Raw genomic sequence first — 40,743 nt, forward strand, 5'->3', positions numbered from 1 at the left:
GCCGCGATGTCGCCGCGATCGAGAAGGTGTCCGCCCGCAGCGGCCGGCGTCCGTTACCGAGCCCTGCTCAAGCAGCCGAGCCGCCGGACCGAGGACGGACACCCCCCACCCCGGCCCCGACCCACGACACACCCGCACGCGCTACACCCGTCCCCACCGGGGCCGCAGCTGCGCCGCAGGCATCCAGGGGCGCGGGGAACTGCGCAAAACGCCCGCCCCCACCGAACCCCAACCCGCCCAACCGCCGGAGGAACATGCCGAAGGGCCCGTACCCATGACTCCCCATGGGGTACGAGCCCTTCGAAGAAGAACGAAGAACGACGCTGTTGTTACCCGGCGCGTGCTTCAGCCAGTCGCGAGACGGACCATGTCCGCCTGCGGCCCCTTCTGACCCTGCGAGATCTCGAACTCGACCCGCTGGCCCTCTTCAAGGGTGCGGTAGCCGTCCATCTGAATCGCGCTGTAGTGGACGAAAACATCCGCACCACCGTCGACCGCGATGAAGCCGTACCCCTTCTCCGCGTTGAACCACTTGACGGTGCCCTGAGCCATGCCTAACTCCCCTATTACTGGCCCTTGCACGGATCCACACTTCATGGATCCGGGTCAGACCTCACCCCCCACATGGTTGGGGGCGTGCGCCGGAACGCGTCGACCGCGGCTGAATGTATCTGTCCAACTGCCGTCTGCAACAGGTCAATCGGACGAGAATTCTGGACGGAAGGGGTCCGGAATGTAGTGAGAATTCGCCCGAATTCGGGGCAAGTCGGGCCCCATAAAAGGAGCATAAGGCGCAAAGAACCCACACACTTTGGCTACTTCTCGTCGCATCCGAAGTCGGAACTCATATGCGTCCGGCATGCGGGAAGCAGCAGGTTCCCCAACTGTACCGTGCTCAACCATAGAGAATTGCCCCCTCCGCTTCTCTCGCGGAGAGGGCAATCAGATGAACACTCGGTAATTACTGTTACCGAAGGTAATGACCAGTCATACGGTCACCCGCCGGCGACCGCCGGGATGATGGAGACGCCGGCCCCGTCGGGCGTCGCCGTCTCCAGCCCCTGCTCGAACCGCACATCGTCGTCGTTCACGTACACATTCACGAACCGCCGCAGCTTGCCCTGGTCGTCGAGAACACGCGCGGCGATACCCGTGTGGTTCTTCTCCAGATCCGCGATGACCTCGGCGAGGGTCCCACCCTCGGCCTGCACCTCGGCCTGGCCACCGGTGTAGGTGCGCAGAATGGTGGGGATGCGGACGTTGACGCTCATGCGAGGCCAGCCTCTCGGAAAGAGTCCAGGTTCGGACGGATCGTGGCGGTGAGCCCGGTACCGGCCACCGCGTCCAGGGTCTTGAGACCGTCGCCGGTGTTCAGCACCACCGTGGTCTTCGTCGGGTCGAGGACGCCGTTCTCGATCAGCTTGCGGGTCACGCCCACGGTCACGCCACCCGCGGTCTCCGCGAAGATGCCCTCGGTCCGGGCCAGCAGCTTGATCGCGTCGACGATCTGCTCGTCGTCGACGTCCTCCACCGCCCCGCCGGTACGACGGGCGATGTCCAGCACGTACGGCCCGTCCGCCGGGTTGCCGATCGCCAGCGACTTGGCGATGGTGTTCGGCTTCTGCGGCCGGACCACGTCGTGGCCCGCCTTGTACGCCACCGACACCGGCGAGCACCCCTCCGCCTGCGCACCGAAGATCTTGTACGGCTTGTCCTCGACGAGCCCGAGCTTGATCAGCTCCTGCAGCCCCTTGTCGATCTTCGTGAGCTGCGAGCCGGAGGCGATCGGCACGACCAGCTGGTCGGGGAGCTGCCAGCCCAGCTGCTCGCAGATCTCGTACGCCAGGGTCTTGGACCCCTCCGCGTAGTACGGCCGCAGGTTGACGTTGACGAAGCCCCAGCCCTCGCCGGCCGGGTCGCCGATCAGCTCGGAGCAGAAGCGGTTCACGTCGTCGTAGTTGCCCTCGATGCCGACGAGCTCGCCGCCGTAGACCGCGGCCATGACGACCTTGCCCTGCTCCAGGTCGTGCGGGATGAACACGCACGAGCGGAAGCCGGCCCGGGCGGCGGCGGCGCCCACCGCACCGGCCAGGTTGCCGGTGGAGGAGCAGGAGAGGGTGGTGAAACCGAAGACGCGGGCGGCCTCGATGGCCTGGGCGACGACCCGGTCCTTGAAGGAGTGCGTCGGGTTGCCGGAGTCGTCCTTGACGAACAGCTTTCCGGCGTCGACGCCCAGCTCACGGGCGAGGTTGTCGGCCTTGACGAGCTTGGTCCAGCCGGGGTTGATGTTGGGCTTGTCCGCCACGTCCGCGGGGACGGGCAGCAGCGGGGCGTAGCGCCAGATGTTCGCGGGTCCCGCCTCGATGCGCTTGCGGAGCTCCTCGGTGTCATAGGCCGAGAAGTCGTACGCGATCTCGAGCGGGCCGAAACACTCCTCGCAGGCGAAGACCGGGCCGAGCGGGACGCGGTGGCCGCATTCGCGGCAGCTCAGCGCCGCGGCGGGACCCAGATCGACGGAGTTCGTGGTGCTTGCAACAGTCTGCGCAGCCATGGAGGCGAGGCCCTTTCCTCATCTTCCTCACGACGCACTTCGCCGTGAGACGGATTTGGCACCTTCCCTAATCGGGAGCCTCGCGGAGACGATCGTCAGCGATCGCTACGAGAACCGACTGGAGGGTTGCCGGGGCTTCATCGGGCCGTATCCCTCTGCCCCTCTGGATGAGCGGTATGAAGTTGTGAACGGCGGGCCCACCCAGGACATGCGATGGTCATCCGCGTTGTTCAAGACTGTAACCGACGACCAGGACAGTTGAGAGAGTCGTCCGAACCGCGAGATGGATCACCCGCAGATCACACGCAGAGGAGCCGCGCACTGTGCTGAACGAAGTCGAGCGCTGGCTGGCCACCCGTTCCTGGTCGGTGACCGATCGCCCGCTCCACCGGATCATGGCCGCGAAGCGGGGCTCGGGTCAGACCGTCAGTGTCGTCCTGCCCGCGCTCAACGAGGAGGAGACGGTCGGTGACATCGTCGCCGTGATCCGTCATGACCTCATGCAGCAGGTCCCGCTGGTCGACGAGATCGTCGTCGTCGACTCGGGATCGACCGACCGCACGTCCGAGGTCGCCGAGGCGGCCGGTGCGCGGGTCGTCCACCGTGACGACATCCTGCCGCGCCTACCCGCCGTGCCCGGCAAGGGCGAGGTCCTGTGGCGCTCCCTGCTCGCCACCACCGGGGACATCGTCTGCTTCATCGACGCCGACCTGAAGGAGTTCTCCTCGGACTTCGTCTCCGGCATCGTCGGCCCGCTGCTCACCGAACCCGGGGTCGACCTGGTCAAGGGCATGTACGACCGTCCCCTGGGCGGCGCCGCCGGGCAGGGCGGCCGGGTCACCGAGCTCATGGCGCGGCCGCTGCTGAACATGCACTGGCCGCAGCTGGCCGGTTTCGTGCAGCCGCTGGGCGGCGAGTACGCGGCCCGGCGCTCGCTGCTGGAGCAGCTGCCGTTCCCCGTCGGCTACGGCGTCGAGCTGGGCATGTTGGTCGACGCCCTGCACCTGGTGGGCCTGGACGCGCTCGCCCAGGTCGACGTCGGGGTGCGCAAGCACCGCCACCAGGACGGGCAGGCCCTGGGCCGGATGTCCGCCGCGATCTACCGCACCGCACAGCTGCGGCTGGCCCGCGGCCATATGATCCGCCCCTCCCTCACCCAGTTCGAGCGGGGCCGGGACGGCTTCGAGCCGCGTACGTACTCCGTGGACACGGAGGAGCGGCCGCCGATGACGGAGATTCCGGAGTACATGAAAAGAAGGGCTGCGTAGACCCACCAAGGGGCGCGGGACTGTATCGATCTGCGGCTCCGCCCCGTGGGCGCGACCAGCCCCCACGGGCCGCGGGCCGAAGACGCTACGGGAACGTTTGAGCGGTTGTACACCGGGCTAGGTTTCGAGGCATGGCTTCATCGCACAACGCCCAGGTGCTGGTCGCGTCCAACCGCGGCCCGGTCTCGTACGAGGTCCAGGAGGACGGTTCGCTGCACCCCAGACGGGGTGGCGGCGGACTGGTCTCGGGCCTTTCGGCGATCGGTCCGGAGGCGGGCGCGCTGTGGGTGTGCTCCGCGCTGTCCGACGGCGACCGCGAGGCGGTACGGCAGGGGGTCGGCGAGGACGGCGTCCGTATGCTCCCGATCCCGGCCGACGTGCACACGGACGCGTACAACGGCATCGCGAACTCGGTCCTCTGGTTCGTCCACCACCTCCTCTACCAGACCCCGCTGGAGCCGTCCTTCGACGCGGAGTTCCGGCGGCAGTGGGCGTCGTACGAGACGTACAACCGCGCCTTCGCCGAGGCGCTCGCCGAGGAGGCGGCCGAGGGGGCGGCGGTCCTGGTGCAGGACTACCACCTGTGCCTGGTGCCGGGGATGCTCCGCGAGCTCCGCCCCGACCTGCGCATCGCCCACTTCTCGCACACGCCGTGGGCGCCGGTGGACTACTTCCGGATGCTGCCCGACGACATCGCGTCCCAGCTGCTGCGCGGCATGCTGGGCGCCGACCGGCTCGGCTTCCTCACCCGCCGCTGGGCGGACGCCTTCACCGCCTGCTGCACGGAGTTCGCGGACGGGCTCGGGGAGACCCGGATCGGGGTGCACGGCCTTGGCGCGGACGCGGACTTCCTGCGCGCCCGCTCCCACCAGGCCGACGTGGAGGAGCGGATCGTCGCCCTGCGCGAGGAGATCGGTGCGGGCCGCAAGACGATCGTGCGGGTCGACCGCACCGAGCTGTCCAAGAACATCGTGCGCGGGCTGCTCTCCTACCGGCGGCTGCTGGAGTCGCGGCCGGAGTGGCGGGAGCGGGTCGTGCACGTGGCGTTCGCGTATCCGTCGCGGCAGGACCTGGCGGTGTACCGGGACTACACGGCCGAGGTGCAGCGGCTGGCGGACGAGATCAACGACACGTTCGGCACACCGGGCTGGACCCCGGTCCTGCTGAATCTGAAGGACGACTTCGCGCGCTCCCTCGCCGCGTACCGGCTGGCCGACGTGGCGCTGGTCAACCCCATCCGGGACGGCATGAACCTGGTCGCGAAGGAGGTGCCGGTGGTCTCCGACGAGGGGTGCGCGCTGGTGCTGTCGCGGGAGGCCGGGGCGTACGAGGAGCTGGGCGAGGACGCGATCGTGGTGAACCCGTACGACGTGGAGCAGACGGCGGCCGCCCTGCACGAGGCCCTGACGATGCCGCCCCACGAACGGGCCGAACGCGCGAAGCGGCTCGCCGCGGCGGCGACGGCACTCCCACCGGCCCAGTGGTTCCTGGACCAGCTGAACGCACTGAACGGGTGAGCATGAACCTTCCCACGCCCACCACCCCCGCCGGCCAGGAGGGCCTGCGCGCGCTCCTCGCCGAACCGCGCCGCGCGGTGATCGGCCTCGACTTCGACGGGACGCTGGCGCCGATCGTGGCGGACCCGGAGAAAGCGTTCGCCCACCCCGAGGCGGTGCCGGCGCTCGCGGCGCTCGCGCCGAAGGTGGCGTCCGTGGCGGTGATCACCGGCCGCCCGGCCGCGGTCGCGGTCCGCAACGGTGGTTTCGCGCAGGTCCCGGGCCTGGAGCACCTGACCGTGCTCGGCCACTACGGGGCGGAGCGCTGGGACGCGGCGACGGGTGAGGTCACGGCCCCCGCCCCGCACCCGGGTGTCGCGGCGGTCCGGGCCGAGCTGCCGGAGCTTCTGGCCGGGACGGGCGCGTGGCTGGAGGAGAAGGGCGGCCGGGCGGTGGCCGTCCACACCCGCAGGGCCGACGACCCCCAGTCCGCCTTCGAGGCCCTGCAGGGCCCCCTCGCCGACCTGGCCGCCCGCAACGGCCTGATCGTGGAACCGGGCCGTCTGGTCCTGGAGCTCCGCCCACCCGGCATGGACAAGGGCGTGGCCCTCCAGAAGCACGCCCGCGAGGTCTCCGCCCGGTCCGTGCTGTTCGCCGGCGACGACCTGGGTGACCTGCCCGCCTTCGCCGCGGTCGACGACCTCCGCGCCGCCGGCACCCCCGGCCTCCTGGTGTGCAGCGGCAGCGACGAGGTGACGGAACTCCGCAAGCGGGCCGACCTGGTGGTGGACGGCCCGGCCGGTGTGGTGGGCCTCCTGCGGGACCTGGCGGAGCGGCTCGGCTGACCCCTCAGCGCTCCGCCCGCCGGGCCTCCCGCACTCTGCGCAGCCGGTTCACCGTCACCGGGTCGAAGGCCAGCGCGCGCTGATCGTCCAGCAGGGCGTTGAGCAGCTGGTAGTAACGGACCGGTGCCAGGCCCAGTTCCTCGCGTATCGCCCGCTCCTTCGCGCCGGGCCCCGCGAAGGAGCGGCGCTCCAGCGCGAGGATGTCCCGCTCACGGCGGTCGAGTTCCGCATGCTCCATGCCCGGAACCGTAACGCCCGCCACCGACAGCGACTACTCCGCGTTCCGCGCGGTCAGCTGCAACGCGCGCAGCACCTCGGTGGGGTTTCCCTCGGAGCTCACCGCGGAGCCGATCCGCTTCTTCACGGCCGCGCTGACCGAGGCCCAGGACGTCTTGCCCACGGGGGGCAGCTCCGCGCTGGGCAGGGCGTCGAGGAAGGGCTTGAGGTCGGCGTCCCGGGAGTCACCGCTCATGACCTCGGACGCGGAGTTCGTCACCGGCAGCAGGTCGTACTCGCGGGAGAACGCGAGGACGTTCTTCTCGCTGTAGACGGAGTCGAGGAAGTCGCCCACCTGCTCGGCGTGCCCGTTCTGCCGGAAGGCCATCATCCAGTCGGCGACGCCCATGGAGTTCCTGGTCGGTCCGTCGGCGCCGGGCATCGGCACCATCCCGAACTTCACGCCCTTCTCTGCGGCGGTCTTCATCAGCGAGGGGTGCCCGTTGAGCATTCCGACGTCCCCGGCGGCGAACGCCGAGAACGCGGCGGCCCGGTTCAGGTTCTCGGGCGCGACGGGACCGGTCAGTCCCTTGCCGACGAGGTCGTCCTTGAGCCAGGTCAGTGTGGCGACGTTCTCCTCGGAGTCGATGCCGTACGTGCCGACGTCGTCGATGTATCCGCCGCCCCCGCTCAGCAGCCACTGCATGGTCTCGGCCTGCGCCTCCTCGGGTCCGAGCGGCAGCGCGTACGGGTACTTCACCCCGTCCGCCTTGAGGGTCTCGGCGTCGGCGGCCAGCTGCTTCCACGTCTTCGGCGGGGTGAGCCCGGCATCGGCGAAGAGGGTCTTGTTGTAGAAGAGCAGCCGGGTCGAGGCGGCGAACGGCATGCCGTACTGCATCCCGTCGATACGCCCCGCCGAGCCGAGCTGGGCGACGAAGTCGGCCTGCTCCCGGATCCCGATCAGCTCGTCGGCCTTGTACAGCAGCCCCTTGTCCGCGTAGTCGGCGTAGGCGCCGATCTGCGCCATGTCGGGCGCCTTGCCCGCGTCGACCATCTCCTTGACCTTGCGGTCGACGTCGGTCCACGAGTACACGCTGACGTCGACCTTCACGCCGGCGTGCTCGGCCTCGTACTCCTTGACGAGCTTGTCCCAGTACTTCTGGGAGCTGTTGGCCGAACTGTCGCCGTAGTCGGCGGCGACCAGCTTCAGCGTCACCTCGTCCGAGCCGCCGCCCAGCCCGCAGCCGCCCAGGACTGCCGTCATACCCAGTGCGGACACCGCCGCGATCGTTCCCGTCCTACGCCGCCGCACCGACAACCGCCCCAAACTCACGTTCGAAATCTTTCGAAAAGTCATACATATCTCAGAACTAAGGTCTACACCACGCGAGTGGACTAGACCTCTTGTGGGTCAACGGGTCACACTGTCCCCCGTGAGACATGTCATCGCCCTCGACGTGGGCGGCACCGGGATGAAGGCGGCCTTGGTCGGCGCGGACGGCGCACTCCTGCACCGGGCCCGCCGGGCGACCGGCCGCGAGCACGGACCGGACGCGGTCGTCGACGGCATCCTCGACTTCGCCGCCGAGCTGCGCGCGTACGGCACCGAGCACTTCGATGCCCCCGCGGCCGCGGCCGGCGTCGCCGTACCCGGCATCGTCGACGAGGGCCGGGGCATCGCGGCCTACGCCGCCAACCTGGGCTGGCGGGACGTCCCCCTGCGCCACCTGCTCGCCGAGCGCCTCGGCGGCGTCCCGGTCGCCCTCGGCCACGACGTCCGCACCGGCGGCCTCGCCGAGGGCCGCATCGGAGCCGGCCAGGGCACCGACCGCTTCCTCTTCGTCGCCCTGGGCACCGGCATCGCCGGCGCGATCGGCATCACGGGGCGGGTGGAGGCCGGCGCGCACGGCTTCGCGGGCGAGATCGGCCACATCGTCGTACGCCCGGACGGCACGCCCTGCCCGTGCGGCCAGCGGGGCTGCCTGGAGCGGTACGCCTCCGCCGCCGCGGTCAGCGAGGCCTGGGCCTCGGTCACCGGGAACCCGGACGCGGACGCGGCGGACTGTGCGAAGGCGGTCGAGGCCCAGGACCCGAAGGCCCGGGAGATCTGGCAGCACGCCGTGGACACCCTCGCCGACGGCCTGGTCACCGCCCTCACCCTCCTGGACCCCCGCACCCTGATCATCGGTGGCGGCCTGGCGGAGGCGGGGGAAACGTTGTTCACACCGCTGCGGGACGCGGTCCAAAGGCGCGTCACCTTCCAGAAGCTCCCGACGATCGTCCCCGCGGCACTGGGCGACACGGCGGGTTGCCTGGGCGCGGGCCTACTGGCCTGGGATCTCCTCAAAAAGACGGACAGTTCGGAGGTAACGCCCTGATGACAGCCCACCCACGGGCGCGGGACAGCGCTGAATCTGCGGCTACCGCCGCGCGGGCGCGACCAGCCACGACGAACCCGCACCCCGCAACGGGCCATACGCCCCTCGTCCTGTCCGGCGCAACGGTCGTCCTCCCCACGGGAACCGTCAATAACGGCCGAGTGATCGTCGACGGCACCCGAATCATCGGCGCCGCCCCGGAGAACGCCCAGGTCATCGACGTAACCGGACACTGGCTGGTCCCAGGTTTCGTCGACCTCCACAACCACGGCGGCGGCGGAGCCTCCTTCACCTCGGGCACGATCGAAGACGTGCTCAAGGGCATCGCCACACACCACAGCCACGGGACCACCACCCTCGTCGCCTCCACCGTCACCGGCGACATGGACTTCCTCGCCCAGCGAGCCGGTCTCCTGTCCGAACTCGCCGAACAGGGCGACATCGCCGGCGTCCACTTCGAGGGCCCGTTCATCTCCCCCTGCCGCAAGGGCGCGCACTCGGAGGGACTCCTGCGCGACCCGGACCCGGCGGAGGTCCGCAAGCTCATCGACGCGGCGCGCGGCCAGGCGAAGATGCTCACCCTCGCCACCGAGCTGCCCGGCGGCATCGAGTCGGTACGCCTCCTCGCCGAACACGGGGTCATCGCGGCGGTCGGGCACACGGACGCGACCTACGAGCAGACCGTCGAGGCCATCGAAGCGGGCGCCACCGTGGCGACCCACCTCTTCAACGCGATGCCGCCCCTCGGCCACCGCACCCCCGGTCCCATCACCGCCCTCCTGGAGGACGAGCGGATCACGGTCGAGCTGATCGACGACGGCACTCACCTCCACCCGGCCGCGCTGCAACTCGCGTTCCACCACGCGGGGTCGAAGCGGGTCGCCCTCATCACGGACGCCATGGACGCGGCGGGCTTCGGCGACGGCCGATACATGCTCGGCCCCCTGGAAGTGGAGGTCAGCGAGGGAGTCGCCCGCCTGGTCGAGGGCGGTTCGATCGCCGGCTCGACGCTCACCCTGGACCGCGCCTTCAAGCGGGCGGTGACCGTGGACCGGCTCCCGGTCGAGGACGTGGTCGCGGCGATCTCCGCCAACCCGGCCCGGCTGCTGGGCATGTCCGACCGGATCGGGTCGCTGGAGCCGGGCAAGGACGCCGACCTGGTCCTCCTCGACCATCAATTCGACCTCAAGGGCGTCATGCGCCGGGGAGAATGGGTGGTCGATCCCCAACTGGGCTGATCTGTCACGCTGTTGGGCCCGGTGGCATCCTGGGAGACTGGACGGGCACATTCTGTCTCTCGGGGGAGGTCGGCCCAGGTGATCCTCACGGTCACGCTGAACACCGCTCTCGACATCACCTATCGCGTACGGTCGCTGCGGCCGCACACCAGCCACCGGGTCTCCGACGTCACCGAACGCCCCGGCGGCAAGGGGCTGAACGTGGCCCGGGTGCTGGCCGCGCTCGGCCACGAGGTGACGGTCACCGGGTTCACGGGCGGTGCCACGGGCCGCACGGTCCAGGAGCGGCTCACCGCCGTACCGGGCCTGGTGGACGCGCTCGTCCCGGTCGGCGGGCCGACCCGGCGCACGATCGCCGTGGTGGACGCGGAGTCCGGCGACACCACACAGCTCAACGAACCGGGCCCGACGGTGACATCCGCGGAGTGGGCCGCCTTCCAGGAGGCGTACGAGGATCTCGTCCCGTCCGTCGCGGCGGTGGCCCTGTGCGGGAGTCTGCCACCGGGGGTGCCGGTGGGGGCGTACGCGGGCCTGATCCGCACGGCGAAGGCCGCCGGGGTCCCGGTCCTCCTCGACACCAGCGGAGAGGCGCTGCGCCGCGGGGTCGCCGCCCGCCCCGACATCGTCAAGCCGAACGCCGACGAACTGTTTGAACTGACCGGCTCCCACGAGCCGTTGCGCGCAACCCGGGACGCGCGACGCCGGGGCGCCCTCGCCGTCGTCGCCTCCCTGGGCAAGGAGGGCCTCCTCGCCGCGACGCCGGAGGGCCGCTGGCGCGCCACCCCGCCCACCACGGTCCACGGCAACCCGACGGGCGCCGGCGACTCGGCGGTGGCGGGGCTGCTGTCGGCCCTGGCGGAACAACTCCCGTGGCCGGACCGCCTGTCCCGCGCGGTCGCCCTGTCGGCGGCGACCGTACTGTCCCCGGTGGCCGGGGAGTTCGACCGAGCGGCCTACGAGGAGCTGTTGACGCGGGTCGCGGTGACGGGCGAGGTCAGCGCGGCCTGACTCCTAACGGTCGACGTTCTCCGTGACGGAGAACTGGTCGAGCAGGGCGTTGCACTGGTTGCCCTGCTGGCAGGACAGCTGAATCGTGTTGGTGCCCTTGGTCAGGGAGACCTGCGCCCAGGTCTCCTGCCACTCGTTCGCGGGGAGCCCACCGAAGTTCTTCATGTTCAGCGGCCGGGAGGAGGGCTTCCCGTTGACCGTCACCGTCGCGTTGGCGTCCTCGGCGGGGAGGCTGTAGCGGACGTACACCCGGTAGACGCCGGCCTTCTTGATGCCGTTGACCGTCCAGGTGACCGAGGCGCCGACCTGGTTGAAGCCCTGGACGTACACGCCCCCGTCGGCCTGGGCACCCTTCACGTCGGACGCGACGCCGGTGCCGCCCTCCAGCCGCATCGTCTTGACGTCGGCCTCCGGAAGGTCGGCCGCCTCCGACGCCGAGGTCGACGGACTCGGCTCCGAGCTCTGGGACGTGGTCGGGGTCGTCGCCGCCTGGTTGCCCTTGTCGCCCTTGTCGTCGTCGCCGCCCGCCATCGCGATGGCGATGCCGATGACCACCGCGGCGACCACCGCGATCGCGCCGATCAGCAGACCCTTGGTGTTGGGGCCACCGGAGCGGCCGCCACCGCTGTAGCCCGGCATGGGCTGCTGGCTGGTGGGGGCCCCGCCCGGGAGGGTCTCGGGGGCCTGGTAGTGGGCGCTGGGCTGGCCGTAGCCGGTCTGGCCCTGCTGCTGCGGGACCTGGCCGTACGGGCCGTTCGGCGCGGCCGGTGCCTGCTGCTGGCCGTACTGCCGCTGGCCGACCGAGCGTGTCCGGTTGACGGAGTTCGGATAGCCGTAGCCGTAGCCGCCGCCTGAGGGCGGCTGGGCGCCGTTGGCCTGGCCGTCGGCGTAGAGGTAGCCGAACGGGTCTTCGTCCTCTGGCGTGCTCGCGCCGTTGTTGCCGGACGTCATCCCTTGGTACTCCTCAACAGGTGCGGATCGGATGCGATACGTGGAGTCAGAATGGCGAGCCTACCCGCTCCTGATGGCCCAAACGGGTGACTCGGATCGCATCGGCTCGCTGACCTGGGGCTCAGCCCGCGCGTCTGTGTTGTTTGGGACGAGATCGTTTCTCGACGTACATCCGCTCGTCGGCCGACTTCAACACTTCGTCCGCGGTCATGCCGCAGTGCGCCCAGCCGATTCCGAAGCTGGCACCCACCCGCACGGCCCGTCCCTCGGCGCGGATCGGCTGGATGATCTCGTTGCGCAGGCGTACCGCGAGGTCGGCCGCGTCGGCCTTGCCGAGCCCGTCGGCGAGGATCACGAACTCGTCGCCGCCGAGCCGCGCCACGGTGTCGCCGTCGCGGACGCACTGGGACAGCCGCCGGGCGACCTCGATGAGCACCGCGTCACCCGCGTTGTGCCCGAACCGGTCGTTGATCGACTTGAAGCCGTCGAGGTCGCAGAAGAGCACCGCGAGCCCCTTGGAGCCGTCGTCGCGCTCCCCCTCGGGGGCGACGGTGTGCACATGGTGGTCGAAGGCGTCGTACGCCGCGGCACCGCCCTGCCGGAAGTCGAAACCGTGACCGCCCGCGTCGAAGGCCGGGTGGCCGAAGGCCGCGTCGACGGGCTCCAGGGCGCCGGTGTGGGTGGGGCGCTGGCAGAGCCGGGAGGACAGCCGCGAGCGCAGCTCGGCGGAGTTCGGCAGGCCGGTCAGCGAGTCGTGGGAGGCGCGGTGGGCGAGCTGGAGCTCGCGGCGCTTGCGCTCCTCGATGTCCTCGACGTGGGTGAGCAGGAAGCGCGGGCCGTCGGCCGCGTCGGCGACGACGGAGTTGCGCAGGGAGACCCAGACGTAGGTGCCGTCCCGGCGTCCGAGGCGGAGCTCGGCGCGTCCGCCCTCCGCCGAGGTGCGCAGCAGGGTGCCTATGTCCTCGGGGTGGACCAGGTCGGAGAAGGAATAGCGGCGCATCGCGGACGCGGGGCGGCCGAGGAGGCGGCACAGGGCGTCGTTGGTGCGCAGGATGCGGCCGTGCTGGTCGCCGCCCATCTCGGCGATGGCCATGCCGGAGGGGGCGTACTCGAAGGCCTGCCGAAAGCTCTCTTCGCTGGCCCTGAGGGCCTGCTGTTCCCTTTCGAGTCTGACCAGCGCGCGCTGCATGTTCGACCGCAGACGCGCGTTGCTGATCGCGATCGCGGCCTGGAAGGCGTACATCTGGAGCGCTTCGCGACCCCAGGCGCCCGGCCTGCGGCCGTTGCGCGGCCGGTCCACGGAGAGCACGCCGATCAGCTCGCCGCACTGACCGCCCTGTACGCCCGGCGTGTACATCGGCGCGAACAGCCGGTCGGAGGGGTGCCACTCGTCCTCGAAGCGGGGCGCGGGCCCGTCGGTGTACCACTGCGGGACGTCGTCGTCGTCGAGGACCCAGCCCTCGGTGTGCGGTATGAAGACCAGGTCGCCCCAGGTCTCTCCCATGCTCAGCCGGCGCTCCCAGGACTCGCGGGAGCCCACCCGGCCGGTGATCAGCGCCTCGGCGGCCTGGTTCCCGGAGAAGGCGGCGACCACGAGGTCGCCGTCGGGGCGCACGAGATTGACGCACGCCAGTTCGTAGCCGAGTGCGGTGACCACGCCGTTCGCGACGGTCTGCAGTGTGTCGGCCAGGCTGCGGGCCGTGTTCATGTCGGCCATGACCTGGTGCAGCTGTCGCAGGGACGCAAGGCGGACGTACGGCTCCGACTCGCTCTCCATTGCTCGCCCTCCCCCCGAGACCTCGCAGCGAATCAAGGGTTCTCTTCGGCGTATCGTCAGTGCGGTTCGTTGGTGCGGCTCGGTCGGTACTTCCCGCCACTGAATCACAGCGCGCTGCCCACTCGGTACACAGGGTCAACAATTAGCGCCCCTTGTGACTCAAGTCACAGCGAAAGATGAACAATTGAGTGGAGCTTCTGCGTTTTCCCTGTGCGTTTACTGAACGCAAACTTTGGGTGTTTGTGGCCACTGTGCGCATCTCCGCCGGTGGACCTAGGTCCGGCCTCGGGCGAAGGCCCGATGCGGAGCGCCCGGAGCGGACATTAGCGTTTCCGGCGTGCCGAACACTCCCCCCGCCACCGTGCCGATGATCCCTCCGCCCGCTTCCGGGCATGCTGTGGGGGTGAGCAACGACGAGTTCCGGGCCGCCATGTCCCGGCTGGCCGCGGGCGTGGTCCTGGTGACCGCGTTCGAGCCCCCGCTCGACGCCGAGGGCCCCGGGGGCGAGGACGTCGGCATGACCGCCACGGCCTTCCTCTCGGTCTCCCTGGACCCGCCTCTGGTGCTGGTCAGCCTGCGTACGGGCTCCCGCATGGACGACCTGCTCGACGAGCAACCGCTGTGGGCGGTGTCCGTCCTGTCCGAGAGCCAGCGGCACATCGCCGGCCGCTTCGCCATGAAGGGCCGCATCAGCGACCGCCTCCTGTTCGAGGACATCCCGTACGTCCGCGGCTCCGCGACCGGCGCCGCTCTGGTGGGCGGCGCCCTCGCCACCCTGGAGTGCCGCACCGAACAGCGCGTGGAGGCCGGCGACCACACCCTGGTGATCGGTCGCGTACTGACCGCCGACGTGCCGAGCGCGGACGGCGGCCCGCTCACGTATTTCCGCGGCAGGTACCGGCAGTTGGGATGAATTCGGTGGCCGCGCGCCGCTGACCCGTCCTAAGGTCCCCCGGATGACCTTCGCACCACGCCTCGAAGAGATCACACCCGGGAATTTCGAAACCGCGACGGGCATACGCCTCCGTCCCGAGCAGGAATTCGCGGTCTCCCCCGTCATGCAGTCCCTCGCCGAGGCCTACGTACATCCCGAGGGCGTCGCCTGGCCCCGTCTGATCCTTGACGGCGGCCGCGCCGTCGGCTTCCTCATGGCCTTCCTCGACATCGACTGGCGCGCCGACGGCGGCACCGTGCGCCGCTCCGGCCTGTGGCGGCTGAACATCGCGGCCGACGCCCAGGGCAGCGGCTACGGCCGTTTCGCCGTCGAGTCCGTCGCCGCGGAGCTGCGCCGCCGGGGCACGAAGGAGCTGTACGTCACCTGGCACGAGGGCCCGGACGGCCCGGCGGAGTTCTACCTGAGACTCGGCTTCCGCCGCACCGGGGAGCTGAGCGGATGCGAGACGGTGGGAGTCCTGGACCTCGCCTAGAGCAGGGTGACGTCCGTCTGTGCCGCCCGCGCCGGGTCCGTGGTGATGTCGATCACGGCGATCCGGTCGTGTACGAACGTGAACGCGAGCACCCGCTCCACCCGGCCCTCCCGCACCAGCGCGATGCCGGTGCGGCCCTCGACGAGAGCCGGTACGGCGACACCGACGATGTGCCGCGAGTAACTGGCCGCCCCCTTGGCCACGGCGAGGGCCCCCGTCGTCACCCCGGCCTCCGTGCGCACCACGACATCCGGGTCGAGGACGTCCAGCAGCCCGTCGAAGTCACCCTCGCGCGCGGCGGCGAGGAAGGCGTCGACCAGTTCACGCCGGCGGGCGCTGGTGACGACATCGGTGTCCTCGTTGCGCGTGCCCCGTACCCGGCGCCGGGCCCTGCTGGCGAGCTGGCGGGTGGCCGCCGGGGACTTGCCGATGACGTCGGCGATCTCGTCGTACGGGACGGCGAAGAGGTCGTGCAGGACGAAGGCGAGCCGCTCAGCGGGGGTGAGGGTGTCGAGTACGACGAGGAGGGCGCTGCCGACCGAGTCTGCGAGGAGCGCGTCCTGCTCGGGGTCGGGGTCGGTGGCCGGGACCGGTGCCTCGGGCTCCAGGGGCTGTTCGGCACGGGACCTGCGGGAGCGGAGCATGTCGAGGCAGACCCGTCCGACGACCGTCGTCAGCCAGCCCCCGAGGTTGTCGACGTGTGCGGTGTCCGCCCGGCTCGTCCGCACCCACGCCTCCTGCACCGCGTCCTCGGCCTCGGCGACCGACCCGAGCATCCGCTGCGCCACCGCCCGCAGCCGCCCCCGGTGCGCCTCGAACCGCTCGGCCAGGAACTCCTCGTCGCGCATGGGGTCACCTCTCGCTGTCATCCACCGTCTAGGAGTTGACGGTCGACGCGCGGGAGATGTGACAAGCGCTGACGGCGGGCGCCCCTTCAGGGGCGCGGGGAACTGCGCGAGAAGCCCCACCGGCCGGCACCCGACAGCAGGGCCGGTTATCCCCAGTCCCGCCCCGACCGCCCCCGCTTCGTGTCCGACCGCTGCTTCTTCTCCCGCAGCCGCCGCTCATTGATCCCACGAGGAATCCGGGTCGCCCGCCGCGGCTTCGGCGGCGGCGCCGTGGCCTCGGCCAGCAGCGCCGCGAGACGTACGGCCGCGGTCTCGCGGTTGCGCCACTGCGAGCGGTGCTCGGACGACCGGACGGTGACGACGCCGTCCACGAGCCGTCCGGCCAGCTTGGCGAGCGCTCGCTGCTTCCACACCTCGGGCAGGGACTCGGTGCGGGCCAGGTCGAAGCGCAGCTCCACCTGGGAGTCACTGGTGTTGACGTGCTGGCCACCGGGGCCGGAGGAGCGCGAGAAACGCCACATGAGCTCGGCCTCCGGGAGGGAGACGGAGCCGCGGATGACGTGGGGACCGGACATGTGCTCCATGTTCCCGGCTCTGTCCGGTCCACGTCACCCGAATATCGCCGGGCGGCAGCCCTCGGTTCGGTAAAGAAAGTAAAGACACGGGGAACCGTCGACGCCCCTCGCGGCGTTCATACCGGTAGCTGTAACTTCAAGCCCGTACTTGCCGTACATAAACGAGGGAAGGACTCCCAAACCATGGCTGTAAGCCTGTCCAAGGGTGGCAACGTCTCGCTCACCAAGGAGGCTCCGGGCCTGACCGCCGTCACCGTGGGCCTCGGCTGGGACGTCCGCACCACCACCGGCACGGACTTCGACCTCGACGCCTCCGCGATCGCGGTCAACACGGAGGGCAAGGTCTACTCCGACGCCCACTTCGTGTTCTTCAACAACAAGCAGACCCCGGACCAGACCATCGTCCACACCGGTGACAACCGCACCGGCGAGGGCGCCGGCGACGACGAGGCGATCAACGTCAACCTGGCCGGCCTCCCGGCCGACATCGACAAGATCGTCTTCCCGGTCTCGATCTACGACGCGGAGAACCGCTCGCAGAACTTCGGCCAGGTCCGCAACGCCTACATCCGCATCGTCAACCAGGCCGGCGGCGCCGAGATCGCCCGCTACGACCTCTCCGAGGACGCGGCCACGGAGACGGCGATGGTCTTCGGCGAGCTGTACCGCAACGGCGCGGAGTGGAAGTTCCGCGCGGTGGGCCAGGGCTACGCGTCCGGCCTGGTGGGCATCGCCCAGGACTTCGGCGTGAACGTCTGACGTCTCGCTGCGATTCGCTGCGCTGAGCGGGAGCCCCTGGCCGTATCGGTCGGGGGCTCCGGCGTTGAGCGGCGCCGGTCAAGACCCGCCGCTCACCAGCCCCGTTCCCGCCACTGCGGAAGGGCGGCCCGCTCCGCGCCGAGCGTGGTGTCCTTGCCGTGGCCCGGGTAGACCCAGGTGTCGTCCGCGAGCCGGTCGAAGATCTTCGTCTCGACGTCGTGGAGGAGCGAGGCGAACCGCGCCGGGTCCTTCTCCGTGTTGCCGACCCCGCCGGGGAACAGGCTGTCACCGGTGAACAGGTGCGGGTGCCCCTTCGGGTCGCGGTAGAGCAGCGCGGTGGAGCCCGGCGAGTGGCCCACCAGATGGACCGCGGTGAGGGAGACGGCGCCGACCCGCACGGTGTCTCCATCGTCCACCAGGACGTCGGAGACCGGAACGCCGGGTGCGTCCTCGCGTCCGACGAGGGAGCGGGCTCCGGTGGCGGCGACCACCTCGGCCAGGGCCCGGTGGTGGTCCCAGTGCCGGTGCGTGGTGAACACCGTGGCCAGGCCGCCGTCGCCGACGAGGTCCAGCAGGGTCCGCGGCTCGGCCGCCGCGTCGATCAGGAGCTGCTCGCCGGTCGTCCGGCAGCGCAGGAGGTAGACGTTGTTGTCGATCTCGCCGACCGAGATCTTCGTGATCACCAGGTCGGTCGTCTCCCGGGTGTCCCCGGGGCCGCCTGGGTGAACCTCACCGGTGTAGCTCATCTTCGCGTGCCTTTCCGTTGCTTCACGCCTGCGAGACGAAGGCGGTCCAGGCGGTGGGGGTGAGGGTCAGGCGGGGGCCGGTGGGGGAGTTCTTGGAGTCGCGGACATGGATCGTGCGGGGCGCTAGCGCGATCTCGACGCAGGAGTTGCCGTCGTTGCCGCTGCTGTAACTGCTCTTGAACCACGCCAGGTCGGAGACGTCCCCGGTGGGGGCCTTGCGGACCATGTTTCTTCCTAGGCCTGTGAGACGAACGCGGTCCAGCTGGCCGGGGTGAAGGCCAGGCGGGGGCCGGTGGTGGTCTTGGAGTCGCGGACGTGGACAGTGGTGTGGGTGGTGGCTATCTGCACGCACGAATCGCCGTCCGGCCCACTGCTGTAGCTGCTCTTGAACCACTTCAGCTCGGGGTGGGTCCCGGCAGAGGCCTTGCGGATCATGTTTCTCCAAGCATGCGCTCGATGAGGGCCAGAGACTCCTGAGGCGACAGAGCCTGCGCCCGGATGGTGCCATAACGCAGCTCAAGGATGCGGAGCTGCTTCGGGTCAGAGGTGGGTCGGCCGTTGAACGCGCCATCGGACCGCCCGACAGCCGTACCGTCGGGGAACTTCAGGATCTCGATCCTGCCGCCCAGCCCAGGATGTGCCCCACTGTTCGTCGGCATCACCTGAAGCGTGACGTTGCGCAACCGGCCCACCTCCAGCAAGTGTTCGAGTTGCTGCCGCCACACCATTGTGCCGCCGACACAACGCCGCAGCACTGCCTCTTCCAGAACGAAGCCGAGGGCTGGAGCCGGTGATCGCTCGAAGACGGACCGCCTGGCCATCCGAGCCGCCAGCACGCGATCCAGGTCATCCTCCGAATACGTGGGCTGCCACGCCTCGAACAAGGCTCGTGCGTGTTCGGGAGTCTGCAACAGACCGTTGATGCTGATGCACTCGTAGACCCCGATCTCCACCGCCTGCCCCTCCAACGTGGCCAGCTCCCGCACCCTCTTCGGATACCGGACCTTCTTCACGTCCTCCCACGCGGCGGCGATGAGCCCGGCCGCCCCCAACACCTCGTCCGCCCTGTCCAGATACTCCTGCCGGGGAATCCGCTTGCCGCTCTCGATCTTGTAGACCAGGTCCTCGCCGTACCCGACCGCCTCCCCGAACTCGCCGGCCCGCATCCCCACGGCCTCGCGCCGCAGCTTCAACTGCCGCCCCACCGTCGCGATCACGGCCACGCCCCACTCGTCGTCAGGGTCGACCTCCCAGCCCGGCTCAACCGTCTCGCTGTCCACCGACATCCCGCACCCCTCCGCCGTACGTCAGTACCCGCGACGCCCCTACCCCTACGGCCGCCCTCGACAGCCCGGACACGACCGGACAAGCTCCGGACAGTCACCGTACGTATCGGTGTCGTCACTGTTCACGGTAAGCAGTGACGGCCACGCTGAGTGACGTGAATCAAGAAACCGCCGTCATCCCGAACTTCAGCGTCCCGCTGTCCCCCACGCCCCGTGGAGCCCGCCTGGCCCGGCTGCTGGCGGTCGAGCAACTCCGCGAATGGGGACTGCCGTTGGACCCGGCGGAGCACATCGTGGCGGAGCTGGCGGTGAATGCGGCCACGCACGGCCGGGTACCGGGACGCGACTTCCGGCTGACGCTCTACGTCGTCGCAGACACCCTGCGCATCGAGATCACGGACACCCGGGGCGACCGCCTGCCATGCATCGAACTTCCCGCGCCGGACGCCGAGTCGGGCCGAGGGCTCGTACTGGTGGACGCTCTCGCCGACCGTTGGGGCGTGACGCCCGGACCCCGTCCGCGCAAGACGGTGTGGGCGGAAATCGCCCTCTCACCAGAGCCCGGAAACCCGTACTCCGGTGGCGGGGGCGGTCTTTTTCAAAGAACTCAAAGGTGAAAGAAACCCGACCAAGCCCACCCCTCCTCCCGCCCGAAGCGCAGCTCACCCTCCCGAGTGAACATCGCCAACTCAGCTGGATTTCTCCCCGGTTGCCTGCCCTACAGTCGGCGCAACACAACCGCAGACATGCAACGGCCCTCGCCGGGACTGGCATCCCAATGCGAGGGCCTGACCACCAAGGAAGAGATCGCTTCCCGATGGACACCCAAAACACTAGCGCGCCCTCGCGCGCCCAGTCCCGTAACGCGGGCAAAAACCACCCTCCCGCGGGTGGTCTCCTCCACGACAACACCCGCCACACCACCCGCTTCACAGTCATCGGCAACCACCTCGCCCAGCACCCGGACCTGTCGCTCCTGGCCATCGGCCTCGCCACACACATCCAGTCGCTTCCGGCGCGCGCCTGCGTCGACATCAAGTCGCTGGCCGCCCGCTTCCCCGAGGGCCGGGCCCGTATCGCCGCCGCCCTGCGCGAACTGGAGACCCACGGCTACCTGCGTCGCGACGTGTACGCGTCCCGGGCGGCCGCGTCATCACCCGTACGACGTCCTGCAACCAACCCGGCCGACGTGACACCGAGCCGGACCGCCCGAGGAAACCCACCCGACGTCCCACCGCGGACAAGCCCCGCAGAAAACTCCCCCCGGTCCCCCAGCCCGGCTACCCGGCCCCGGAGCTCCTCCGTATCGCCACCGAAGTCCTCGCCGGGCTCCGCCGCCACGACCCCCGCCTCCTCCTCTCCGCCACCGACGCCGAGCATCTCGCCCCCGGCGTCGCCGCCTGGCTGGAACGCGAGGTCACTCCCACCGCCGTACGCCACGCCCTCACCGCGGACCTGCCCCCGGAGGACATGCTGCGTCGCCCGGCCGCTCTCCTGGCCCACCGCCTGACCGACCGGCTCCCTCCCCTACCCCCGTACCGGCCCCCAGCCCCGCCCCCGGAGATCCGGCACCCCTTCCAGAACTGCGACGGCTGCACCCGCGTCTTCCGCGCCCCCGATCCGGGCCGCTGCCGCGACTGCCGAGGCGATCTCCCGGAGGCCGCCTAGCATGGACGTGACGATCCTGGCCCCTGGGCACAGACGAGGAGCGAGCGCCATGACCATCGCCCCGGACGACGCGCAGCAGAGCGCTTCCCACGTCTACCGAGCCATGCGAGACGTCGTTCAGTCCATGGACGACAACCTCCCCGGCAAATTCGAGATCACCAAGGAAGGAATCGTCCACGACATGATGTCGCCGGGGGGACCCCACGAAGCGACGGCAGCCCACGTCAGCCGCCGTCTGGAGAGGGTCATGCCGGACGAGTTGCTGGCCCACAACGGCACACCGGACGTGGAGAACGCACCAGAAGGAATCACGCGTCACCCCGACGTCATGGTGATCGCATGGGACGACTTGGACGTCGAGGGTTCCATTGACCCACGCACCCTCGTCGCCGCCATCGAGGTCGTCTCCCGCTCCAACCCCGACAACGACTGGGTCGGAAAGATGCGCGACTACCCCCTGATCGGCATCCCCGTCTACGCGATCTTCGACCCCCGCACCGGCACCGGCGCCGTCCTCACCGACATCCACCCCACCCCCGAAGGCCCCCGCTACGCCACCCGCAAGGACTTCGTCTACGGCGAGGACGTCACCATCGCCGACTGGACGATCTCCACGGACAACCTGCCGCGCTACCGGGACTAGCCGTCACGGCCGGAGTCGCAAGGCCTCAACTACTCTGCCCCGCATGCTCCTCACCTCCCTCCCCCTCACCCCCGACCACGACATCCCGGCGCCCCTCCTGACGGAGCTCACCGCCCTCTACGCCGCCAACCACGAGTTCTTCGCGCTCAGCGGTGACTTCCCGGACGCGGACGACATCCGGCCGGAGCAGGTGGCGGCCGCGCTGGCCGAGGAGCTCGCGCATCCGGACGCGGAGGTGCTGCTGGCGCGCAGCGAGGGTCGGCTCGTCGGGGTGGCCGTCACGCTCGCGCAGCATCCGGACCCGGCCGACCCGGACCCGTGGATCGGGCTGCTGATGGTGGACGCGGGGGTACACCGGCAGGGCTACGGCCGTCGGCTCGCCGCCCTCGTCGAGGACCGTTTCCGCATCGAGGGCCGGACCGCCGTACGTCTCGCCGTTCTCGACGACAACGCCCGCGCCCTCGCCTTCTGGACCGCCCTCGGCTACGAGGTCGTCGACCACCGGACGGACCGCCGACTCCGCCGCCCCTGCGCGGTGTTGCGCAAGCCGCTGGGCGAGCGGGCCTGACCGGCCTTCCTCAGGGCCGCTCCGGCTTCCCGTCCCCGTACAGCCACTCGTCCCAGATCGGGCCGAAGTCCTTGTCGGGGGCGAGGTCTTCGACGTATGACGTGAAGTCCTCGGTGTCCGCGTTGCCGTGGCGGTGGGTGGTGGGCCAGTCGCGGAGGAGGGCGTGGAAGGCGGTGTCGCCGAGTTGCTGCCGGATCTTGTGGAGGACCATCGCGCCGCGCTGGTAGACGGGGCTGTCGGAGAGGTGCTCGGCGCTCGACGGCTTGCCGGGCGGGAAGTCCCAGAGGTCGTCGTAGTCGTCCTCGCCGTGCGTGTACAGCTGATCGAAGGACTTCTGGGCGCTGTCGCCGCCGTGGTCCTCCGCCCACAGCCACTCGGCGTAGGTGGCGAAGCCCTCGTTGAGCCACATGTCCCGCCAGGTCCTCGGCGTGACCGAGTCGCCGTACCACTGGTGGGCGAGTTCGTGGACGAGGGTCTCGGTGTCGGGGGCCCCGGGGAAGAAGGGGCGGTTTTGGGTCTCCAGGGCGTACTCGGCGTCCCCCTCGCGGTCGACGATCGCGCCGGTGGAGGAGAAGGGGTACGGGCCGAAGATGTTCTGCGCCCACTTCATCACCGCGGGGATCTGCGCCAGGACCTTCCGGCTCGCGGCCGCCTGCGCCGGGTCGGCCGGGTCGACGGCCGTGTACACGGGCAGGCCGTCGGCGGTTGTGGAGCGGTGGATGTCGTAGTCGCCGATCGCGAGGGTGGCGAGGTAGCTCGCCATGGGTTCGGCGGTGTGCCAGTGGGACGTCGTACGGCCGCCGCTGGTCCTGCTCGTGGTCAACTCGCCGTTGGAGACTGCCTGCAGGCCCTCGGGCACGGTGATCGTGAGGTCGTAGGACGCCTTGTCGGACGGGTGGTGGTTGCCGGGGAACCAGGTCATCGAGCCGGTCGGTTCGCCGAGGGCCACCGCGCCGTCCTCGGTGGGCAGCCAGCCCTCCTCGGAGCCGTCCGGGTCGGTGATCGTCTTCGGGGTGCCGGAGTAGACGACGGTCACGCGGAAGGCGCGGCCCTCGTCGAGGTCGTCATGCGGGCGTACGGTCAGCTCCTGGCCGGCGCGGTTGAAGCGGGCGGTGTCGCCGCCGACGGTGACCTTCTCGACGTCCAGGCCGTCGAGGTCCAGGTCGAAGGCGGTCAGGTCCTGGGTGGCGCGGGCCGTGAGGGTCGCGATGCCGGAGAGCCTCGCGGTGTCCGGGTCGTACGCGAGGTCCAGGGCGTAGTGGGTAACGTCGTAGCCGCCGTTGCCCATCTTGGGGAAGTACGGGTCGCGCAGACCGGAGCCGCCGGGGGTGCCGTGCACACCGCCGTCGCACCCGGTGAGGGCGAGGGCTCCCGCCAGGAGCAGGGCGGCGGGGACACGCAGGGCAGTGGAGACGCGCAGGGTGGCGGGGACTCGCAGGCCGGTGGGGACGCGCAGGCCGGTGGGGACGCGCAGGCCGGTGGGGACGCGCAGGCCGGTGGGGACGCGCAGGCCGGTGGGGACTCGCAGGGCAGTGGGGACGCGAAGGGCAGTGGGGACGCGAAGGGCAGTGGAGACGCGCAGGCCCGTGGGGACGCGCAGGGTGGCGGGGACGAGCGGCGCGGTGGGGGCGAGCGGCGCGGATCGGGGCACGCCCGTGATCCTATGAGGGACCGCGTGACACCATCGCCTACGTGCTCGACATCGGCTACGCCCTCTCCAACCGCTTCCCGGACCCCCCGCAGACCGACTACCGCCGCGCGGACGTCCACGCGCTGCGGTACGACCTGTTCTGCGGGGACGTGTATCTCGCGGACACCAAGGAGGACCGGGAACTGTCCACAGCCTGGGGATGGGTGCCGGTGCTCGACTTCGCGTGGGCGCTGTGCGACATCGTGGAGCGCCTCGACCGCGATCCCGCGGGCTCCCGCGCCTCCCGCCCCCAGCACGCGGAACTCGACTTCACCGAGTCCACCGACCGCATGCTCTTCGAGCGCCGCTTCGGCTGGGTGGACATCGAGGCCGACTGGATGCCGGTGGAGGAACCCCCGCTCACCTTCTCCCACGCGGACCTGCGCCGCGAGGCCCGAGACTTCCTGCACGACCTGATCGCCGACCTGGTCGACCTGCACGAGGACCTGGGCGAGAACCCGGCGATCTGGACGCTCCAGGCACGCTTCCCGCGAGTGAAGTGAGCGGTGGTGTGAGGGGTCCGGTGAGCGGTGCGGTGAGGTGAGCAGCGGGGTGAGGTGCCCGCCGTCAGGCCTCCACCCGGATCCCCACCTCGGCCGCCAACACCGGTGCCAGGTCCAGCAGTTGTGACGGGCTGATCACCGCCCCGGCCAGCCGGTCGACGCCCCGGGCGATCTCCAGTACCGCGGCGCCGCGCAGGTCCACGTCCTTGAGGGTCGCCGCCGTGAGGTCCGCGCCCTTGAGGGTGCAGTCCACGAACTCCACGCGCTCCAGCCGCGCGCCCCCGAAGTCCGGTTCCACCAGGACGCAGCTCTCGAAGACGACGTCCTTGAGGACCGCCGTGCGCAGGTTCAGATAGTCGATCTTGCCGCCTCGGATCACGACGCGCTCCAGAGCCGCACCGTGCAACTGCACCCCGCCGAGCCGGGCGTCGATCAGCTCGACGTCGCGCAGGGTCGACTCCGCCAGGTCGGTGCCCACACCCCGTATGCCGGTGAGGACCGAATCGAGGAAGCGGGCGTGGTGGAGCCGGGTCTCGTCCAGCGCGCAGCTTTTCAGCGCGCAGTCCATGAAACGGGCCCCCGCCCCGTCCTGCCCCACGAAGTCCGCCTCCAGGAACTCCAGCCCGTCGTAGTCCCCGTCCGGCTCCAGCTCCTCTCCCCCGTGTGGCTCCAGCGGCGGCAGCCGCACCTCGGGCCGCCGCGCCCCCTTCACCCGCGAGCCGCCCGCACCGCCCGCACCCCCGGACCCGCTTGCCCCAGCCGTCGCTCTCCTCGCCATGCCCCCATCCTGCACCCCGCCACTGACAATCCCTCCGACCTGCGCGGACAGCCCCCATGTCACATTCCGGTGCCCTCCATCAGTCATACCGACGACGGACCCCACCCGAGGAGAGGGAGACCCCAGCCATGCACCGCATCACCGTCATCGGCGGCGGCCTCGCCGGGCTGACCGCGGCGATCTCCGCCGCCGAGGCGGGCGCCAAGGTCACCGTGTACGAGGCCCATCACACGCTCGGCGGGCGGGCCCGGACCGCCGAGGGTCCGTACCGCACGAACGACGGCCCGCACGCCCTCTACAGCGGCGGCCCGCACTGGTCCTGGCTCCAGCAGCGCGACCTCATCGGACCGCTCGCCCCGCTGCCACCCCTGGAGGCGGCCCGGCTGCGCCTGCGACACAAGGGCGCACTGCGCCGCACCCCGCCCTTCGCGATGCTCAAGCTGCTGCGCCGCAGCGCCCAACAGGCGCCGGTCGACGTGGACTTCATGTCCTGGGCCACCGGGCAGGCCGGCGAGGAGGGCGCCCGCGCCGCCGCCCACTACTCCGCCGTCGCCCTCTTCCACCACGACCCGGGCGCCCTGTCCGCCGCCTTCGTGCAGGAGCGGCTGCGGCGGGCCACCAAGCTGCCGCCCGAGGCGCACTACCCACGCGGCGGCTGGGCCTGCGTCGTCGACCGGATGGCCGCCCGCGCCTGGAACCTGGGCGTCCGGATGGAGACCCTGTCCCGCGTCGACACCCTGCCCACCGACACCCCCGTGGTCGTCGCCACCTCCCTCGACGCGGCCCGCCGGCTCCTCGGCGACGACTCCCTGACCTGGCCGAGCGGCCGGACGACCCTCCTCGACCTCGCGTTGCGCACCCGGCGGGGTGACGCCTTCGCCGTCTCCGACCTCGACTCCCCCGGCTGGATCGAACGGTTCACCGCCCAGGACCGCACCCTGGCACCCGCGGGCGAACAGCTCCTCCAGGGGCAGATCCCGATCGCCCCGCACGAGAGCAGGGCGGACGGGGTCGCGCGCGCGGAGCAGTTGCTCGACCTCGCCTTCGAAGGCTGGCGCGAACGCGTCACCTGGCGGCGCGAGTCCGTCGCGAACGGCCGCACGGGAGCCGTCGACCTGCCCGGCACGAACTGGCGCGACCGGCCCGCCGTCGACCGGGGCGACGGCGTCTATCTCGCGGGCGACCAGGTCGCGGCGCCCGGGGTGCTCTCGGAGGTCTCCTTCACCAGCGCGCTCACCGCCGTATCGCTGGCACTCGGCCGACACGCTCTTGACCTCAAGCATGCTTGAGGTCGAAGAGTGGGGCCCCTGACGACACAGGGAGTTCTCCTCATGCACGCCATCCGCCTGCACGCCTTCGGCCCCGCCGAGAACCTCACCTACGAGCAGACCGAGGACCCGGCACCGGGCCCCGGCCAGGTCCGTATCGCCGTACGGGCCGCCGGGGTCCACCTCCTGGACACCGCCCTGCGCGAGGGCCAGCAGGGACCGGCACCCCGGCCCACCGCACTGCCCACCGTCCCCGGCCGCGAGGTCGCCGGGGTCGTCGACCTGCTCGGCGACGGCGTCGCCGCACTCTGGCTCGGCAAGCGCGTGGTCGCCCACCTCGGTTTCGCCCTGGGGGTCCCCCCAGGCTCTTCAAGCACTGGGGGAGGCTACGCCGAACTCGCCGTCACCGACGTCGACCGCGTCCACGAGATCCCCGGCAACCTCGACTTCGCCCAGGCCGTCGCCATGATCGGCACGGGCCGAACGGCGATGGGGATCGTCCAGTTCGCCGACCTCGGGCCGGACTCCGTGGCCGTGATCCCGGCGGCCGCCGGAGGCATCGGCACGCTGCTCGTGCAGTACGCGAAGAACGCCGGGGCGACCGTCGTCGGCCTCGCGGGCGGCCCGTCGAAGACGGCCCAGGTGCAGGCGAACGGCGCCGACCTCGCCGTCGACTACAAGGACTCCGCGTGGCCCGGCAAGGTCCGCGCCTTCCTCGGCGGCCGACCCGCCACCGTCGTCCTCGACGGCGTGGGCGGAGACATCGCCCGCGAGTGCGTCGCCCTTCTCGGCCACGAGGACCGACCGGGCCGCCACATCGTCTTCGGCTGGTCCGGCGAGGGCATCCGCGACGGACAGCCGTACCTCGTCGAGGGCGTCTCCGAGCAGGTCCTCGGCCCCGTCATGGCCCGCAAAGCCGGCGGCCCCGACCCCATCCGCACCCTCGAACTGCGCGCCCTCGCCGAAGCCGCCGCGGGCCGTCTCACCCCAGCCGTACAACGTTTCCCGCTCGCCGAGGCGGCCGCCGCGCACCGGGCGCTGGAGACCCGCGGCACAACCGGAAAGGTGGTTCTGGAGCCATGACACGCCCAGATGCGACGCGTACCGATCCATGGTCTTCTGGCCAGGTGAGTGCCACCCGGACAGGTGAGGATCCCCGCCGCTGGTGGGGCCTGGTGGTCATCGCCCTCGCGCAGCTGATGGTCGTCCTCGACGCGACCATCGTGAACATCGCGCTCCCCTCCGCACAGCAGGACCTCGGCATGTCCGACGCCAACCGGCAGTGGGTGATCACCGCCTACACACTCGCCTTCGGCGGCCTCCTCCTGCTCGGCGGCCGCATCGCCGACCTGGTGGGCCGCAAGCGCACCTTCGTGATCGGCCTGGTCGGCTTCGCCGCCGCCTCCGCACTCGGCGGCGCCGCCACCGGCCCCGGCATGCTCTTCGCCGCCCGCGCCCTCCAGGGCATGTTCGCGGCCGTCCTCGCCCCTTCCGCACTGTCCCTGCTGACCACGACGTTCACCGACCCCAAGGAACGCGGAAAGGCCTTCGGGATCTACGGCGCCCTCGCGGGCTCCGGTTCCGCGATCGGGTTCATCGTCGGCGGGCTGCTCACCGAGTACCTGAACTGGCGCTGGTGCCTGTACGTCAACGTGCCCATCGCCGTCGCCGCCCTCTTCGGCGCCCTCGCCCTGCTGCACGACCGCCCCGGCCACACGGGTGCCCGCCTCGACGTGCCCGGTGTGCTGCTGGGCTGCGGCGGCCTGGTCGCGATCGTCTACGGCTTCAGCGAGGCCCAGCCCCGCGGCTGGAGCGACCCCCTCGTGCTGACCCTGATCGCGGGGGGCGTCGTACTCCTCGCGGCCTTCGTGTGGTGGCAGTCCCGGGCCGCCAACCCCCTACTGCCTCTGCACATCGTCAAGGACCGCAACCGCGCGGGCTGCTTCCTGACCATGGGGCTCGCCGTCATCGGGATGTTCGGCCTGTTCCTGTTCATGACCTACTACCTGCAGGTCGTGCTGGCCTACTCCCCGGTGCGGACCGGCCTCGCCTTCCTGCCGATGACCGCCGCGATCATCGTCGGCTCCACCCAGATCTCGGCCCGGCTGATGAACCGCGTCCCCCCGCGCATGCTCATGGCCCCCGGCATGGTCCTCGCTGCGAGCGGCATGCTGATCCTCACGCAGATGACCGTGCACAGCTCGTACGCGACCGAGATCCTGCCCGCCCTGCTCCTCATGGGCCTCGGCATGGGCCTCACCTTCATGCCGGTGTTCTCCACCGCCACCGCGGGCGTCGCCCCGCACGACTCCGGCGTGACCTCGGCGACCGTCAACACCTCGCAGCAGGTGGGCGGTTCGATCGGCACGGCCCTGCTCAACACCATCGCCACCACCAGCAGCACCGCCTATGTCACCGCCCACCTGACCGACCCCTCGAAGAAGGCCCTGATCGTCAGCGAGGGCGTCGTCCACGGCTACACGGTGGCCATCTGGTGGGCCGTCGGCATCATGCTCCTGGCCGGTCTGATCGCGGGCCTGATGGTGACGGCGAAGCCGCCGAGGCACGGCGCTCCCGCTCCGGCACCGGCGCCCGAATCGGTGGGCTGAGGGCGAAGGGGCAACCCGGAGGCCGCCCCTTCGACACCTCACCTCACTTGACGACGGCCTTCGTCGCCTTGCTCACCGCCGACCCGTCCTTGTGACCGGTGCGCCGCGCGACCACCTTCACGGTGATCTTCTTGCCCTTCTGGGCGGTCTTCAGCACCAGTGAGGACTTGGTGGCCCCGCTGATCGCCTTGCCGTTCGCGTACCACTGGTACGCGTACGAGGTCGCCGCCGGACTCCACGTCCCGTTGGACGTCTTCAGCGTCCTGCCCACCTTCGCGGTGCCGCTGATCACCGGCAGCTTGGTCGCCTTGGGCGCGTCGCCCTTGGCCGCGGTCACCGCGCCCGAGGTCGCCGTCCCGCTCTTCCAGCCGCTCTTGACCGCGGTGACGGTCACGGTGAGCTTCTTTCCGACGACCGCGGCGGCGACGGTGTACGTCTTCGCCGTGGCCCCGCTGATCGCGTTGCCGTCCGCCTTCCACTGGTACGTGTACGACGTCGGCGCCGCCGACCAACTGCCCGGTTCCGCCGTCACCTTGGCGCCGGTCTTGGCGGTCCCGGTGATCTTCGGTGCGGCCGTGCCGGTGAGCTGGGGCTCGGTGACGGTGAACGTGCCCTTCTGGAACTCGCAACAGCCCGCGTACACGCTGACGTTCCAGGTGCCGGGCGCTTCGCCCGTCAGATCGAGGGTCGCGGTCAGGGTCCGGTTGTCGGCGGAGACCGAGTCCGTCGTCGCGGTCAGGGTCCTGCCGCTCCGGCTCAGCTGTACGGTCGCGCTCGCGGGCAGCGCGGTACCGGTCACCGTGAGCTTCACCTTGGTGCCGGCGACCCCGGTGGCGGGACCGACCCCCGTGACGCTCACCCTGTCCGGCCCGCACAGTGTGGACGTGCAGGTCAGCTTGGCGCTGTAGGAGGTGCTGGACGCCTTCTCCGGCAGGCCGAGCACCCACACGCTCGGGCTCGCCGCGGAGGAGGAGCCGCCCGCCGCGCACTGCCAGCCGGACGGTATGTACAGCGAACAGCCGTTGTTCCAGGACTTGTTGTAGAGCGCGGGCACCGCCGTGGTGGTGGCTCCGGTGGTGTCCGTGATCGCCATGTCGAAGCGGTCGAACCCGGCTGTCGGCAGCACCGCGCACATCGCGCTGTGCTGCTCGTCCAGCGTGCCGGTGACGGGCCCGTAGCCGTACGCCACCGAGGGCACCCGGGTGCACTCCGGCGCCGGTCCGTCCGCCGTCGCCACACGCAGGGCGTCCAGGTGGTACTCGGGTGCCGCCTTCAGCGTGACCGGTGTCTGCACGACGACCTGGTGGGTGGTGGACCCGGTGACCGCGCAGGAGCGGTTGCGGAAGGAGCACTCGGAGCCGCCGTCACCGCCGAACACCGCGAGGTTGGCGGTGCCGAGGGCGTCCCGCACGTCGAGGTGCAGGGCGTCGGCGGCCGCGTCGGTGGTGATCTGGTGGCAGGTGAGGGTGCCCGGCTCGCCGGCCGCGCCGGTCACGGACGGGCCGCCGACCTTCGTCGCCGCGCTCTTCACGCAGCCCGCCGAGGTGGCGCTCGCGGTGACGTCCCGCCGGGCCAGCGTGTAGGTGGCGGCCAGGTCGCGGCCGGTGACCAGCACGGTGTGGGCCTGGCCCGGGGTGAGCGGGCAGACCGTCCAGCCGTTGGTGGTGGAGGCGCGCTCGCAGACCTTCTTGCCGGTGGCGTCCAGGACGGAGAACCTCGCAGGCACCCCGCCGGAGGTGCCGACCAGCTGGAAGAGCTCCGCTCCCGTGTGCGCGTCGGCCGGAATACCCAGGCACTGCGAGAAGACGCCGTCTCCGGTGGTCAGTGTGGCCTTCGCACCGTCCGCGGCGAAGCTGCCGGACGGCAGGACCGGGCAGTCGTTCGCGGCGTCGGTGCGGTGGAAGGCGATCACGTACGGGCCGGTCGCGCCCTCGCCCTCGTCGTCGGTGTGCACGAGCGCCCGGTAGGGAGCCGTGCCGGTGAGCACGCAGTCACCGTCGGCGAGCTCGGTGGCGTCGCACCGGGCGACACCGTCCCGGTCGTAGACCGCGATCTCCGTGTCCACGCCGGACGAGGACAGCGGGGTGAGCGCGGCGACGTGCGCGCCCTGCGGCATGTCCAGCGTCAGGCAGTCGTACTGCCCGACCGTGCTCAACTCGCCCTTGAAAACGCCCGTTCCCGCCGTCACGCACCCGGCGTCCGAGGCGCGGTCGAGCAGCAGCAGGTCGTCCGGGTCGGCCCCGTCGTAGAGGAAGGGGTACGCGCCTTCGAGGACCGCCGTATAGGTGCCCGCGGCCGGCAGCCGACACGGGTCGCTCTCCCGGCAGGCGATCTTCCCCTCGGCGTCGTACACCTCGACCGGCACCGCGGAGTAGGCGTCCACGGAGTGCACGAGATAGGTGCCCGCCCCGTCGGCGGTGAACCTGAAGCAGGGGTTGGTGCCGAAGTCCAGCCCGGTCAGCTTGCCGAAGGGCCGCAGGGACGCGGTACGGCAGCCCCGCGGGTCGGACAGCGAACGCACCTTGACCGCGTACTCGGCGGGGTAGCCGCTCCCGCCGGGCCCCACCGTCGACAGCACCCGGTACGGGCCGTCGCCGGGCAGCACACAGCTGCGGGTGTCCTCGTCGTCCTCGGTGACGCGCGGGCAGATCCAGGCGCCGGTCTCATCGGTGATCCACGCCAGGGTGTCGCCGTAGACCTTCGTCCCGTGCGTGAGGCGGACGCGCTCGCCCGGCTTGCCCGCGAACTCCTGGCAGTCGATCTCGAGTTGGCCGACGGAGGTCCGGGGGACCGTGTCCAGGTCCCAGCCCGTGCCGACGGAGTCGAAGCAGCCCGGGGTGCCCGCGCCGAGCGGCACGACGGTGAACGAGGTCTGCGCGTCGATCCAGCCGCCGTTGACGATCCTGAGCGTGTAGGTGCCGGCGGCGGGCACCTCGCACATGCCGCTCTGGTAGGTCCGCTCGTCGTAGCAGTCGACCTCGGTACCGTCGTCGGCCGACACCTGCGCGTACGTCTCGCTGTTGTCGTCCGAGACGAGATACAGACCGGCAGCCGGTGCCGTCAGCGTGAAGCAACTGCTGCCCTGGCTCGGCGTGGTGACCTTGTTCACCGCGTCCCCGGGGTCACCGAAGGACGCGACCGCCACCGGCGCGCACTCCTCATCGGCGAGCGCGGGGCTCGCTCCGGTCAGGCTCAGCAATGAGGTCAACAGAGCTACGAGAACGGCCAGGACGGCCGCCCGTCTGCGTCCCGCAGGCGGACAGGAGTCGTCGTCAGGCAAAGGATCCCCCCTGGATCAGTAAACGTTGAGGCGATAGTGACACAGGGGTACGACAAGGCACCGTGAGTTGTCCACAGGCGCAGAAAGCGTTATCTGATCAATGCCGTCCGGCGATCTGGTCCGCCCACCGCGCCAGCCGGGACGACTCCGCACGATGGCTGGTGAGCTCGCGCCGGTCCGCCGTGCGGTACGTGGCGTACATGCCCTGCACGCCCAGCCATCGCAGCGGTTCCGGCTCCCACCTGCGCACCTTGTGACCGACCCACGGCAGTTCCGTCAGCTCGGTCCGGCCGCCCTGACCCGAGTCCTGCTGAACCAGGTCCCGCAGGGTCCGGGCGGCCAGGTTGGCGGTGGCGACGCCCGAACCGACGTAGCCGCCCGCCCACCCGAGCCCCGTCGAACGGTCCAGCGTCACCGAGGCGCACCAGTCCCGCGGCACCCCCAGCACCCCCGACCACGCGTGCTCGATCCGCGTCCCGGCCAGCATCGGGAAGAAGCCCACGAGGATCTCCCGCAGCGCCTCGACCGTCTCGGCCTGCGTCCGCCCGTCGTTGTCGGTGCGCGAACCGAAGCGGTACGGCACCCCCCGCCCGCCCAGCGCGATCCGCCCGTCGGAGGTGCGCTGCGCGTACATGTAGGCGTGCGCCATGTCCCCCAGCGTCTGACGCCCCTCCCAGCCGATCGCCGCCCACTGCTCCTCGCTCAGCGGCTCGGTGGCGATCATCGAGGAGTTCATCGGCAGCCAGGTCCGCCGCTGGCCCTTCAACGCGGCGGTGAAGCCCTCCGTGCAGCGCAGGACATAGGGCGCGCGGACGGTGCCGTACGGCGTCACCGCGTGCTTGGGCCGGATCTCCGTCACCGGCGTCTGCTCGTGGATGATCACACCCAGCGCCTCGACGGCCGCCGCGAGCCCCTTCACCAGCTTCACCGGATGCACCCGCGCCCCGTGCGGCGTCCACGACGACCCGACCGCGTCCGCGACCCGGATCCGCTCGGCCGTCTCCCGGGCACCGTACAGCTCACGGTCCTTCTCGCCGTACGACAGCTCGTGCTCGTGGAAGGCCCTCAACCGCGCCAACTGCGCAGGCGTACGCGCCACTTCGAGCACGCCACCCTTGTGGAGCCCCGCGTCGAAACCCTCCTCGCCCACGGCCCGGACGACCTCGTCGACGGTGTCGTTCATGGCCTTCTGCAGACGTACGGCCGCCTCGTGACCGTGCAGCCTCGCGTACCGGTCGCGGCCCGCGATGCCGTTGTAGAGCCAGCCGCCGTTGCGCCCGGAAGCGCCGTAGCCGCAGAACTTCTGCTCCAGAACGGTGATCCGCAGAAACGGCATGGCCTTCTTCAGGTAGTACGCCGTCCACAGCCCGGTGTACCCGCCGCCGACGATCACGACATCCGCCGACGCGTCACCGCCGAGCGGCTCCCGCGCCTGCGGGAAGCCGTCGTCCGCGTACCAGAAAGAGATACCGCCGTTCACGACCCTGCTGCTCATGGCCTGGGACGTTAACCCGCCGACGCGCCCGCTGTCTCCTTCGGAATCCGTACTCTTTCCCGCCCCCTGACCAGCGGATAACACCCGAACCCGATCAGCACCGAGGTGAAGTGCCCGAGATCGGTGAAGGTCCGCCCGGTCACCAGAGGCACCGTGTACACGACGAGGACCGCGAACCCGTACACATACCGCCAGGGCACCGGAATCCGGTACACCAGCACGGCGATCACCCCCGCCAAGGAGTAACTCACCCCGATGTCGAGGGTATTGACCGCGGACGCGGGCGCCATCCCGTGGCCGATACCCCACAGCAGCGCCCCCTCGCTGATCAACGTGGCCAGCACATGCGCCGCCGCGCACACCGCAAGCCAGCGCGCCGTCCCCAACCACCGCTCCGCCGGTGCGTGAAAGACGGAATACAGGACGACGTACGGCAACCAGTGCCCGCTGTCGATCCACATCGCGCTGGAGACCAGCACCCGCACCGGATTGCTCGACAACTCATGGATGTTGGTCGAACGCTGCCGCAGGAACTCCTCCTCGAACTCCGGCGACATATGGTGCAACGCCACCGTCGTCACGAAGAGGACCGCCAGCCACACATAGGTGCCGGGGGCGCTGCGGACGTACGCCCACACCCTGTGGACACCCCGGTTAATTCGCATGAGTCGATTCACGCACGCCGGTAGGGTCCCGCACGTGATCGACATCCCGGAGGAACTGGCCGCGACACAGGAGCTGTACAACGGCGACCGGGGCCGGAAGTTCATCACCGGACTGCCGACGCTGATCGAGGACTTCCTGGAACGCTGGGACCTCAGACCGGACGGCACCCCCATGCACGGCGTCACCGCCCTGGTCCTGCCGGTCGTCCGCCGGAGCGACGGCACCCCGGCCGTCCTCAAACTCCAGCTCCTCGACGAGGAGAGCGCCGGCGAACCCGTCGCCCTGCGCCTGTGGGACGGCGACGGAGCGGTCCGCCTCCTCGACCACGACCCGGCGACCCACACCATGCTCCTGGAGCGCCTCGACTCCACCCGCATGCTGTCCACCCTGCCGAGCACCCGCGACGCGGTCCTCGTCATCGCCGGACTGCTCGCCCACCTGACCGCGACACCCGCCCCCGCCGGAATGCGCCGGCTCGGCGACATCGCGCACGCCATGCTCGACCGGACCCCCGCAGCCCTCAAACGCATCCCCGACCCCGGAATCCGCCACACCGTCGCCGACTGCGCCGCCGCCCTGCGCGAGGTCGCCGACGAACCCGGCGACCGGCTCCTGCACTGGGACCTGCACGACGAGAACGTCCTCGCATCCGACCGCGCCCCCTGGCTCGCCATCGACCCCAAACCCCTCGCCGGCGACCCCGGGTTCGAACTCTGGCCCGCCCTCGACAACCGCTTCGACGCCGCCGAGACCACCTGGCGCTTCGACGCCATGACCGACATCCTCGGCCTGGACCGCGCACGCGCACGTGCCTGGACCCTGGGACGACTCCTCCAGAACGCCCTCTGGGACATCGAGGACGGCCGCCCCCTCGAACCCCGCCGCCTCGACATCGCCCACCGCCTGCGCACCCACCGGAGCCGACAGCCGTGATCCGCCCCGCCACCCCCGCCGACATCCCCGCGATCCACACCCTGATCCGCGAACTCGCCGACTACGAAAAGGCGTTGCCGGAAGCGAAGGCCACCGAGGAACAACTCCACGACGCCCTCTTCGGCCCCCACCCCGCCGCCTACGCCCACGTCGCGACCGACTCCACCGACACGGTGATCGGCTACGCCATCTGGTTCCTCAACTTCTCCACCTGGCGCGGAGTCCACGGCATCTACCTGGAAGACCTCTACGTCCGCCCCACCGCCCGCGGCGCCGGCCACGGCAAGGCCCTCCTCACCCAACTCGCCCGCATCTGCGTCGACCGCGGCTACCAGCGCCTCGAATGGTCCGTCCTCGACTGGAACACCCCCGCGATCGACTTCTACGACTCCCTCGGCGCCCGCCCCCAGGACGAGTGGACGGTGTACCGCCTCACCGACGAAGCCCTCACGAAGGCCGCCGGCACCGCGTGAGCACCCCCGCCTTCGTCCGCGGCCTCGAACTGGCCCGCCGCTTCTACACCGAGGCGGTCGGCCCGCTCCTGGCAGAAACCGTCCCCGGCATCCCGCACTCCGCCGCGCGCATCGGCCCCGGCTCCGAGGTCCTCGGCTACGACACCCCGCGCTCCGCCGACCACGAATGGGGCCCACGCCTCCAGCTGTTCCTCCGCCCCCAAGACACCTCGCGCCACGCCGACCGTATCCGCCACGTCCTGGCCGAGCGCCTCCCCAAGACCTTCCACGGCTACCCCACCCACTTCGCGCCCACCGGCGAGACCCGCGACATCCGCGTCATGCGCGCCACCGACGGCCCCGTCCACCACCGCGTCGAGATCACCGACATCTCCTCCTGGTTCACCGACACGCTCGGCTTCGACCCGACCGCCACCATCACCCCCGCCCACTGGCTCGGCACCCCCACCCAACGCCTCGCCGAGGTCACCGCCGGCGCCGTCTTCCACGACGGCCTGCACACCCTCACCCCCGCCCGCGCCACCCTGCGTTGGTACCCGCACGACCTGTGGCTGTACGTCCTCGCCTGCCAGTGGCAGCACATCGCCCACGAGGAGGCCTTCGTCGGACGCTGCGGAGAAGTCGGCGACGAACTCGGCTCGGCCGTCGTCGCCGCCCGCCTGACCCACCACCTGATGCGCCTGTGCCTCCTCATGGACCGCCACTACCCGCCGTACAGCAAATGGCTCGGCAGCGCCTTCGCCCACACCACGGCGGGCGAACGCCTCACCCCCACCCTCACAGCGGCCCTCGCCGCCACCGACTGGCACGAACGCGAGCGCCATCTCGCCACCGCCTACGAAACGGCCGCCGGCCTGCACAACCGACTCGGCCTCACGGACCGGATCGACCCCACGACGAGGCCGTACCACTCCCGCCCCTTCCGCGTCCTGCGCGCAGACCGGTTCGCACAGGCCCTGATGGCCCGCGTCCAAGACCGCGCGATCCGGGAACTACCGCTGCCGGAGCCGCCGGACACGGAGCCAGAGAACAAGCGGAAGCCGTAGAGACCATCGGTGCCGACCTCACCAACTGATCCCCGCCCCCACCGGGCGGTGGTCGCTGCCCGTGGCCGGCAGTACCCAGGAGCCCACCGGCTTCACTCCGCGCACCAGGATCTGGTCGATCCGCGCCACCGGAAACCGCGCCGGCCAGGTGAAGCCGAAACCGTCGCCCGCCATGTCCTGCACCGAATGCAGCCGTGAGGTGAGCGCCGAGAAGGCGCGGTCGTCCGTGGTGCCGTTCAGGTCACCGAGCAGCACCACCCGCCCGTTCGGCTCGGCGGCGACAGCCCGGGCCAGCGCCTTCGCGTTACGGTCCCTGAAGCTCGTCCAGAAGCCCATCCCGGGCACCACCCGCACCGACCCCAAGTGGGCCACATACACCGCCAGCGGACCCCGGTCCGTGACCACCGTGGCACGCAACGCCCGATTGGAGGGCAGCTTGTCGGCAGCCGACTTGGCCGCCCCCAACGGCCCGGCATCCATCGCGGTGTCGACCGGCCGGGCGTCCGACAACGGCAGCCTGCTCCACAGCCCGACCGTGCCCAACACCACGTGATACGGATACGCCCCCGCCAAAGCCCTCTCGTACACCGGCACCGCCCGCGGAGTGATCTCCTCCAGACCCAGCACATCCGCCCCCGACGCGGCCAGATCGCGAGCCGTACCGACCGGATCGGAATTGCCCGCGCCCACATTGTGGCCGACCACGACGAGATCACCACCCGAGTGAGACCGGTCGCCGAGCAACCCCCCGAACAAGCTCAGCCACACCATGACCGGCAACAACAGCGCGACCACCGCCGATGCGGACCGGCGCCACAGCGCCCCCACCAGCAACACCGGCACCCACAGGCCGAACCACGGCAGGAACGTCTCCACCAGGCTGCCGAGACCGCCGTGATCCGGGATCTCCGCATGCAGCAACATGAGCAGGCCCAGCAGCAACGCCAGCGCGGCGAGCACCAGGCCGCGCTTCCAGACACCAGGGCGCAAACCGACCCGGACGATCCGGCGGACGGGCCCCTCCCGTCCCGTATCCGCCGCCTCCGCACCGGCCATCACCTGACCCTGAGCGCGGCCTCCAGCCTGATCTCGCTCACCGCCGGTCACTGTCCTGCTCACTGAGTCGTCCTCGGGTCCTGAGTGGGGTCGATACACATCCACCACCAGGGAAACCAGCGCGATGTTGCCCGCACGTATGCGGTTTTCGATACACCCGCGATACACGCCCACTCGTAGCATCGAAGACATGCGTGTGCTGATCGTCGAGGACGAGCCCTACCTGGCGGAAGCCATCCGCGACGGCCTACGCCTGGAAGCAATCGCAGCCGACATCGCCGGCGACGGCGACACCGCCCTGGAACTGCTCAGCATCAACACCTACGACATCGCCGTCCTCGACCGGGACATCCCCGGACCCTCCGGCGACGAGATCGCCCAACGCATCATCGCCTCCGGCAGCGGCATGCCCATCCTCATGCTCACCGCCGCCGACCGCCTCGACGACAAGGCCTCCGGCTTCGAACTCGGCGCCGACGACTACCTCACCAAACCCTTCGAACTCCGCGAACTCGCACTCCGACTCAGAGCACTCGACCGCAGACGCGCCCACAGCAGACCCCCCGTCCGCGAAATCGCCGGCCTGCGCCTCGACCCCTTCCGCCGAGAGGTCTACCGCGACGGCCACTACGTCGCCCTCACCCGGAAACAGTTCGCCGTACTCGAAGTCCTCGTCGCCGCCGAAGGCGGAGTCGTCAGCGCCGAAGAACTCCTCGAACGCGCCTGGGACGAAAACGCCGACCCCTTCACCAACGCCGTACGCATCACCGTCTCCGCCCTGCGCAAGCGCCTCGGCGAACCCTGGATCATCACCACCGTCGCCGGCGTCGGATACCGCATGGCCACCGCATCGGACAACGGACACGCAAAACACGGACAGGGAAGAGACGGACACGGAAGACACAGACATGGATAGGGCACCCGGCCTCAGCGTCCGCCTCAAACTCACCCTCAGCTACGCCGGATTCCTCATGTTCGCCGGCATCCTGCTGCTCGCGGCCGTCTGGGTGTTCCTCCTGCGCTACGTCCCCAACCGCGCGATGCTCTACGACCCCGACGACCGCCCCACCGGCGGCGTCTTCCCCGTCCGGTCCGCCCTCCTCCTGGTCTTCGCCCCAAGAGCAGCCGCCGTACTCGCCTTCCTACTGGTGTTCGGTCTCCTCGGCGGCTGGATCCTCGCCGGCCGCATGCTCGCCCCCCTGACCCGCATCACCGACGCCACCCGCACCGCCACCAGCGGCTCCCTCTCCCACCGCATCCGGCTACCGGGCCGCAAAGACGAATTCCGCGAACTCGCCGACGCCTTCGACGCCATGCTCACCCGCCTCGAAGCCCACGTCGCCGAACAACGCAGATTCGCGGCCAACGCCTCCCACGAACTGCGCACCCCGCTCGCCATCTCCAAAGCCCTCATCGACGTGGCCCGCACCGACCCCGGCCAGGACACCCGCGAGCTCCTCGACCGCCTCCACATCGTCAACACCCGGGCGATCGACCTCACCGAAGCACTCCTCCTGGTCAGCCGCACCGAACAGCGAACCTTCACCCGAGAACCCGTCGACCTGTCCCTCATGGCGGAAGAAGCCGCGGAAACCCTCCTCCCCCTCGCCGAAAAACACGGCGTCACCATCGAGACCCACGGCGACATCGCCCCGACGACCGGCTCCCAGGCCCTGCTGCTCCAGCTCACCACGAACCTCGTGCACAACGCGATCGTCCACAACCTGCCCGAGCAGGGCACCGTCCGGGTCACCACCGGCGTCCGCCCCACGACGGTCGTCCTCACCGTCGAGAACACCGGCGAGCACCTCACCCCGGAACTGGTCCCGCCCCTCACCGAGCCCTTCCAGCGCGGCACCGAACGCATCCGCACCGACCACCCGGGCGTCGGCCTCGGCCTCGCCATCGTCAAGACCATCACCCAGGCCCACGACGGCACCCTCACCCTCACCCCCCGCCCCGAGGGCGGCCTGCGCATCGACGTGGAACTCCCGGCGACGACGCCCCCCAAACATCAGGAAAGCCCAGGTCAGAAGTGATCTGACCTGGGCTTCGACAGAGCCCCCTGTCGGATTCGAACCGACGACCTACGCATTACAAGTTGTCGGATCTCCGTCCGAGAACGTCCACAGGTATCCCAGTCGGCAAGTATCGTGCCTGATCACAGGAGTGCTCGGACTTGAGCGGACGGCGGTGGACACGACCAGAATCCCTGTCGATTGAGACCTCAATTCAGACCGTTCCTCAGCGGCCTCGATCAGAGCCCACGGATGAAGCACTGAGAACTTCCGATCCGTAGCCTCGTAGGGATCGGTTGGGGTGGGCATACCAGTTACTCGGGAGCGGCTGAAGGGCGTTGAACGTCGGGGGCGGTTGCTGAGGTTGCTGTATCAGGTTGCTGTACAGCTGCGGCGGCATCGCGAGCGCGGGCGAGGTTGCTGCGAGCGGAGAGAGTGTCCGGGTGGTCATCACCCAGGATCCGCTCGTAGTCGGCCAGCACCCGCGCACGCAGGTCGAGAGCCTCCTGGACACGCCCAGCATGACCGTAGGAGTTGGCGAGGTTGTGACGGGCGGAGAGAGTGTCCGGGTGGTCATCACCCAGGATCCGCTCCCTGTCGGCCACGACCCGCGCACGCAGGTCGAGAGCCTCCTGGACACGCCCAGCATCGCCGTAGGAGTTGGCGAGGTTGTTGCGAGC

Annotated in this window: 41 protein-coding genes, 1 pseudogene and 1 riboswitch; of the genes and pseudogenes, 22 read left to right on the forward strand and 20 right to left on the reverse strand. The window is 70.4% G+C overall.

What is annotated here, in order from left to right; all coding sequences use genetic code 11:
- Nucleotides 1-345: 345 nt before the first annotated feature.
- The 3 genes from ABZT93_RS20645 to thrC form a co-directional block, all read right to left on the reverse strand.
- On the reverse strand, nt 346-552 hold the full coding sequence (locus tag ABZT93_RS20645) for a cold-shock protein (protein WP_007382895.1): 207 nt from the start codon (nt 550-552) through the stop codon (nt 346-348).
- 443 nt (nt 553-995) lie between these two features.
- Nucleotides 996-1,271 (reverse strand): MoaD/ThiS family protein, encoded by a 276-nt coding sequence (locus ABZT93_RS20650; protein ID WP_020122860.1) that lies wholly within the window; start codon nt 1,269-1,271, stop codon nt 996-998.
- Nucleotides 1,268-2,551 (reverse strand): threonine synthase, encoded by a 1,284-nt coding sequence (thrC, locus tag ABZT93_RS20655; RefSeq protein WP_356106340.1) that lies wholly within the window; start codon nt 2,549-2,551, stop codon nt 1,268-1,270. The genes ABZT93_RS20650 and thrC overlap by 4 nt, the downstream gene beginning before the upstream one ends.
- A gap of 15 nt (nt 2,552-2,566) precedes the next feature.
- Nucleotides 2,567-2,725: riboswitch (SAM riboswitch) on the reverse strand.
- A 149-nt stretch (nt 2,726-2,874) separates the two neighbouring features.
- Between thrC and ABZT93_RS20660 the strand changes: the two genes are divergently transcribed.
- The 3 genes from ABZT93_RS20660 (at nt 2,875) to otsB (ending at nt 6,160) form a co-directional block, all read left to right on the forward strand.
- The gene (locus tag ABZT93_RS20660; RefSeq protein ID WP_356106342.1) at nt 2,875-3,819 is read left to right on the forward strand and encodes a glucosyl-3-phosphoglycerate synthase; all 945 of its coding nucleotides are present in this window, start codon (nt 2,875-2,877) and stop codon (nt 3,817-3,819) included.
- 131 nt (nt 3,820-3,950) lie between these two features.
- A complete protein-coding gene (locus ABZT93_RS20665; RefSeq protein ID WP_356106344.1) occupies nt 3,951-5,336 on the forward strand; it encodes a trehalose-6-phosphate synthase in 1,386 nt (461 codons plus the stop codon).
- A 2-nt stretch (nt 5,337-5,338) separates the two neighbouring features.
- Nucleotides 5,339-6,160 carry a trehalose-phosphatase gene (gene otsB, locus ABZT93_RS20670; RefSeq protein ID WP_356106346.1) on the forward strand — a complete coding sequence of 274 codons (822 nt, stop codon included), beginning with the start codon at nt 5,339-5,341 and terminating at the stop codon, nt 6,158-6,160.
- A 4-nt stretch (nt 6,161-6,164) separates the two neighbouring features.
- Here otsB and ABZT93_RS20675 read toward each other — a convergent pair whose 3' ends face one another.
- Nucleotides 6,165-6,398, reverse strand: coding sequence for a DUF3263 domain-containing protein (locus ABZT93_RS20675; RefSeq protein ID WP_356106348.1), 234 nt, complete (start codon nt 6,396-6,398; stop codon nt 6,165-6,167).
- A 33-nt stretch (nt 6,399-6,431) separates the two neighbouring features.
- Complete coding sequence (locus ABZT93_RS20680) at nt 6,432-7,640, reverse strand: extracellular solute-binding protein (RefSeq protein WP_356106621.1); 1,209 nt, start codon at nt 7,638-7,640, stop codon at nt 6,432-6,434.
- 169 nt (nt 7,641-7,809) lie between these two features.
- Between ABZT93_RS20680 and ABZT93_RS20685 the strand changes: the two genes are divergently transcribed.
- The 3 genes from ABZT93_RS20685 (at nt 7,810) to ABZT93_RS20695 (ending at nt 11,000) form a co-directional block, all read left to right on the forward strand.
- Entirely contained in the window at nt 7,810-8,754 is a 945-nt protein-coding gene (locus ABZT93_RS20685) for an ROK family protein (protein WP_356106349.1), read from the forward strand.
- Nucleotides 8,754-9,992, forward strand: a complete 1,239-nt coding sequence (nagA, locus tag ABZT93_RS20690; protein WP_356106351.1) for an N-acetylglucosamine-6-phosphate deacetylase — start codon at nt 8,754-8,756, stop codon at nt 9,990-9,992. Before ABZT93_RS20685 ends, nagA begins: the two co-directional genes overlap by 1 nt.
- A 78-nt stretch (nt 9,993-10,070) precedes the next feature.
- The gene (locus ABZT93_RS20695) at nt 10,071-11,000 is read left to right on the forward strand and encodes a 1-phosphofructokinase family hexose kinase (protein WP_356106353.1); all 930 of its coding nucleotides are present in this window, start codon (nt 10,071-10,073) and stop codon (nt 10,998-11,000) included.
- A 3-nt stretch (nt 11,001-11,003) separates the two neighbouring features.
- Here ABZT93_RS20695 and ABZT93_RS20700 read toward each other — a convergent pair whose 3' ends face one another.
- Complete coding sequence (locus tag ABZT93_RS20700) at nt 11,004-11,951, reverse strand: carbohydrate-binding protein (protein ID WP_356106355.1); 948 nt, start codon at nt 11,949-11,951, stop codon at nt 11,004-11,006.
- A gap of 121 nt (nt 11,952-12,072) precedes the next feature.
- Complete coding sequence (cdgB, locus tag ABZT93_RS20705) at nt 12,073-13,728, reverse strand: diguanylate cyclase CdgB (RefSeq protein WP_356106356.1); 1,656 nt, start codon at nt 13,726-13,728, stop codon at nt 12,073-12,075.
- A 367-nt stretch (nt 13,729-14,095) separates the two neighbouring features.
- On the opposite strand from cdgB, the gene ABZT93_RS20710 reads away from it, so the two are divergent.
- Both ABZT93_RS20710 and ABZT93_RS20715 read left to right on the forward strand, forming a co-directional pair.
- On the forward strand, nt 14,096-14,641 hold the full coding sequence (locus ABZT93_RS20710) for a flavin reductase family protein (protein ID WP_107405540.1): 546 nt from the start codon (nt 14,096-14,098) through the stop codon (nt 14,639-14,641).
- A gap of 43 nt (nt 14,642-14,684) precedes the next feature.
- A complete protein-coding gene (locus ABZT93_RS20715) occupies nt 14,685-15,155 on the forward strand; it encodes a GNAT family N-acetyltransferase (protein WP_356106358.1) in 471 nt (156 codons plus the stop codon).
- On the opposite strand, the gene ABZT93_RS20720 is transcribed toward ABZT93_RS20715, so the two are convergent.
- A complete protein-coding gene (locus ABZT93_RS20720) occupies nt 15,152-16,003 on the reverse strand; it encodes a sigma-70 family RNA polymerase sigma factor (protein WP_356106359.1) in 852 nt (283 codons plus the stop codon). The genes ABZT93_RS20715 and ABZT93_RS20720 overlap by 4 nt on opposite strands.
- A 146-nt stretch (nt 16,004-16,149) precedes the next feature.
- Entirely contained in the window at nt 16,150-16,587 is a 438-nt protein-coding gene (gene arfB / locus ABZT93_RS20725; protein ID WP_356106361.1) for an alternative ribosome rescue aminoacyl-tRNA hydrolase ArfB, read from the reverse strand.
- A 174-nt stretch (nt 16,588-16,761) separates the two neighbouring features.
- On the opposite strand from arfB, the gene ABZT93_RS20730 reads away from it, so the two are divergent.
- The gene (locus ABZT93_RS20730) at nt 16,762-17,337 is read left to right on the forward strand and encodes a TerD family protein (RefSeq protein ID WP_164431372.1); all 576 of its coding nucleotides are present in this window, start codon (nt 16,762-16,764) and stop codon (nt 17,335-17,337) included.
- A gap of 92 nt (nt 17,338-17,429) precedes the next feature.
- Here the strand turns inward: ABZT93_RS20730 and ABZT93_RS20735 are convergent, their stop codons facing one another.
- The 4 genes from ABZT93_RS20735 to ABZT93_RS20750 are packed head-to-tail and all read right to left on the reverse strand — an operon-like array spanning nt 17,430 to nt 19,369.
- The gene (locus ABZT93_RS20735) at nt 17,430-18,083 is read right to left on the reverse strand and encodes an MBL fold metallo-hydrolase (RefSeq protein ID WP_356106363.1); all 654 of its coding nucleotides are present in this window, start codon (nt 18,081-18,083) and stop codon (nt 17,430-17,432) included.
- A gap of 22 nt (nt 18,084-18,105) precedes the next feature.
- Entirely contained in the window at nt 18,106-18,309 is a 204-nt protein-coding gene (locus ABZT93_RS20740; RefSeq protein ID WP_356106365.1) for a DUF397 domain-containing protein, read from the reverse strand.
- A gap of 8 nt (nt 18,310-18,317) precedes the next feature.
- Complete coding sequence (locus ABZT93_RS20745) at nt 18,318-18,518, reverse strand: DUF397 domain-containing protein (protein WP_356106367.1); 201 nt, start codon at nt 18,516-18,518, stop codon at nt 18,318-18,320.
- Entirely contained in the window at nt 18,515-19,369 is an 855-nt protein-coding gene (locus ABZT93_RS20750; RefSeq protein ID WP_356106369.1) for a helix-turn-helix transcriptional regulator, read from the reverse strand. Before ABZT93_RS20750 ends, ABZT93_RS20745 begins: the two co-directional genes overlap by 4 nt.
- Nucleotides 19,370-19,524: 155 nt before the next feature.
- Between ABZT93_RS20750 and ABZT93_RS20755 the strand changes: the two genes are divergently transcribed.
- The 4 genes and pseudogenes from ABZT93_RS20755 (at nt 19,525) to ABZT93_RS20770 (ending at nt 22,248) form a co-directional block, all read left to right on the forward strand.
- Nucleotides 19,525-19,986, forward strand: coding sequence for an ATP-binding protein (locus tag ABZT93_RS20755; protein ID WP_356106371.1), 462 nt, complete (start codon nt 19,525-19,527; stop codon nt 19,984-19,986).
- 200 nt (nt 19,987-20,186) lie between these two features.
- A pseudogene (locus ABZT93_RS20760) lies at nt 20,187-21,037 on the forward strand (helix-turn-helix domain-containing protein).
- A 49-nt stretch (nt 21,038-21,086) separates the two neighbouring features.
- Nucleotides 21,087-21,680: a Uma2 family endonuclease gene (locus tag ABZT93_RS20765; RefSeq protein WP_356106373.1), complete on the forward strand. Its 594-nt coding sequence runs from the start codon at nt 21,087-21,089 to the stop codon at nt 21,678-21,680.
- A gap of 43 nt (nt 21,681-21,723) precedes the next feature.
- Nucleotides 21,724-22,248 carry a GNAT family N-acetyltransferase gene (locus tag ABZT93_RS20770; RefSeq protein ID WP_356106375.1) on the forward strand — a complete coding sequence of 175 codons (525 nt, stop codon included), beginning with the start codon at nt 21,724-21,726 and terminating at the stop codon, nt 22,246-22,248.
- Between the two features lie 10 nt (nt 22,249-22,258).
- Here the strand turns inward: ABZT93_RS20770 and ABZT93_RS20775 are convergent, their stop codons facing one another.
- Nucleotides 22,259-23,650 (reverse strand): M1 family metallopeptidase, encoded by a 1,392-nt coding sequence (locus tag ABZT93_RS20775; protein ID WP_356106623.1) that lies wholly within the window; start codon nt 23,648-23,650, stop codon nt 22,259-22,261.
- Between the two features lie 290 nt (nt 23,651-23,940).
- Between ABZT93_RS20775 and ABZT93_RS20780 the strand changes: the two genes are divergently transcribed.
- Nucleotides 23,941-24,441 (forward strand): hypothetical protein, encoded by a 501-nt coding sequence (locus tag ABZT93_RS20780; protein ID WP_356106377.1) that lies wholly within the window; start codon nt 23,941-23,943, stop codon nt 24,439-24,441.
- A gap of 64 nt (nt 24,442-24,505) precedes the next feature.
- On the opposite strand, the gene ABZT93_RS20785 is transcribed toward ABZT93_RS20780, so the two are convergent.
- Nucleotides 24,506-25,219: a pentapeptide repeat-containing protein gene (locus tag ABZT93_RS20785; protein ID WP_356106378.1), complete on the reverse strand. Its 714-nt coding sequence runs from the start codon at nt 25,217-25,219 to the stop codon at nt 24,506-24,508.
- Nucleotides 25,220-25,347: 128 nt separating this feature from the next.
- Here ABZT93_RS20785 and ABZT93_RS20790 point away from each other — a divergent pair, with 128 nt between their 5' ends.
- Genes ABZT93_RS20790 through ABZT93_RS20800 form a run of 3 tightly spaced genes read left to right on the forward strand, consistent with a single transcriptional unit; the run spans nt 25,348 to nt 29,096 of the window.
- Nucleotides 25,348-26,508, forward strand: coding sequence for an NAD(P)-binding protein (locus ABZT93_RS20790; protein WP_356106380.1), 1,161 nt, complete (start codon nt 25,348-25,350; stop codon nt 26,506-26,508).
- Between the two features lie 42 nt (nt 26,509-26,550).
- Nucleotides 26,551-27,570 carry a zinc-binding dehydrogenase gene (locus tag ABZT93_RS20795; RefSeq protein ID WP_356106382.1) on the forward strand — a complete coding sequence of 340 codons (1,020 nt, stop codon included), beginning with the start codon at nt 26,551-26,553 and terminating at the stop codon, nt 27,568-27,570.
- Nucleotides 27,571-27,614: 44 nt separating this feature from the next.
- Nucleotides 27,615-29,096 carry an MFS transporter gene (locus tag ABZT93_RS20800; protein WP_356106383.1) on the forward strand — a complete coding sequence of 494 codons (1,482 nt, stop codon included), beginning with the start codon at nt 27,615-27,617 and terminating at the stop codon, nt 29,094-29,096.
- Between the two features lie 43 nt (nt 29,097-29,139).
- On the opposite strand, the gene ABZT93_RS20805 is transcribed toward ABZT93_RS20800, so the two are convergent.
- The 3 genes from ABZT93_RS20805 to ABZT93_RS20815 form a co-directional block, all read right to left on the reverse strand.
- A complete protein-coding gene (locus ABZT93_RS20805; RefSeq protein WP_356106385.1) occupies nt 29,140-32,304 on the reverse strand; it encodes a Tat pathway signal protein in 3,165 nt (1,054 codons plus the stop codon).
- Between the two features lie 169 nt (nt 32,305-32,473).
- The gene (locus tag ABZT93_RS20810; RefSeq protein WP_356106386.1) at nt 32,474-33,871 is read right to left on the reverse strand and encodes an FAD-binding oxidoreductase; all 1,398 of its coding nucleotides are present in this window, start codon (nt 33,869-33,871) and stop codon (nt 32,474-32,476) included.
- Between the two features lie 11 nt (nt 33,872-33,882).
- Nucleotides 33,883-34,536: a rhomboid-like protein gene (locus ABZT93_RS20815; protein WP_356106387.1), complete on the reverse strand. Its 654-nt coding sequence runs from the start codon at nt 34,534-34,536 to the stop codon at nt 33,883-33,885.
- A 34-nt stretch (nt 34,537-34,570) separates the two neighbouring features.
- On the opposite strand from ABZT93_RS20815, the gene ABZT93_RS20820 reads away from it, so the two are divergent.
- From ABZT93_RS20820 to ABZT93_RS20830, 3 genes are read left to right on the forward strand one after another with little or no spacing between them, the layout of a single operon-like run.
- A complete protein-coding gene (locus ABZT93_RS20820; RefSeq protein ID WP_356106388.1) occupies nt 34,571-35,470 on the forward strand; it encodes an aminoglycoside phosphotransferase family protein in 900 nt (299 codons plus the stop codon).
- Nucleotides 35,467-35,943, forward strand: a complete 477-nt coding sequence (locus ABZT93_RS20825; RefSeq protein WP_356106389.1) for a GNAT family N-acetyltransferase — start codon at nt 35,467-35,469, stop codon at nt 35,941-35,943. Before ABZT93_RS20820 ends, ABZT93_RS20825 begins: the two co-directional genes overlap by 4 nt.
- Complete coding sequence (locus ABZT93_RS20830; protein ID WP_356106390.1) at nt 35,940-36,989, forward strand: DUF4037 domain-containing protein; 1,050 nt, start codon at nt 35,940-35,942, stop codon at nt 36,987-36,989. The genes ABZT93_RS20825 and ABZT93_RS20830 overlap by 4 nt, the downstream gene beginning before the upstream one ends.
- Nucleotides 36,990-37,007: 18 nt before the next feature.
- Here the strand turns inward: ABZT93_RS20830 and ABZT93_RS20835 are convergent, their stop codons facing one another.
- Complete coding sequence (locus ABZT93_RS20835; protein WP_356106391.1) at nt 37,008-38,045, reverse strand: endonuclease/exonuclease/phosphatase family protein; 1,038 nt, start codon at nt 38,043-38,045, stop codon at nt 37,008-37,010.
- A 190-nt stretch (nt 38,046-38,235) separates the two neighbouring features.
- Here ABZT93_RS20835 and vanR-Sc point away from each other — a divergent pair, with 190 nt between their 5' ends.
- Nucleotides 38,236-38,961 (forward strand): VanSc-type vancomycin resistance response regulator transcription factor VanR, encoded by a 726-nt coding sequence (vanR-Sc, locus tag ABZT93_RS20840; RefSeq protein WP_356106392.1) that lies wholly within the window; start codon nt 38,236-38,238, stop codon nt 38,959-38,961.
- Nucleotides 38,954-40,084, forward strand: a complete 1,131-nt coding sequence (locus ABZT93_RS20845) for a HAMP domain-containing sensor histidine kinase (RefSeq protein WP_356106393.1) — start codon at nt 38,954-38,956, stop codon at nt 40,082-40,084. Before vanR-Sc ends, ABZT93_RS20845 begins: the two co-directional genes overlap by 8 nt.
- Nucleotides 40,085-40,377: 293 nt before the next feature.
- Here the strand turns inward: ABZT93_RS20845 and ABZT93_RS20850 are convergent.
- Nucleotides 40,378-40,743 (reverse strand): tetratricopeptide repeat protein (locus ABZT93_RS20850; RefSeq protein ID WP_356106394.1); only part of this gene is annotated, 366 nt, incomplete at its 5' end.

It is taken from the genome of Streptomyces sp. NPDC005303 (assembly GCF_040607335.1).
Lineage (GTDB): Bacteria > Actinomycetota > Actinomycetes > Streptomycetales > Streptomycetaceae > Streptomyces.

What these genes read in the sequence shown, in the direction of transcription:
- ABZT93_RS20645 (WP_007382895.1), bottom strand. Translation starts at nt 552, where the DNA reads ATGGCTCAGGGCACCGTCAAGTGGTTCAACGCGGAGAAGGGGTACGGC.
- ABZT93_RS20650 (WP_020122860.1), bottom strand. Translation starts at nt 1,271, where the DNA reads ATGAGCGTCAACGTCCGCATCCCCACCATTCTGCGCACCTACACCGGT.
- thrC (WP_356106340.1), bottom strand. Translation starts at nt 2,551, where the DNA reads ATGGCTGCGCAGACTGTTGCAAGCACCACGAACTCCGTCGATCTGGGT.
- ABZT93_RS20665 (WP_356106344.1), top strand. Translation starts at nt 3,951, where the DNA reads ATGGCTTCATCGCACAACGCCCAGGTGCTGGTCGCGTCCAACCGCGGC.
- otsB (WP_356106346.1), top strand. Translation starts at nt 5,339, where the DNA reads ATGAACCTTCCCACGCCCACCACCCCCGCCGGCCAGGAGGGCCTGCGC.
- ABZT93_RS20675 (WP_356106348.1), bottom strand. Translation starts at nt 6,398, where the DNA reads ATGGAGCATGCGGAACTCGACCGCCGTGAGCGGGACATCCTCGCGCTG.
- ABZT93_RS20680 (WP_356106621.1), bottom strand. Translation starts at nt 7,640, where the DNA reads ATGACGGCAGTCCTGGGCGGCTGCGGGCTGGGCGGCGGCTCGGACGAG.
- nagA (WP_356106351.1), top strand. Translation starts at nt 8,754, where the DNA reads ATGACAGCCCACCCACGGGCGCGGGACAGCGCTGAATCTGCGGCTACC.
- ABZT93_RS20700 (WP_356106355.1), bottom strand. Translation starts at nt 11,951, where the DNA reads ATGACGTCCGGCAACAACGGCGCGAGCACGCCAGAGGACGAAGACCCG.
- cdgB (WP_356106356.1), bottom strand. Translation starts at nt 13,728, where the DNA reads ATGGAGAGCGAGTCGGAGCCGTACGTCCGCCTTGCGTCCCTGCGACAG.
- ABZT93_RS20710 (WP_107405540.1), top strand. Translation starts at nt 14,096, where the DNA reads ATGATCCCTCCGCCCGCTTCCGGGCATGCTGTGGGGGTGAGCAACGAC.
- ABZT93_RS20715 (WP_356106358.1), top strand. Translation starts at nt 14,685, where the DNA reads ATGACCTTCGCACCACGCCTCGAAGAGATCACACCCGGGAATTTCGAA.
- ABZT93_RS20720 (WP_356106359.1), bottom strand. Translation starts at nt 16,003, where the DNA reads ATGCGCGACGAGGAGTTCCTGGCCGAGCGGTTCGAGGCGCACCGGGGG.
- arfB (WP_356106361.1), bottom strand. Translation starts at nt 16,587, where the DNA reads ATGGAGCACATGTCCGGTCCCCACGTCATCCGCGGCTCCGTCTCCCTC.
- ABZT93_RS20730 (WP_164431372.1), top strand. Translation starts at nt 16,762, where the DNA reads ATGGCTGTAAGCCTGTCCAAGGGTGGCAACGTCTCGCTCACCAAGGAG.
- ABZT93_RS20735 (WP_356106363.1), bottom strand. Translation starts at nt 18,083, where the DNA reads ATGAGCTACACCGGTGAGGTTCACCCAGGCGGCCCCGGGGACACCCGG.
- ABZT93_RS20740 (WP_356106365.1), bottom strand. Translation starts at nt 18,309, where the DNA reads ATGGTCCGCAAGGCCCCCACCGGGGACGTCTCCGACCTGGCGTGGTTC.
- ABZT93_RS20745 (WP_356106367.1), bottom strand. Translation starts at nt 18,518, where the DNA reads ATGATCCGCAAGGCCTCTGCCGGGACCCACCCCGAGCTGAAGTGGTTC.
- ABZT93_RS20750 (WP_356106369.1), bottom strand. Translation starts at nt 19,369, where the DNA reads ATGTCGGTGGACAGCGAGACGGTTGAGCCGGGCTGGGAGGTCGACCCT.
- ABZT93_RS20765 (WP_356106373.1), top strand. Translation starts at nt 21,087, where the DNA reads ATGACCATCGCCCCGGACGACGCGCAGCAGAGCGCTTCCCACGTCTAC.
- ABZT93_RS20770 (WP_356106375.1), top strand. Translation starts at nt 21,724, where the DNA reads ATGCTCCTCACCTCCCTCCCCCTCACCCCCGACCACGACATCCCGGCG.
- ABZT93_RS20785 (WP_356106378.1), bottom strand. Translation starts at nt 25,219, where the DNA reads ATGGCGAGGAGAGCGACGGCTGGGGCAAGCGGGTCCGGGGGTGCGGGC.
- ABZT93_RS20790 (WP_356106380.1), top strand. Translation starts at nt 25,348, where the DNA reads ATGCACCGCATCACCGTCATCGGCGGCGGCCTCGCCGGGCTGACCGCG.
- ABZT93_RS20795 (WP_356106382.1), top strand. Translation starts at nt 26,551, where the DNA reads ATGCACGCCATCCGCCTGCACGCCTTCGGCCCCGCCGAGAACCTCACC.
- ABZT93_RS20810 (WP_356106386.1), bottom strand. Translation starts at nt 33,871, where the DNA reads ATGAGCAGCAGGGTCGTGAACGGCGGTATCTCTTTCTGGTACGCGGAC.
- ABZT93_RS20815 (WP_356106387.1), bottom strand. Translation starts at nt 34,536, where the DNA reads ATGCGAATTAACCGGGGTGTCCACAGGGTGTGGGCGTACGTCCGCAGC.
- ABZT93_RS20835 (WP_356106391.1), bottom strand. Translation starts at nt 38,045, where the DNA reads ATGGCCGGTGCGGAGGCGGCGGATACGGGACGGGAGGGGCCCGTCCGC.
- vanR-Sc (WP_356106392.1), top strand. Translation starts at nt 38,236, where the DNA reads ATGCGTGTGCTGATCGTCGAGGACGAGCCCTACCTGGCGGAAGCCATC.
- ABZT93_RS20845 (WP_356106393.1), top strand. Translation starts at nt 38,954, where the DNA reads ATGGATAGGGCACCCGGCCTCAGCGTCCGCCTCAAACTCACCCTCAGC.